The sequence below is a fragment of the Blautia sp. MCC283 genome, from assembly GCF_018785565.1.
Taxonomy (GTDB): Bacteria; Bacillota; Clostridia; order Lachnospirales; family Lachnospiraceae; genus Blautia_A.
On record NZ_WQQB01000069.1, the window covers coordinates 1 to 56,013 of the forward strand.

Here is a 56,013-nt window from a genome sequence, read left to right on the forward strand (position 1 = left end):
AAATATTCCTCCTTAGCTCAGTCGGTAGAGCATGCGGCTGTTAACCGCAGTGTCGTTGGTTCGAGTCCAACAGGGGGAGCATGGTGCCATAGCCAAGTGGTAAGGCAAAGGTCTGCAACACCTCTATCCCCGGTTCAAATCCGGGTGGCACCTCTTAGAAAGCCCTGGAAAGATGAATTTCCAGGGCTTATTTTTCCTATAAAAATGTATTTGCTGAAGACCGTGAAGACAGACTTCTGGAAGATCGGACAGCATCAGGAATTTTTTTCCGTAAGCAGGATTCGTTTACGATTATAAACCAGGTGAAGGTACATGGCATCCTGAGCACGCAAAGCGTCATGCTCTGCAATGGCAGCTCCTTATACAGGAATCCGTTTTATGCCTACCGGCGGGATCAATGCGAAAAACCTTGAGGACTATCTTTCCTGTGACAAAATCCTCTGCTGCGGCGGAAGCTGGATGGTAAAAGGAGATCTTGTGAAGGCAGGAGAATTTGACAAAATAAGAGAACTGACAGCAGAAGCAAAAAAGCTTGCGGATTCCATAAGAAAGTAATCAAACTTAATACACATATTCAATAAAAAAAGCAGAACCCTGCACAACCAGGCAGAGTTCTGCTTTTTTGTCAATTATTGTGAAAATAGATCAATGAAGTAGGATCGGCAGAAGCTTTTTCCGCTTCAGCTGCCAGATCAGCTACAGGATCCGCAGAAGGTTTCCGAAGATCCATTCGGTAAAGATAAAAGATCCCACCGAAGAAACCGGGAATCAGTCCGGCGTATCCACCGGCACATAAGATCACAGTCAGCTTCACCATCAGTTCTGTCTGAAGTTCCAGACAAACAAGTAATCCTGCAAGAATTCCGGCTGCACTCCATCCAGCTGTCAAAAGTGCAAGAAAAACAGCTGGCGCAGGGGCCTTTTTTAAATTTTGATCTAAGTGATTCCACAGTACTTTATACATAATCCATTCCTCCTGTTTTGCTGGAATTATACTTCTGCTGTTGTCAGCAACAGTCAGCTATAATATTGATTTCCTTTATTTGTCTGTATTATAGAAAAGAAATGTAAAATACAAATGCGCAGGAATGAAAAATCTTTGTAAAATATAAGTAGAAATTGCATTTTGAATTAAGAACCGATATACTTATAAATATAGTTATTAATAATATTCGATCACAGCCGAAAACATTTTTCTACAGCTGTGATACGTGAGTGAGAGAATTAAAAGGGGGCAGATAAAAGCCCCCTGAAATCATATAGAGAGTAAAGAGGAGGGGTGGAAATGGAGCATACGGAAGAATATGTGAAGCTGGAGAATGTATCCAAAATCTATGGCTCAAAAGAAGTGAAGATCATAGCTGTGGATGAGATCAGCTTCCGGATAAAAAAAGGAGAATTTGTGGTTGTGGTAGGACCAAGCGGTGCCGGAAAGACAACGGTGCTGAATATCCTGGGCGGAATGGATAAGGCCACATCCGGCAATGTCTGGATCGATGGAAAAAATATTGCAAAATATACAGACCGGCAGCTGACCGGATACCGACGGGAGGATATTGGATTTGTATTCCAGTTTTATAATCTGGTGCCAAATCTGACTGCATTGGAGAATGTGGAGCTTGCTCTTCAGATCTGTAAGGATCCTCTGGATGCTAGGACAGTTCTGGAGGAAGTAGGGCTGAGGGAGAGACTGACCAATTTTCCGGCACAGTTATCCGGCGGTGAGCAGCAGAGAGTTTCCATAGCCAGAGCGCTGGCGAAGAATCCAAAGCTTCTGCTCTGTGATGAACCTACAGGAGCGTTGGATTATCAGACCGGCAAGGCAATCCTGAAGCTCCTTCAGGATACCTGCAGGGAACGGGGCATGACGGTTATTGTCATTACTCATAACTCTGCATTGACACCTATGGCCGACCGTGTGATCAAGATCAAAAACGGCAAGGTTTCCAGGATGACTGAAAATGCACATCCCACACCAGTGGAAGAGATTGAATGGTAGGTGACGGAATGAAGGCATTACACAAAGATTTCTGGATGGAGATCCGGAAAAGTAAAGCACGTTTTATCTCGATCTTTCTGATCGTGGCACTGGGTGTTGCATTTTTTTCCGGGATCCAGGCGTCTTCTCCGGATATGAGATATTCCGGAGATGCTTATTATGAAGCAGCAAAGCTGATGGATCTGAAGATCCAGGGAACCCTGGGACTGACGCAGCGTGATGTAAAAGCGGTATCGGACATTGACGGTGTGGAACTGGCTGAGGGCAGCTACTCTACGGATGTTATGAGTGGAGAGGACGATGCCAGGAAGGTTCTTCATCTGGAAGCCATCAGCAGCAATTTTAATTTGCTTACAGCAGATGAAGGAAGGATACCGGAAAAAAGCGGCGAGATTTTTCTGGACAAGCCATTTGCAAAGAATCGGGGGTATAAAATCGGGGATACCATATCTGTCAGTGAGGATGGAGACAGTGAGCTTTTGAAAAAAACAACCTATACAGTTGTGGGAATCGGAAGCAGCCCTCTTTATATTTCATTTAACAGAGGAAATACGACTCTTGGATCCGGTGAGGTCAGCGGCTTCGGATACATTCTTCCAGAGGATTTTGAACAGGAGGCTTTTACCCAGATCTATATTATGGTTCATGAATCCGGGGATGTGATCAGCTATACCGATGCTTACGACAATCTTATCAAAAAGATCCGGAAACGCGTGGAAGGTATCGAAAAAGAACAGTGCAGCCTGCGCTACGAGGAGATCGTCGCAGAAGCCAATGAAAAACTGGATGATGCCAGAAAAGAGCTTGAGGACGGAAAGAAGGAATCAGAGGAAAAACTTGGCGACGCGAAGAAAAAGCTGGATGATGGGCAGAAGAAGTATGAGGATGGAAAAAAAGAGTACGAAGATGGAAAACAGCAGCTCAGTGATGCAAAAAAGGAGCTGACCGATGGAAAACAGCAGCTTGCTGACGGAAGAAAACAGATTGAAGATGGATGGTCTCAGCTTAACAGCGCAAAACAGCAGGTGGAAGACGGTCTGTCCCAGTTAAATGCTGCCAGATCCCAGCTTGCTGACTCCGAAGCACAGATAAATGAGAAGCAGTCAGAGCTGACTGCCGGATATGAACAGCTGACTGCCGCAAAACAGCAGGTAAGTGACGGCGAGGCCCAGCTCCGGGAAGCGGAAAAAACACTGGAAAGCAAACAGGCTGAGCTTGACAGTGGAAGAGAACAGTTGGAAACGGGAAAGAATACGATCAAAGAAACAAAGACTGCTCTCACCGGTCAGAAAGAACAGTGTGAGGCAGGACTTGTACAGGTTTCCGAGGGCGAATCCCAGATCAATTCCAGTGAAGAAGCCCTTTCCGGGCAGCAGGCACAGCTGGATGAATTGACCAGCCAGAAAGAGGCATTAAGCAGTCAGGCGGCGGAGCTGCAGGCGCAGTATGACGCCGGTGCGGAAGCAGGAAAAACCGAGGAAGAGCTGGCGGAGCTTTCCACGCAGATCCAGACTTTAAATGGTCAGATCAGTGCAATGGAAGAACAGATAAATGCCGGTCAGGCCCAGATCGACGGGGCGCAGGCAGAGCTTACTGCAAAAAAATCAGAGCTGGCCCAGACAAGAGCTGAACTGGAGAGCAGCCTTGGTCAGATCAATGAGGGCTTCAGCCAGATCAAAGAACAGGAAGAGACACTTTCCAGGACAGAGGCACAGCTGAACGAAGGCCAGGAAGAACTGGATAAAGGGAAAAAAGAACTGGAAACAAAGAAAGCAGAGCTTTCCGCGGCAAAAGAAGAAATTGCGGCAAACCAGGCAACTCTGGATGATGGCCAGAGCCAGCTGGATTCGGCCAGAGCCCAGCTCAGCTCAGGGCGGCAGCAGCTGGAGGAAAAACAGGCCCAGTTAAATGCCGGTCAGGCAGAGATCCAGGCCAATACAGAAAAGCTTACCAGCAGTCAGGCAGAACTGGATGCAAATGAACAGAAGCTTCTGGATGGTGAAAAAGAGATCCGGGAAAATGAACAGAAATTAAAAGACGCCAAAAAAGACCTGGAGGACGCCAAAAAGAAGCTTTCCGATGGAAAGAAAGAATATCAGGACGGCAAAAAAGAAGCCGATGACAAAATTGCGGAAGCCCAGCAGAAGATCGAGGATGCCCAGAAAGAGGTGGATGATATTGAAACACCGGAATGGATCCTCTCAGACCGCAATGACCTTCCGGAATATTCGGATTTTGGTGATAACGCAGAGCGACTGAAAAACATCGGAAAGGTTTTCCCGATGATATTCTTCCTTGTAGCGGCTCTGATCAGTCTTACCACGATGACACGAATGGTGGAGGAACAGCGAACCCAGATCGGAACCATGAAAGCGCTGGGATACGGAAAAGCATCCATTGCATCCAAGTATCTCAGCTACGCATTTCTGGCTACAGTAGGCGGAAGTATCGCAGGAGTACTTTTCGGAGAAAAGGTTCTTCCGTTTATCATTATCCAGGCGTATGGAATCATGTACTGGAATATTGGCGATCACATGCAGTTGGATTATGAGTTACAATATGCACTGATCGCTTCCGGGGCAGCGGTGATCTGTACTATGGGCGCTACACTGTTTTCCTGCGCAAAGACCCTGGCAGAAACACCGGCATCTCTGATGCGTCCGCCTGCACCGAAAGAAGGAAAACGGATCCTTATTGAACGGATTAGCTTTATCTGGAAGCATCTGAGCTTTTCCTGGAAATCGTCCATGCGAAATCTTTTCCGTTATAAAAAGCGTCTTTTTATGACCATTTTCGGAATTGCAGGAAGCATGGGACTGATGCTTGTAGGATTCGGACTTTATGACTCCATTATGGATATTGCGATTCTCCAATATGACCAGATCCAGCACTATGATGCCATGGTGATCAATGATGAGGATGCCACAGACAGCCAGGAAAAGGATCTTCTGAAATTCCTGGACGGAAACAGCGAGATCGATCACTATACCCGTGTGCAGCTCACCAAGATGACGGCACCAAAAGAAAAGGGAAGTGTCAGTATCTATGTGTATGTTCCGGAAAATACGGAAAATTTTAAAGAGGATGTAACGTTACGTGACAGAAAGTCCCACGAGCAGTATGAGCTTACCGATGATGGAGCGGTGATCTGTGAAAAAACGGCTTCTCTTATCGGTGTGAAAACAGGAGACGAGATTACCCTGGAGAAAGACAACAGAAAATATAAAGTAAAGATCACTGCTGTCACGGAGAACTATATGGGACATTACGTTTACATGACCCCACCCTGCTATGAAAAAACATTCGGAGAGAAACCGGAATATTCAAGTACAGTATATACTATGAAAGAGGATGCAGAGAGTGATCTGGAAACTCTTGGAAATGCGATCCTGAAATATCCGGCAGCTTTAAGTATCAGCTATACAAGCAGCACAGCAGGTCAGGTAGAGCGAATGCTGGGATCCCTCGGAGCGGTGATCTGGGTCCTGATCATTTCTGCCGGAATGCTGGCATTTGTGGTACTGTATAATCTGAACAACATCAATATCACAGAGCGTCAGAGAGAGCTTGCAACATTGAAGGTCCTGGGATTTTATGATGGCGAAGTTTCCCAGTATGTATTCAGGGAAAATGTCCTGCTGTCCTTCATAGGGATTCTGGCAGGCGCAGTGTTCGGAATCTTCCTCCACCGGTATGTGATCACAACCGTTGAGGTAGATGCGGTGATGTTCGGAAGAAATATCAAGCCAATAAGCTTTGTCTACAGTGGGCTCATTACCTTCGGATTCTCCATGTTTGTAAATATGGTGATGCATTTCAAACTGAAAAAGATTGACATGGTAGAGTCGCTGAAAAGCGTAGAATAAAATACGGAAATGAGAAGAAGGCCTGCATACAGGGAAATATGTGAAATCCCCGGAAATGCAGGCCTCCGTCTTGACAAAAAAAGAAAATTTCATTATAGTAGGAACATGGTAAAGGCGTTGAATAAGAGGAGTATGCAGGAATACGCTGACAGAGAGAGATGCACGGACGCAGAAGGAGCGCAGGCTGGAAGGCATTTTCAGATGGAAGACTGCAGAAGGTAGCTTAGGAGCCGGGAGACTGAAGGCAATAATTTCTGGGAGTGCTATAAGAACAGACACAGAAGCTGCTGCGTAGGTTTTCACGTACCCCGCGTTAAGGGATAAGAGATAGACGGGAATAACAGATAAGATAGTTTTCCCGGATAATGAAGGTGGTACCGCGAGAATGATCGCCCTTCGCACAGGAGTTGTTAGCTTTGGTGTGGAGGGCGTGCTTTTTTCTTGCAGAAAACAGGAGCATTTTAAAGCTTCCATAATCAGAAAGAGCTGCCCCAAAAAGACAGCTTGATCCCAAGAAAGATTCAGGAGGAAAACATGAGCAAAGAACTTGCAAAGACTTATGATCCCAAGGGTATTGAGGATCGTCTGTACAAAAAATGGATGGACAACGGATACTTCCATGCAAAAGTAAATCCGGACAAAAAACCTTTCACAATCGTAATGCCGCCGCCCAATGTAACCGGACAGCTGCATATGGGCCATGCACTGGATGAGACCATGCAGGATATCCTGATCCGTTTCAAGAGAATGCAGGGTTATGAGGCTCTCTGGCAGCCGGGAACAGACCATGCAGCCATCGCTACAGAGGTTAAGGTAACAGAGAAACTTCGTAAAGAAGGTATCGACAAGAACGAGATCGGCCGCGAGGAATTTATGAAACATGCCTGGGCATGGAAAGAAGAGTACGGCGGAAAGATCATCAACCAGCTGAAAAAACTGGGTGCATCTGCAGACTGGGAGCGCGAGCGCTTTACCATGGATGAAGGCTGCTCCAAGGCTGTTCAGGAGGTATTTATCCGTCTCTATGAAAAAGGATATATTTACAAAGGTTCCAGGATCATCAACTGGTGTCCGGTATGCCAGACTTCTATTTCCGATGCAGAGGTTGTACATGAGGACCAGGATGGATATTTCTGGCACATCAATTATCCGATCGTAGGTGAGGAAGGACGTTTCGTTGAGATCGCAACCACTCGTCCGGAGACACTTCTCGGTGATACAGCAGTTGCTGTAAATCCGGAGGATGAGAGATATAAAGATCTTGTAGGCAAGATGCTGAAACTTCCTCTTACAGACAGAGAGATCCCGGTTATTGCCGATGAGTATGTTGACAAGGAATTCGGAACAGGCTGCGTTAAGATTACACCGGCACATGACCCCAATGACTTCGAGGTTGGACGCCGCCATAATCTTGAGGAAATCAATATCCTTAACGATGATGCGACTATCAACAGCCTTGGCGGAAAATATGCAGGTATGGACCGTTACGAGGCACGTAAGGCCATGGTAGAAGACCTGAAAGAGCAGGGACTCCTTGTAAAAGTTGTTCCGCACAGTCACAGTGTTGGTACCCATGATCGCTGCGGTACAACCGTAGAGCCAATGATCAAACCACAGTGGTTTGTAAAAATGGATGAAATGGCAAAAGCTGCCATCAAGACTCTGGACGACGGAAATCTTCAGTTTGTTCCGGCACGTTTTGACAAAACTTACCTGCATTGGCTGGAGAACATTCGTGATTGGTGTATTTCCCGTCAGCTCTGGTGGGGACACAGAATCCCGGCTTATTACTGCGATGAGTGCGGTGAGATGGTTGTTGCAAGAGAAATGCCTGAGAAGTGCCCGAAATGCGGATGCACACATATGCACCAGGATGAGGACACTCTGGATACCTGGTTCAGTTCCGCACTGTGGCCATTCTCCACGCTTGGATGGCCGGATAAGACACCGGAGCTTGAGTACTTCTATCCGACAGATGTTCTGGTAACCGGATATGATATCATCTTCTTCTGGGTTATCCGTATGGTATTTTCCGCACTGGAGCAGACCGGTGAGACTCCGTTCCACCATGTACTGATCCACGGCCTGGTACGTGACTCCCAAGGACGTAAGATGAGTAAATCCCTTGGAAACGGTATCGATCCGCTGGAAGTTATCGATAAATACGGTGCAGATGCACTTCGTCTGACTCTGATGACAGGTAATGCACCTGGAAATGACATGCGTTTCTACTGGGAGCGTGTAGAGTCCAGCCGTAACTTTGCAAACAAGATCTGGAATGCATCCCGTTTCATTATGATGAACCTGGAAGGAAAGACCGTAACAGAGCCGGAAGACCTGAACGCTCTTTGCAACGAGGATAAATGGATCCTTTCCAGACTGAACACCGTGATCCGCGATGTTACCGAGAACATGGATAAATATGAGCTTGGAATCGCTGTACAGAAAGTTTATGACTTCCTGTGGGATGAGCTCTGTGACTGGGATATCGAGATGGCCAAAGTAAGACTGTGGAAAGCAGAGGAGAACCCGGCAGCAGCAAACGATGCACTGTGGACACTTCGCACTGCACTGACACAGGGACTGAAGCTTCTTCATCCGTTCATGCCGTTTATCACAGAGGAGATCTACTGCACACTGCTTCCTGAGGAAGAGTCCATTATGATCTCTGACTGGCCGGTATACAAAGATGAGATGAACTTTGCAGATGCTGAGAAAGCAGTTGCAAGCTTCCAGGAAGTTGTACGTGGAATCCGTAACACCAGAAACGAGATGAACGTACCACAGAACAGAAAGACAAATATCTACATCGTAGGCAAGGACGCTGAGAGCTGTGCACGTTTTGAGTCCTGCAAGAGATCCTTTACAAACCTTGCGTTTGCAAAAGAGATCCACGTACAGCAGGATAAGAGCGGAATCGGTGAGGATGCGGTATCCATCGTTGTGGCAGACGGTGTGGTTTATCTGCCGCTGGAGGATCTGATCGACCGTGAAAAGGAGATCGAACGTCTCACAAAAGAGCAGGAGCGTCTTACAAAAGAGATCGCACGCTGCGAGGGAATGCTGAACAATCCGAATTTTGTGAACAAGGCACCAGCAGCCAAGGTAGAGGCAGAGAAGGAGAAACTTGAGAAATACAAAGAGATGAAAGAGAAAGTGAACCTGCAGTTAACACAGATGGTGAAATAACGAAGGAGTGTTTTAATGAAGTGGTGTAACTTTTTCAATAAGATTTCGCTGATACTTCAGGCTCTGGGCTGTGCAGTCCTGTACTTTGTGATCGAGGCCATATGCAGGCACTCGTTCACAGAGGCGTGGACCTACATGACCACAAAGCCGCTTGTATTTGCTTATAATGCAGCGTTTATCTTTACAACGATGCTGATTGTTTATCTCTTCCGAAAGAGAATTTTCTGGCGTATATTTGTGGGCAGCTTATGGCTGTTTCTGGGAATCGTAAACGGTGTGCTTCTTCTCAACCGTGTCACACCGTTTACAGGACCGGATGTGAAGAATCTGACAGATGGTCTCAGTATTGCAAAAAAATATCTGACCCATACCCAGATGACCATAGGTGCAGTTCTTCTGGGGATTGCAGTTCTGATTCTTCTGATCATCCTGATAAGATCGCCGAAGTACAGAGGCAAGCTGAAATATAAGGTAAATATTCCGCTGGTCCTGGTCGGGGTTCTTGCATTTGGAGGAATCACACAGCTTGCTCTGGAAAAAAGAGTTCTTTCCAATTATTTTGGAAACATTGCCATAGCTTATGAGGATTACGGATATCCTTACTGTCTGGCAACGACGATCTTTAATACCGGAATCAGTGCACCGAGAGACTATTCCAAAAGCGAGATCAAAAGGATCGAGAAGTCGGAAGAAAATCTTCCGGAAACGAAAGAAGGCAGTCATCCGAATATTCTGTTTTTACAGCTGGAGTCCTTTTTTGATCCTACGCTGGTAAATTATCTGGAGCTGTCAGAAGATCCTATTCCGAATTTCAGAAAGCTGATGAAGGAGTATTCCTCCGGATATTATAAGGTACCTTCCGTAGGAGCCGGAACCGCAAATACTGAGTTTGAATCCATTACTGGAATGAGCCTTCATTATTTTGGACCGGGAGAATATCCTTACAAGAGTATCCTTAAGGAAACTACATGTGAGAGCGCGCCGTATGTTCTGAAGAATCTGGGCTATACTGCCCATGCAGTACATAACAATGAGGCGAATTTCTACGGAAGAAGAAGCATTTTCCCGAATCTGGGATTTGATACCTTTACTTCGGCAGAGTACATGAAGGATGAAAACCAGAAGAACCCGTTGGGCTGGACCAAGGACAGTGTCCTCACCGATGAGATCGTCAAGTGTCTGGATTCCACAGAAGGACCTGATTATGTATATACTATTTCCGTACAGGGACATGGAGATTACCCTTCAGAACCGGTGCTGGAAAATCCGGAGATCACAGTTTCCGGGGCCCCTACGGACGAGCTGAACAATAAGTGGGAGTATTATGTAAATCAGATCCATGAGATGGATGATTTTGTCAAAGAGCTGACTGATAAGCTGGCAGATTATCCGGAGGATGTGGTACTGGTTATGTATGGTGATCATCTGCCAACCATGGGACTGACTGTGGAGGATGTGGAGAATAAATATCTGTTCCAGACAGAGTATGTGATGTGGGATAATTTCGGACTTAAGAAAAAGAAAGAAAATCTTGCGGCATACCAGATGGCAGCAGAGGTTATGGACCGTGTAGGTATCCATGAGGGAAATATTTTCAAGTATCATCAGGCAAGAAGAAATACCAAAAATTATCAGGTGGATCTGGAGACCCTGCAGTACGATCTTCTTTACGGAAAGCAGTATACATATGACGGAGAGAATCCTTTTGAGCGGACAAAGATGCGTATGGGAATCTATGATACCACACTGGATTCCATTCAGGTTGTGTCTGAGACGGATCACACCTATTATATCCAGGGAACAAACTTTACGCCGTCCAGCCAGGTGAAGATCAACGGAGAATGGTACGATACGGTTTACGTGAATCCTACCAAGCTGATTATTACCGGAAAGGAACTGGATGATTTTGACCGGCTCTCGGTAGTGCAGCGAAGCAACAGTTCCACCAGAAAGGCCATGACAAAGAGCCATGACCGGGCAGTTTATGCACTGCTTGCTGACAGCAAGTGGAAGCTTGACAGTGAAAAGAGCAGTTCTGATACAGGGCTAACGGATACAGCGTCAGAAACGGGATCCACAGAAGATTCCGGTGAAGAAAACAGTACAGACAACCAGTAAATGACATAGAAAAGATACTCCGATACAAAAAATGTCGGATAAAATATTACGATTAGGACTGGACATCTTCCACCACTATTATATAATGGTATCGTAACGAACAGAAGGGGAGAAGCTTTTCTCCCCAAAAGTTCTTTACGAATACATTATAGATAAGTGATGGTTTTTTTTATGAATTACGAAGAAGCAGTTGCGTATATTGAAGATATACCGAGATTTACTACTAAGAACAGCCTGGACCATACCAGAGAATGTTTAAGAAGACTTGGAGATCCGCAGAGGAAATTCCGTGTGATCCATGTGGCAGGAACCAACGGAAAGGGAAGTACCTGTGCTTTTATCACATCGGTCCTTCGGGAAGCAGGATATTCCTGCGGACTTTTTACATCTCCTCATCTGGTGGAGATCAACGAGCGTTTTCAGATCAACGAGGAAGTGATCGATGACGATACCTTCCTTTGTGCTTTTGAAAAAGTTAAAAAGCTTTCCGATGAGCTGGTTGCGGAGGGCAGCTATCATCCCACCTATTTTGAGACACTCCTTCTGATGGGAATGGTGATCTTTGCAGAAGCCGGCGTGGATTATGTAACACTGGAGACCGGCCTTGGCGGACGTCTGGATGCAACCACTGCGGTGGAGGATCCGGCAGCCTGTGTGATCACATCCATCAGCCTGGATCATATGCAGTATCTTGGGAATACGGTTTCCGAGATCGCAGGAGAGAAGGCAGGGATCATGGTGCCGGGTGTTCCGGTGATCTACGACGGAAATGATCCGGATGCGGCCGTAGTGATGCGTGAGAATGCAGAGAAGCTGGGATGTCCATATTATGAGCTGAAACGGGAAGATACAGAGATCCATAAGATCACAAAGGACGGAATCCGATTTTCTCTTAAGGACAAGACATATGGCGATACCGTATTTGACATACCGTTTATCGCCCGTTATCAGGTTATGAATGCAGCTCTTGCGGTAAAAACCATTCAGGTACTGGAAGATCAGATCCCGGTATCTCTGGAGGCTCTGAAGGCCGGTATGGCCAAAACACGCTGGCAGGGAAGGATGGAAACGGTTCTTCCGGGTGTGATCGTGGATGGCGCACATAACGAAGACGGTGTTGAGAAGTTTGTAGAGACAGCAGAACATTTCCAGAAGGAATTTCCTCTGACTTTGCTGTTTTCCGCAGTGGATGACAAGGACTATACGGATATGATCCGTACGATCTGTACCAGGATCCGTTTCCGACATGTGATCGTCACACAGGTAGGCGGATACCGTAAAGTTCCGGTCGAAGAGCTTGCGGAGATCTTCCGTGAAGACGGAGTACCGGAAGTTGAAGCAATAGAGGATGTTCCGGCAGCTTTTGAACGGGCAGTAAAGGAAAAAGGCGAGGATGGAATGCTGTTCTGTGTAGGATCCCTTTATCTGGTCGGTGAGATTAAGGCTGTGATCAGGAGGAAAAAATTATGATCGATTATGAAGAGGAACTGAAGAAATTTGAACCATGTCTGGATGTGGCAGATGTAGAAGGCGCCATTTATGACCGGGAGATCACAGATATCATGGATGTACTCCAGGAGATGCTGCGTGAGGTCAAGAGCAACAGACGTGTAAGATAAGGAGAAGTGAATGAACTGCATAAACTGTGGAGCGTTCCTGACAGATACAGATCTGGATTACTGTCCGCACTGTGGAGCCAATGTACTGATCCAGAAGAAGGTGGATTACCTTTCCAAGCTTTATTATAACCAGGGCCTGGAAAAAGCCAGTATCCGGGATCTGTCCGGGGCGATCAGCTGTCTGAAGCAGAGTCTTGCCTATGACAAACGGAATATCCGTGCGAGAAATCTTCTTGGCCTTGTATATTTTGAGACCGGTGAGGTGGTTGCCGCACTGAGTGAGTGGGTCATCAGCAAGAATATCCAGAAGAATCGGAATCTGGCTTCAGAATATATTGCCAGGCTTCAGGCAAACCAGAACAAACTGGAAACGATCAACGAAAGCATCAAGAAATACAACAATGCCCTTGCCATGTGCAGGGAAGGCCATGAGGATATGGCGGCCATCCGCCTGAAAAAGATCCTGTCCCAGAATCCCAAGCTGATCAAGGGGTATCACCTTCTTGCGCTGATCCAGATGAAGAATCAGGAGTGGAACAAGGCAAGAAGAACCCTGAAAAAAGCAGCCAGGATCGACAAGACCAATACCACTACACTTCGTTTCCTGCGTGAAGTTGACGAGCAGACGGGTGTTACCACAAAGATAGAAAAACGGCGTAAGGGCTTGTTTGGAAATGAAAAAAATGAGAATGATAATATTTCCGGAGAAATCGTTGTAAGGCCGTCGTCTTATAAAGAAAGATCAAAGATATCACTTTTCTTTACCACGGTACTTGGATTTGCGGCAGGTGCGGCAGCATTCTGGCTTCTTGTACTGCCGGCTGTGAAACAGGATATTTACAGGCAGGCCAATGAGCAGATCATACAATACAGTGATTCTCTTTCCAGCCAAAGTGTGGAGCTTACCAAGGCTCAGGGAGAAGTTGCCCAGTCCAGTGATACGGCAGATGCAGTTGCCAAGCAGGCAGAGGAAGAGCAGAAACGCAGTCAGAGCTATGAGGCTTTGTTCAATGCATATACTGCCATGCAGCAGGATGATCTGGATACAGCAGCGCTGGAGCTCCAGAAGGTATATGTGGATACACTGTCAGATTCTGCAAAGGGGATCTACAGTACTATCAGCGGAAAGACCGGTGTAAGCGGGATCGAGAGCGGAGCTTCTGACGGAACGGCAAGTGCTGACAGCAGCACAGATGGAACATCTGAAGCAGGAGCTGATGCTGCTGCTTCGGATGGAGAGGATACACAGAGCTCTGACGGAGATACCGGAGAAGACAGCAGCTACAGTGACGGAGGATATGAGGATTCCTCTTACGATGACGGTTATACAGAATAAAAAAGATCATAACTCATACAGAGGAGAAACCTCGGATAAGGGGAATGTGCGTTGGCGCATTCCTCTTTTTTTACCCTTTGGTCATAAAAAATGGAATAAAAAATCAAAAATGGGGGAATGATAAAATGACATCAGGTTTTGAAAAATCCGGAACCGTGCTGACTGTACATCTTCCGGCGGAACTGGATCATCCGGCTTCTGATGAGATTCGGAGAGAATCAGACCGAATTATTGGACATGACTATATAAAAAACATGATCTTTGATTTCTCAGAGACCGTTTTTATGGACAGTTCCGGGATCGGCCTGCTGATGGGGAGATATCGGGCACTTGGTATGAGGGGGAAATGTGTGCAGGTTATCAATGTGAACAGTCATATTGCAAAGCTTCTGCGGCTATCCGGAGTGGGAAAATATATTGAAATCTGTGGAAGTGAAAAATCGGCAGGTGAACAGGAGGGTGTTTATGATGGAAAACACAAATGAAATGACGATCATTTTTGACAGCAGACCGGTAAATGAAGCACTGGCAAGAGTGGCTGTGGCTTCATTCTGCACACAGCTGAATCCTACGCTGGAGGAAATTTCGGATCTGAAGACCGCAGTATCGGAGGCAGTGACCAACTGCATCATACACGGGTATGAAGGGGAGATACATAAGATCCGGGTAGAATGTCGTCTCCGAGGGCAGGAGCTTCAGGTAGATGTAACGGATCACGGAGCCGGGATCCCGGATATCAAAAAAGCCATGGAGCCACTGTTTACCACAAAGGCTGATAAAGACCGCTCCGGTATGGGGTTTACATTCATGGAGGCATTTATGGATGAGCTTCAGGTGGAATCGGAGGTTGGTCGTGGAACTACTGTGCACATGAAAAAGATCATCAGGAGGTAACTATGGATCGTACTCTTGTCCTCATCGGGCGTGCACACCAGGGGGATAAAGCGGCAAGAGATCTTTTGTTTGAGGAAAATACAGGGCTGATATACAGTGTGGCAAAGCGTTTTTTGGGACGTGGGGTGGAGATGGAGGATCTGTTCCAGATCGGCAGCATCGGACTTCTGAAAGCAGTGGATAAGTTTGACATGTCCTATGATGTGAAATTTTCCACCTATGCAGTTCCCATGATCATCGGAGAGATCAAACGTTATCTCAGGGACGACGGGATACTGAAGGTAAGCCGTTCTCTGAAGGAAAATCACTACCGGATCTATCAGGTGAGAGAAGCACTGACGCGCCGGCTGGAGCGGGAACCTACGACGGGGGAAATGGCAGCGGAAATGGGAATTTCCATAGAAGAACTGGTAATGACTATGGAATCCGGTGCAGAGGTGGAATCTCTTCACAAAACGATCTATCAGGGTGAGGGAACGGAGATTTCTCTGATGGACAAGCTCCCGGAAAAAGAAAACCGGCAGGAAAAAGCACTGGACAGGATTTTTTTGGAAGAGATACTGGGGACTCTGGAGGCAAAGGAGCGGAGGCTGATCTATATGCGGTATTTTCAGAACATGACCCAGATGGAGATTGCCCATGAGCTTGGCGTATCCCAGGTACAGGTATCCAGAATGGAAAAGAGGATCCTGCGCAGTCTGCAGGAATCCGCAGAGAAAAAATAAAAGGGAGCCATGAGAAATGCTGCTGTTTTCTCATGGCTCCCTTTTGTGGGCAGCAGGTTCGATCAGACTGCTGCTTTTTTATGAAAAAGTACATTTTTGTATTTGGAAAGTGCTCCAAGAAGGATCATACCGATCACACCGGCTGAGATAAATTCGCCGGCTCCTACTGTGAGCATCATAAACGGGATAGGAAGGTTAATGCCATATCCGTAACGAAGCACAAGAGGAACGATCACAATGTTGGAAATGATCGGTGGAATCGGGGCTGTCCATTTACCTGTATTGCGAAGCTTGTAGGTGAAGAATGCACCAATGAGTGTGGCAATGCTTCCGAAAATGATGTCAACCGGAATCGCACCGCCCAGAAGATTGGCGATGATACATCCCACAAAAAGTCCCGGGATGGCAGCCGGTGTGAAGAACGGAAGCACAGTCAGCGCCTCGGAAAACCGGATCTGAACTTCACCGAAGCTAAGTGGCGCGAATACCAGTGTCAGGACAACATATACAGCTGCAATGGCAGCTCCCTGTACCAGAAAATGAGTACCTTTGTTTTTCATGTTTTTTATTCTCCTTTAGTTTTGTTTTACGAGTGGAAGGTCACGAACACTCGGCACATTTATAGGCGGTGACCGCCTTGTAAGCCCTGTACGACCTTGGTTTTTGCGGGCTTTTGCAGCGAAACTGAGTATAGCATAAGGGGCGTGGAAATGCAAGGTACGATCCTGACTATTTGATAACCCTGGCCTGTGTGGACAGACCCTGGCTCTGAAGCAGGCCAGACAGAAGCAAAAGCAGCAGGAACCTTATGGAAACAGGGGCTTTTTTCTTGACAGCTTTTTGTGATATTGATAAAATATATTTCAGTATATAGGTTAAAGGGGCATTGGTTTTGATCTAAATCGATGTCTCTTTATTTATGTATCACACACATTATACCAGGGAGGTAGAAAGATGTTAAAAGTATGGATCGCAGGTGCCAACGGACAGATCGGACGGGCACTGAATGATGTTCTGGATCCAATGCAGATCGAGACTCTGAACACAGATCTTGATGAGCTGGATATCACAGACACAGATGAAGTGATCAACTTCGGTTCCATTAACCGTCCGGATGTGATCATCAACTGCACCGGTATCACAGATACCGATGAGTGTGAGAAGAATCCGGAACATGCATACCGTGTCAACGCACTGGGAGCAAGAAACTTAAGCATCGTGGCAAGAAAATGCGGGGCAAAGATCGTCCAGCTTTCCACAGATGATGTTTTCGACGGAAAGAGCAAAAAACCGTATACAGAGTTTGACGATACCAATCCGCTGACTGTTTACGGCCGTTCCAAGAGAGCCGGAGAGAACTATGTAAAAGAGTTTACACACAAACATTTCATTATCCGAAGCAACTGGGTATACGGAAAAGGCGGAAACAATTTTGTAAACCGTGTGCTGGAGACAGCAGAAAAAGGCCAGGCGCTTTCCGTTGCTTCGGATCAGTTCGGATCACCGACCAGCGCCAAGGATCTGGCAAGAATGATCCTGTATCTTATCGATACCAACGAATATGGAACTTATCACGTAACCTGCAGCGGTGTATGCAACCGTTATGAGTTTGCAACCGAGATCCTTCGCCTTGCAGGAAAGGAGATCGAACTGAGATCCGTGCCGACAGAGCAGTCAGATCTTTCTTCTGTCAGACCGCCATATGCCGTCCTTGATAATTTTATCCTCCGTATTATTGAAGTGTATGACATGCCGGACTGGAAAGCATCGCTGAAAGAATATATGGATGAAAGAGCGGAGGACTAGAATGAAAGAGAAAAATATAAAAGAGAAAACACAGCAGAAAAAGAAAATGGGCCTTACCACGAAGATCTTTGTGGCGCTGATCGCAGGTGCGATACTGGGAATCATTCTCTGTTACCTGGTTCCTGACAGCAGCTTCAAGAAAGATGTGATCGTGGAGGGAATCCTTTATGTGATCGGACAGGGATTTATCCGTCTGATGAAAATGCTGGTTGTACCGTTGGTATTCTGTTCCCTTGTCTGCGGAAGTATGTCCATCGGTGATACCAAGAAGCTTGGAACCGTAGGTGTGAGAACACTGGTATTTTATCTGGCGACTACAGCTCTGGCTGTTTCGGTTGCTCTGACGGTAGGTAATCTGATCAATCCGGGTGTGGGACTTGATATGAGCTCTATTCAGTCCTCCGCTTCCTCTGTGGAGACTATGGAGGCGACCTCTCTTACGGATACCATCCTGAATATCATTCCGGATAATCCGATCAATTCCCTGGCAAGCGGAACCATGCTTCAGGTTATCGTATTTGCCCTGATCGTGGGTGTGATCCTTGCGAAAATGGGAGAGCGCGCAGAGACAGTAGCGAACTTTTTCAGCCAGTTCAATGACATCATGATGGAGATGACCATGATGATCATGGCACTTGCACCGATCGGTGTATTCTGCCTTATCAGCAGAACCTTTGCAAACATCGGTTTCAGCGCGTTTATCCCGCTGGCAAAATATATGATCGGTGTTCTCCTTGCACTGGCAATCCAGTGCTTCGGCGTATACCAGATCCTGCTGAAGATCTTCACAGGACTGAATCCGATAAAATTCATCAAGAAATTTTTCCCGGTTATGGCATTTGCATTCTCAACAGCTACATCCAATGCCACGATCCCGATGTCCATTGATACCCTGTCCAAAAAAGTGGGTGTTTCCAAGAAGATTTCTTCATTCACCATTCCTCTTGGAGCTACCATCAACATGGACGGTACCTCTATCATGCAGGGTGTTGCCGTAGTATTTGCGGCACAGGCCTTCGGTATCCACTTAAGTCCGATGGATTATGTGACAGTTATCGGAACTGCAACCCTTGCTTCCGTAGGAACTGCCGGTGTACCAAGTGTTGGTCTTGTTACTCTGACCATGGTATTTAACTCTGTAGGACTTCCGGTTGAGGCAATTGGTCTGATCATGGGTATTGACCGTATCCTGGATATGACCAGAACAGCGGTTAACATTACCGGTGATGCAGTCTGCACAACCATCGTTGCACACCAGAACGGTGCACTGGATAAAAACGTGTTCAACGAATCAAACTAAATATCCGGTTCAAAAAAAGATCCGACCCTTTCGGGTGAGAAAAAAACGAAAAACGGCTGTACATATCGTAAGAGCGATATGTGCGGCCGTTTTTTTACTGGATCAGGTAAGTCCCCTGCTTATTCCTGTTCCAGAACACCCATGACAGAGGGTAGTTCCAGCTGCTGATAGGTGTGAAGGATCTTTTCCAGCTCAAAGATAGCAGGGGTAAGAAACTTATTCTTGTGATAGACCAGCTTGAATTTCCGGTTCCATTCCCCTGCTTCGTTGCAGAAGACCCGGACTGAACGGTGACGGATCTCATGATGCATAAGACGGATGGACATAACAGAGAGCATCTGGTTATACAGCACTGCGTTCAGCAGTGCCCGCGGACTGTTGGCTTCCCAGGCAGTTCGGATCTTCAGATCATGGCGAAGGGTGTAATCCTCAAAAAGCTGTCTGGTACCGCTTCCATATTCCCGGACTGCAAATTTCTGGTTGTTCAGCTCCTGGACATGGATGCGTCCTCTGCGGTAAAACGGATGCTTTTTTCCGGCGGCAAGGACCAGACAGTCGTCGATGATGGGAAGAACGACAAGGTCCGGGGAATGGATCTCACCTTCTACCACAGCAGCGTCCAGCTCAGAACGCAGAAGCTTCTGCTCGATATTTTGCGTGTTGGTGACAAAGGAGTAAACGACAAGGTCCGGGATTTTTTTCTGCAGATCCAGGATAATGGATGGGGTCAGGCAGGTTCCCACAGTGAGGGTGGAGCCAAGCTTCAGGGTGGAAGACTGTCCCTGGTTCTGCATCAGCTCTTCCAGCTGCTGAAACTGGCGGATCATTTCACGGGCATGGGGAAGAAGAAGCTTTCCCCGTTCTGTGAGATAAAGCTTTTTTCCAAGACGTTCAAAGAGAAGGCCGTTATAATGAGCTTCCAGCTCACGGACGGCCTGACTGACTGTTGGCTGGGAAAGATAAAGATGTTTGGCAGCAGCACTCATGGAGCCCTGTTCCGCAACGGCCGCAAAAACAGTGAGATGGCGGATGGTCATATGGAATCTCCTTTTATTGTAAATTGGTATATAGGTAAAACCTATCATTTTTATAAAATAATATCATTTCTCAAATACATCTTCAAGTGGTATAGTAGGAAGTACGTGAAAACGATTTCAACATTGCAAAATACAGGGCAACGATACCGTGGGAAAGTATCGGAATGCCGGTGAGACCAGGAGGAGGAAATATGTCAGCATTAACTGTAAGCAAAGAGGAAGAGAAAAGACTGAAGGGGCAGGGTTTTTTAAATAACCGGGGAACCGATGAATTTTCTGCACGGGTGATCACTGTAAACGGAAAGGTGACAGCGGCACAGCACAGATGTATGGCGGAAGCAGCAGAGAAATTCGGCAACGGAAATCTTACCTACACGACCAGGCTTTCCGTGGAGATCCAGGGAATCCCCTACGAAAAGATCGAAGAGTTTCAGGAATTTATTGCGAAGGAAGGTCTGGAGACAGGAGGAACAGGAGCAAAGGTCCGACCGGTAGTATCCTGCAAGGGAACCACCTGTCAGTATGGACTTCTGGATTCCTATGCAATTTCAGAAGAGATTTTCCGGAGATTCTATAAAGGCTACCGTCAGGTTGCACTGCCGCATAAATTTAAGATCGCAGTAGGCGGATGCCCGAATAACTGTGTGAAACCAAATCTGAATGATGTGGGGATCATCGGACAGAGGATCCCGCACTTTGACAGCGAGGCATGCAAGGGCTGCAAAAAATGTGCCATTGAAGCTGCATGTCCAAACAAAGTGGCGAAAGTCGTTGACGGGAAACTGCACATTGATGAGGAGCTTTGCAGACACTGCGGAAGGTGTGTGGGAAAATGTCCATTCCATTCCATCCCGGACGGTACCTACGGATTCAAGATCTATATCGGTGGACGCTGGGGAAAGAAAATTTCTCATGGAAAGGCCCTGAACCGGATCTTTACGTCAGAGGAAGAGGCACTGGATGTTATTGAGAAGGCAATCCTACTTTTTAAGGACCAGGGATTAAAGGGAGAACGTTTTGCCGAGACTATAGAACGAATTGGATTCGAAAATGCAGAAAAACAATTATTGGAAAAAAATCTTCTGGAAAGAAAAATGGAAATTTTGTCCAAATAGAGATATAAAAAACTTCCTATTATATAAGCTGTCTGAAACTGAAAAAATGCGAGCAATAATATAAAAAATTTTTATCCCATTTATATAAATTTTTATTATATCACAATATTAACAAAAAACTAAGTGAAAATTCTATTTGAAATATGCAAAATAATGTGATAAAGTATTAACAATACATGAACGGAGGTAAAAAGAGTGGAAAACTACATGTATTTGGTGCCGGTGGCAGCAGTACTGGCACTTCTGTTCGCAGCATACCTTGCAGCGAAGGTCAGCAAGCAGGATGCAGGAACAGACAGAATGAAGGAGATCGCAGGTGCGATCGCAGAAGGTGCCCGCGCCTTCTTAACAGCAGAGTACAAGATCCTGGTTATTTTTGTAGCCGTACTTTTTGTACTGATCGGAATCGGAGTTGGAAGCTGGGTAACAGCAATCTGCTTCGTAGTAGGTGCTCTGTTTTCAACAATCGCAGGATACTGCGGTATGACCGTTGCAACAAAGGCTAATGTAAGAACAGCAAATGCAGCAAAAGAGGGAGGAATGAACAAGGCTCTTTCCATTGCATTCTCCGGCGGTGCTGTTATGGGTATGTGTGTTGCAGGTCTTGGTGCACTGGGTGTCAGCGTTGTGTATATCATCACAAAGAACGTTGACGTACTTTCTGGATTCAGCCTTGGTGCTTCTTCCATCGCACTGTTTGCACGTGTTGGTGGTGGAATCTATACAAAGGCAGCTGACGTAGGAGCTGACCTTGTAGGTAAGGTTGAGGCAGGAATCCCGGAGGATGACCCTCGTAATCCGGCTGTTATCGCGGATAACGTAGGTGATAACGTAGGTGATGTTGCCGGTATGGGTGCAGACCTTTTTGAGTCCTATGTAGGATCTCTGGTATCTGCCCTTACACTTGGTGCGGTAGCCGGAGCAGTTTCCGGTGTTCTTTATCCGCTGGCTATTGCAGGCTGTGGACTGATCGCATCCATCATTGCAACATTCTTTGTAAAAGGTGATGATAATTCCAATCCGCAGAAAGCCCTCACAAGAGGAAGCTATGTATCTGCAGCACTTGTTATCATCGTGTCCCTGATCCTCAGCAAGACTCTCTTCGGAGACATGAAGGCAGCCATCGCTGTGATCGCAGGTCTTGTTGTCGGTGTCATCATCGGAAACATTACAGAGTATTACACATCTGCAGATTACAAACCGGTTCAGGGAATCGGCGAGCAGTCTGAGACAGGTGCAGCTACAACTATCATCAGTGGTATCGCAGTAGGTATGAAATCTACAGCATTCCCGATCCTGCTGATCTGTGTTGGTATTTTTGTAGCATACGGTGTGGATGGATTATACGGAATCGCTCTTGCAGCAGTTGGTATGCTTTCCACAACAGGAATCACAGTTGCCGTTGACGCGTATGGACCCATCGCTGACAATGCCGGTGGTATTGCAGAGATGTCAGGTCTGGATGAGTCAGTTCGTGAGATCACAGATAAGCTTGATTCTGTAGGTAACACAACAGCAGCTATGGGTAAAGGCTTCGCGATCGGTTCCGCAGCTCTTACAGCGCTTGCTCTGTTTGTATCTTATGCGAATGCAGTAAATCTGGATGCGATCAATATCCTTGCTCCTCGTGTTACGATCGGTATCTTTATCGGTGGTATGCTTACATTCCTCTTCTCGGCCTTCACAATGGAATCCGTTTCTAAGGCTGCTTACAAGATGATCGAGGAAGTAAGACGCCAGTTCCGTGAGAAACCGGGTATCATGAAGGGGACTGAGAAACCGGATTACAAATCATGCGTTGCGATCTCCACAACAGCAGCTCTTCACGAGATGATGCTTCCTGGAATCATGGCGGTCGTTGTTCCGGTTATCGTAGGTGTTGTTCTTGGCGTTGAGGCTCTTGGAGGACTTCTTTCCGGTGCTCTTGTAACAGGTGTACTGATGGCAATCTTCATGTCCAACGCAGGTGGTGCATGGGATAATGCTAAGAAATACATCGAGACAGGACATCATGGCGGAAAAGGCAGCGAGGCGCACAAAGCAGCCGTTGTCGGCGATACAGTCGGCGACCCGTTCAAAGATACGTCAGGTCCGTCCATCAACATCCTGATCAAACTTATGACCATCGTGTCACTGGTATTTGCTCCTCTGTTCTTATCCATCGGAGGACTTCTGTAATCATTATTTCAGAAAAACAGTAAACCCATATTATATAAAAAAGCTCTTTGCAGAGAAATCTGTAAGGAGCTTTTTGTGCGACAAGCGGCTGATCTGTACGGATAGGTCGTTGAATCCTGGATTAAGGCTCATGCTTCTTTTTCCGGATTTTCGGTCCGCTCTGCCTGCTCGATCAGTGTCTGGTTCACATCATCTTCATAGGTACGCATCTGTACCTGCATGGGAGTGGGATCATCGCTTAGTTTCAGATGTCCGAAATGATTAAAGAAGATCAGCACACCAAGTCCGATCCCGACAGAGTAGGAGATCTCCAGAATGGTAAAACCATTGGAGCTTTTTCCCATGACAAGGGTGTAAAACTGGTCAAAAAGACTTCCAAGATCCACGTCATTATTAAAGGTCATAATAGAAAAAGCGGCGCCAAAAAAGGAAACCAGGCATACAAAAAAGATTTTTACATACCGGAAAAGCTTTCCTGTGGCGGAACTGATGCGGTAGGTGATGATGAAATCCGTTTCTCCCATGGGAGAAATATCAATAGATGGTTCCAGCTTCTGGATCTTTTTCAGAAGATCTGACACAGACATGACATAGCGTCCGGGCTTTGTCTCGTCCAGAACCATTACCGGCATGACCCGGAGACGGTTGAGGATCTTTGGATCACTCATGGAAAGGGCGGCAATGTCCTGGAGGTATACATGGGGATTGGTAACTTCGATATTCTGATCCAGCTGAAGATAAAGAGTATCGCTCATGAGAAAAAACTCCTTTCTCGAAACCTTACTTTTTCATTTTCGGCCGGAAGAAAAAACTGGCCAGATAAGAGAAGATCAGGGCAGAGGAAACTCCGGCCGCACAGGCAGTAAAGCCTCCTGTGAAAAGTCCCAGGATACCGTCTTCTTCAATGGCTTTTTTCATTCCTTCCCACAACACATGGCCGAAACCGATCAGGGGAACGGAAGCTCCGGCACCTGCAAAATCCACCAGCGGCTTGTAGATACCAACGGCACTTAATACGGCACCGCTGCACACCAGAAGTACCATCACGCGGCCGGGCATCAGCTTTGTTTTGTCCAGAAGAATCTGGATCAGGGCGCAGATGAGACCGCCGAACCAGAATGCGTTGAAATAATCCATACTTACACCTCCATATGCTCAATGACAACTCCGTGGGCGATACCTGGAATACTGTCACCTTCGTTGAAACTTACCTTGGAAAGAAGGGCGCCTGTGGGCACAAAAAGAATCCGCTTCCATTCCCCGGATACAACTTTTGGAAGGATATAGGAGGCAAGGACTACGGCAGAACAGCCACAGCCGCTTCCTCCTGCGTGAGTATCCTGAGATGGATTGTCATAGATCAGGATTCCGCAGTCTTTATGAATGGGTGAGAGCTGGATGTTCTGTTCGGACAGAAGATCCAGGAGAATTTTTTGCCCGATGCTCCCCAGATCCCCGGTAAAGACGGCATCGTAATCCGAAGGCTTCCGCCCGAAATCTGAAAAGTTCCGTGCAATGGTATCACAGGCAGCAGGAGCCATACATCCGCCCATATTCATGGAATCTTTGAGTCCGTAATCCATGACCCGGCCGGCCGTAAGTCCAGTGATGGCAGCGCAGCCGTTGCCGGAGCGCAGAGGAGATTTTTCCCCAGGAGGGGCTGTGTTCAGAATACAGGCGCCGCTTCCTGTTACAGTCCAGGTGGCAGAAAAGGGCCGCTGATTACCGTATCCCAGAGGAAAACGAAATTCTTTTTCCGCACTTGCAAAATGGCTGGAGGTGGCACATAAGACCCGGGTGCCGAAACCGGCGGTGAGAGCAAGGCAGCCGAGAGACAAGGATTCCCCCATGGTGGAGCAGGCGCCGTAAAGTCCGTAGAAAGGAATTCCAAGCCCGGCGGAACCAAAGCAGGTAGCTGCAGTCTGGGCAAGAAGATCTCCGGCAAACATCAGGTGGATATCTTCGAAGTCCAGTCCGGCTTTGTTCATGGCCAGAGTGGCAGTTTCTTTCTGCAGGGTACTTTCCGCAGATTCCCAGGTGCCGCAGCCAAACATGGGATCTTTACAGATCAGGTCAAAAAAATCTCCAAGAGGACCATCAGCTTCTTTCTGGCTGACAATAGATGCGGCGCTTTCGATATAAAGAGGCTGTGAAAAGGAAATGCTGGCTGCGCCAAGATGAAGATTTCTACTCATGATATCACCTCCAGGATTTTCAGAATGTAATAGATCACACCGAGAGCCCAGGCACTTAAGATACCGTATAGAATCACAGGTCCTGCAATGGTAAAGATCTTGCATCCAATGCCGAAGACCTGTCCTTCTGCACGGAACTCAATGGCGGATGCTGCTACCGAATTGGCAAAACCGGTAATGGGAACAAGGCTCCCGGCACCACCGAATTTGCCGATCTTCGGGTAGATCCCAAACCCTGTGAGAATGACGCTTAAAAGGATGAGAAGTACAGAACACCAGGTTCTGGCGTCGGAAGTGTCCGCACCGAGAGCCAGTGCTGTGTTGATAATGACCTGGCCAAGAAGACAGATCAGTCCGCCCATGAGAAATGCTTTTGCCATATTCAGAGGAAGACTGTGGGTTGGGGTAAGCTGTTTGACATACTGTTCGTATTTTTTTTCGTCAATATTACGCATATGAAAAATCCTTTCGCAAGATGATGGAGGGCTGTAAAGTTTACATCCAGCCCATGGCATAATAAAAAAGAGAGCCAAAAGTTTTTCCGGCAGCAATGGATATGATCACAAGAGAAAGTCCCTGGGTGAGTTTCAGGCGTCTGGCGAAAACGGGAAAGACTTTTGCAATTTCTGCCAGTGCCAGGATCCAGCCACCCAGGAAAATTCCGAAGAATACTCCGCAGACAGCCAGGAAAAAAGGTCCCAGTGGGATCCTGACCGGAAAGAGGGTAACGATGGTTCCGGCAACGGTTCCCAGAAGTGACATATCTTCATATAAAAAAATGTGATTGGCTGTGTGGGTGATGCCTGCATAACGGGGAACAATGGAAAGTCCGATCAGCAGTCCGGAAACTCCTCCGGCTACGATGATACCGGCACAGAAACCGGTGAAGCACAAAAGCACCTGTTGAAACATGGACGGAACCTCCTTTGTGTATTTCTATGGAAGTAGTATGAGTGAATATAAAATTTTTATGCGAAAATCTTAAAAAACAAGAATATCTGTACATTTTCTGACTTAGATAGTATAATAAAAAAGGCTATAGACAGCGGCGTACAGGCGCTGTCTTTCTTAACCGGAAGAAAAAACAGTGTCAGGAGGACGGATATGCAGGATGCTTTTTCACGAATGGAATTGCTCGTTGGAAATACAGGTGTAAAAAAACTCAGCATGGCGAAGATTGCAGTATTCGGCCTTGGCGGAGCCGGAGCGCAGGCAGCAGAGGCACTCGCACGCTGCGGTGTGGGAAGTCTGACACTGATCGACCATGAAAAGATCACACTGCCCAATATCGGAAGTCAGGTTCTGGCACTTCATTCCACTTTGGGAATGAGCAAGGTAGAAGCAGCCAAGAAGAGAATCCGTGATATTGACGAGAATATTCTGGTGCATACTTACGAAACCTTTTATAATGAGGAGACTGCGGGAATGTTTGACTTATGTTCTTTTGATTACATCGTGGATGCACTGGGTACAATATCATCCAAGCTGCTCCTGATCAGAAGAGCAGCGGAAGCACATGTACCTTTGATATCATGTATGGATATAGGCAATAAACTGGATCCATCCAGACTGGAAATTGCAGATATAGGCAGAACTACCGTATGTCCGGTAACTAAAATGATAAAAACAGAACTGCGTAAGAGAGGAATACGGAAGCTTAAGGTACTGTATTCCAGAGAACGTCCCACAAGAGAGAAACTTTTCCGGAGAAGCAGAACCGTGGTGAAGAAATCTGTGGAGGGAAATATTTCTTTTGTGATGGGAACTGCGGGATATCTGCTTGCCGGAGAAGTTGTAAGGGATATACTGGCGGCAGGAAGTGGTTTACGCAGCTGACAATAAGAATAGATAGAAATAAAACAGAAAGACTGAGGAACAGAAACAGTGAATTCAGAGATCAGAAAAATGTTTTGCGATCTTCTTGGAGAGGATCGTGTTTTTACAGAAGAAGCAATGAGCCAGCATACGACTTTTAAGATCGGAGGTCCGGCTGATTATTTTCTGATGCCGGATAAAGGCGAAGATGTGGGCCGTGTTATAAAAATCTGTAAAGAGAAAGAGATTCCGTATTTTATCCTTGGAAATGGAAGCAATCTTCTTGTAGGAGACGGTGGGTATCGTGGAGCTGTGATCCAGATCTACAGAAATATGTCGTCGGTTACAGTTGAGGGAAATGAGATCACGGCACAGGCAGGTGCATTGCTTTCGGCTGTGGCAGCTGCCGCCAAAAATGCTTCACTTACAGGCTTCGAGTTTGCGGGAGGGATTCCGGGAACGATAGGCGGCGCGGTTGTGATGAATGCAGGGGCTTATGGTGGTGAAATGAAAGATGTTCTTACAGAGGTAACTGTCATGAATGCCGAGGGTGATATTTTTACACTTCCCACAGAAGAACTTGAATTGGGATATCGGACCAGTATCATCAAAACAGCAGGCTATATTGTTCTGGAAGCAAAGATCCGTCTGAAAGAGGGAGATCCGGAAGTAATCCGGGAGACCATGAAGGATCTGACTATCCGTCGTACTACCAAACAGCCGCTGGAGTATCCAAGTGCAGGAAGTACCTTTAAGAGACCGGAAGGATATTTTGCAGGCAAGCTGATCATGGACAGCGGCCTTGCGGGATATCAGGTAGGTGGTGCCCAGGTTTCCGAAAAACATTGTGGTTTTGTGATCAATGCAGGTGATGCCACTGCGAGAGATGTCCGTACACTGATGGATAATGTGAGGGACATTGTATATAAGAAATATGGAGTTACCCTGGAACCGGAAGTGAAGTTCCTGGGTGAGTTTTAACGCAGAAAGAAAAGCAGATGACTGCTGTATGAATAACGGAAGAAGAAATGGAAAGGAAGAGAGATTATGCGTTTTGTGATCGTTACAGGAGTTTCAGGAGCGGGAAAAACCGCCGCACTTAAGATGCTGGAGGATATGAATTATTTCTGCGTGGATAATCTTCCGATTCAGCTTCTGGAGAAATTCGCTTCCCTTCTTCCGGAAATGCAGAGTGAGAACGTAAGGAATGTTGCGCTTGGAATCGATGCCAGGAGCGGGAGTGCTCTTGATGAACTGGAAGTGGTGCTGGACCGCATGAAACAGACAGGATACGATTATGAGATCCTGTTCATGGATGCGGAAGACTCTGTTCTTGTGAAGAGATATAAAGAATCCAGAAGAAGTCACCCGCTTGCTAGGACAGGAAGAGTGGATGAGGGAATCCGCCTGGAACGTGAAAAAACAAAATTTCTCCGGAAGCGTGCAGATTATATTATTGATACCAGCCACCTTCTTACCAGAGAGCTGCGTCAGGAGATAGAGAAGATTTTTGTGGATGACAGAGAATTCAGCAATATCATGATCTCTGTTCTTTCCTTCGGATTTAAGTATGGAATCCCGGCAGATGCAGATCTCGTGTTTGATGTGCGTTTCCTTCCTAATCCTTATTATGTGGATGAACTGCGCCCGCTCACAGGTCTGGATGATGCAGTATTTGATTATGTAATGGCCAGTGATACAGCGAAGGAATTCGCAGATAAGCTGGAGGATATGATACGTTTTCTCATTCCTAATTACATTAAGGAAGGAAAAACAAGCCTTGTGATCGGAATCGGATGTACCGGTGGTAAACATCGGTCTGTGACGATTGCCAGGGAACTTTTTTCCAGGCTGTCCAAGTCCGGCGATTATGGCATTCGTCTGGAACACAGGGATGCAGAGAAGGACAGACTTCTGAAAAAATAGTGTTACAGTAAAGAATACTGTGCGGAAACAGTAAAAGAGGGTTCGGGATGTCGTTTTCAGGAAAAGTCAAAGAAGAACTTGCGGGGCAGTTCAGTCCGGCAAGGCACTGTCAGGTGGCAGAAATGGCGGCACTGCTCTGCGGCTGTGGCCATGTGGAAAAAATGTCAGATGGAAACATAAAGCTGTGGATTCAGACAGAAAATGAAGCAGTTGCAAGAAAAAGCTTTACATTATTAAGAAAAACATTTAATATAGAGACAGCGATTGTTATTCGGGAGGGGTCCCATCTGAAACGTGGTAAGGTATATCTTGTAGAGGTTGCAGACCCACAGAGAGCGGAGGAGATTCTGCAGGGAACGAAACTTTCCGTGAATAACAAAACCGGGTTACTTGAAATGGATAATTCGCTTGTGGTTCAGATGAATTGCTGCAAGCGCGCATTTATTCGCGGCACTTTCCTGTCGTCGGGTTCGATCAGTGATCCTGAGAAAGGCTATCACTTTGAGATCGTATGTCCTGATCGCGGAAAAGCAGAACAATTACAGGGGATTATCCGCAGTTTTCACGTAGAAGCTAAAATTGTGGTGCGCAAGAAATCATATGTGGTCTATGTGAAGGAGGGCGCGCAGATCGTTGACATGCTGGCAGTCATGGAAGCGAACGTAGCACTTATGGATCTGGAGAATATCCGGATACTTAAGGAAATGCGTAACACGGTAAACCGCAAGGTGAACTGTGAAGCTGCGAATATCAATAAAACGGTAAATGCGGCAGTGAGACAGGTGGAAGATATACAGCTGATCAGCAGGACCGTCGGTTTTGAAAGTCTGACCGACGCTCTGGCACAGGTGGCCAGGCTGAGGCTTAAATATCCAGATGCCACGCTGAAAGAATTAGGTATGATGTTGAATCCGCAGGTGGGCAAATCAGGTGTGAATCACCGGCTTCGCAAGCTGAGTGAGATCGCAGATGAGCTGCGGGAGAACAAGGAGGAGCTATTATGATTAAAAAACCAATCACTATCAACTTATCCACTGGACTGGAGGCGAGACCAGTAGCACAGCTTGTTCAGGTAGCAAGCCAGTTTAACAGTGAAATTTATGTTGAGATTGGCAAAAAAAGAGTCAATGCAAAGAGCATCATGGGAATGATGACACTGGGGCTTGACGCTGGAGAAGAAATCACATTGTCTGCCAACGGTGATGATGAGAATGCGGCGATGGAGAGCATTGAACAGTATTTAAGCAACCAGTAATTAATTTAGACAGAGCAGTCCGTGATAATCATTGCGGACGTGGAATATAAAGGGATACAGACGGAAAGGAAGACCGATTCCCGCTGTATCCCTTTCCGCTTCAATTCGCCTACTAATATGAAAGAGGAAGATTACCTATGTCAAAAGTATTGAAATTTATTGTACATCTTGTTGTAATATGTACTTTGGTCTGCGTACTGGGACTTGTTCTTCCACCGTTTTTCGGGGTGAGAACAGTGATCGTGGATAAAGCTGATGAGGCAACGAACCTTCCTGTTGGTTCTGTTACATATGCAATTCCGGAGAAAAGTTCTGCGATCAGTGTAGGTACACCAATTCTTGTACAGAAAGATTCCAAGATATATAAATATACCATTACGGATCTTGATGCTTCCAAGGGAACCGGAACCGTTACGGATCAGTCTGTTTCCGGAGGTAAGACGCTTACAATTAAAGTTGGAGATTATGTTCCGAAAGTAGTGATCACGATTGGATATGTAGGATATCTGCTGGTTGCTACAGAGAGTATAGAAGGCCTGATCATTCTCGGACTTGTTGTACTGTTCCTGATCATTCTTTATGTGATCGCAGAACTCTGGAAAAAAGAGCCGGATGACATACAGGATGATATGGAAGATCCGGAACCAGGATATGTGAAATCAAAAAAAGAACTGAAACGAGAAGAGAAAGCACGTGCCAGAAGAATGAGGGAAGAAGAAAAAGAAATCCTTCAGGAAGAAAAGGCGCGCAAACGCAAAGGCAAAAAAGCTGAAAAGCGAAAAGTACGTACCGGCGGTTTTGTGGACGAAATCGATGAAGATGATATTACAGAACATTCATCTGGAAAAAAAGCTTCTGCCATCCAGCAGACAGCACAGACGGCAGCCAGTGAAGCACATGAAGAACTGAAAAAAGAAATTGCGGCAGCAACTTCTGAAGAGGCAGATATGGCTCCTGAGTTTGAGCGGACCCAGAGAAGACCGGCAGAACGAAAAACAGCCCGTCCGCAGCCAAGAAGAACGGAAGAACCTGAGAGAGTGGAAGAAGAGCAGGTTACAATCGGAAGCCTTGCGATGCCATCTCTTTCTGCCGCACAGCTTGCAAGCCGTGTGAAACAGGCAGGGGATGCACCGGATATCGTGAAAGACGATATCACCAATGTAACGTTATTTGACTATTCCGATATCATTGGCAGTGATACAGATGCAACAGAAGAATAATAACTACCTATTATATAAGAAGAAAACGGTTCAGAAATGAGCCGTTTTTTTCTTTTTTAAAAAAAATTGAAAAAATTAAAAAAAACACTTGCATTCTTAAAGATCATCGTATATACTAATCCTTGCTGTGACATTGATAGCTATGAAGCGCGAGGTTGCTACCATATCGGTAGGTTTTCCGTGGAGCGAATGTCAAGTTAGGAAACTGACGACAAGTCACTGTACAAAGTTCAATAACCATCTTGGGATGGGCGTGTGTGCAAATATACCATGACACACACGGAGATGTGTACAGTCGCCGCTTGTCGTACTGCTATATAAGTACGAATAGGAGGAGACTTTTTTTATGGCAAATCAGGTAATGAGAATCACATTAAAGGCATATGATCATCAGCTCGTTGATGCATCTGCAGCAAAGATCATCGAGACAGTAAAGAAGAACGGAGCAATGGTAAGTGGACCGGTTCCGCTTCCTACTAAGAAAGAGGTTGTTACAATCTTAAGAGCTGTTCATAAATACAAAGATTCCAGAGAGCAGTTTGAGCAGAGAACTCATAAGAGACTTATCGATATCCTGACACCAACTCAGAAAACAGTAGATGCACTTTCCAGACTGGAAATGCCGGCTGGTGTTCACATCGATATCAAGATGAAAAACCGCTAATAATGTCATTTGACATTAACTATATGATTACCGAATGGTAATCCGCTATAAGGAGGAAGAAAGAAATGAAGAAAGCTATTTTAGCTACTAAAGTCGGAATGACTCAGATCTTCAATGAAGATGGAATGTTAATTCCGGTAACTGTTTTACAGGCAGGTCCTTGCGTTGTAACTCAGGTTAAAACTGAGGAGAACGATGGATACACATCAGTTCAGGTTGGCTTCGGCGAGATCAGAGAGAAACTGGTCAACAAACCGGAGAAAGGCCACTTTGATAAAGCTGGTGTAGCTGTAAAAAGATTTGTAAAAGAGTTCAGATTTGACAATGCCGGCGAGTATGAGGTTGGACAGGAAATCAAGGCTGACATCTTTGCAGCAGGAGATCACATCGATGCTACTGCAATCTCCAAAGGTAAAGGTTTCCAGGGCGCCATCAAGAGACATGGCCAGTCCAGAGGACCTATGGCTCACGGTTCTAAATATCATCGTCATGCAGGTTCCAACGGCGCTTGCTCCGATCCGAGCAAGGTTTTCAAAGGAAAACATATGCCAGGTCACATGGGACATGTTCAGGTAACTGTTCAGAATCTTGAGATCGTACGTGTAGATACAGAGAATAACTTACTGTTAGTTAAAGGTGCTGTTCCAGGACCTAAGAAATCTTTGGTTACAATCAAAGAGACAGTAAAGTCCTTATAATAGGAAAGGAGGAGCATCAGAATGGCTAATGTAACTGTTTATAATATGGAAGGCAATGAAGTTGGCACAATGGAGCTGAATGACGCAGTATTCGGCGTTGAGATCAACGAGCATCTCGTTCATCTTGCAGTTGTTCGTCAGCTTGCAAATAACCGTCAGGGAACTCAGAAAGCGAAAACTCGTTCTGAGGTAAGAGGCGGCGGAAGAAAACCGTGGAGACAGAAAGGAACAGGTCATGCAAGACAGGGTTCCATCCGTGCACCACAGTGGACAGGCGGCGGTGTTGTATTCGCTCCGGTTCCGAGAGACTATGAAGTAAAAATGAACAAAAAGGAAAGAAGAGCAGCTCTTAAATCCGCTCTGACATCCAAGGTTCAGGATAATAAACTTGTTGTTGTTGACAGCCTTGCACTTGCTGAGGTTAAGACAAAAGAGATGCAGAAGGTTCTTACAAACCTGAAAGCAGAGAAAGCTCTTGTAATCACAGCTGATAACGATCAGAACGTAATTCTTTCTGCAAGAAACATCGCTGACGTGGAAACTGCAACACCGGCTACAATCAACACATACGATGTTATGAAACACAACACCGTAGTTGTTACAAAGGATGCCGTTGCATCTATCGAGGAGGTATACGCATAATGGCAAGTATTCAGTACTATGACGTAATCATCCGTCCGGTTATCACAGAGAAATCCATGAACGCCATGGGTGAGAAAAAATATACATTCCTTGTACATCCAGAAGCAAACAAGACTCAGATCAAAGAGGCTGTTGAGAAGATGTTCGAGGGAACAAAAGTTAAAAGCGTAAACACCATCAACAACGATGGAAAGAAAAAACGCCGTGGAATGGTAGTTGGAAAAACTGCTAAGACCAAAAAAGCTATCGTAGCTCTTACAGAAGAGAGCAAAGATATCGAGATCTTCGAAGGACTTTAATTAACAGTTAAGTCCGAATATACGCAGTCAAAAGCGTGATGATAAAGATTGAAAGGAGAAACATCATGGGAATCAAAAGCTATAACCCATATACACCGTCAAGAAGACATATGACTGGTTCCGACTTCTCTGAGATTACAGCTGCAAAACCAGAGAAATCCCTCGTTACTTCCCTTAAGAAGAACGCCGGACGTAACAATCAGGGTAAAATCACTGTAAGACATCAGGGTGGCGGAAGCAGAAGAAAATACAGAATCATCGACTTCAAGAGAAGAAAAGATGGAATCCCTGCAACAGTTAAAACAATCGAGTACGATCCGAACAGAACAGCTAATATCGCTCTTATCTGCTACGCAGATGGCGAGAAAACTTACATCCTCGCTCCAGAGGGACTTAAAGTAGGCCAGAAGGTTTACAATGGTCCGGAAGCTGAGGTTCGTGTTGGAAACTGCCTCCCGCTGGAGCTTATCCCGGTTGGTACTATGGTTCACAACATTGAGCTTCATCCTGGAAAAGGCGGACAGATGGTTCGTTCTGCAGGAAACGGCGCACAGCTCATGGCTAAAGAAGGAAAGTATGCAACACTTCGTCTTCCTTCCGGTGAGATGAGAATGGTTCCGATCGTATGCCGCGCAACTGTTGGTGTAATCGGAAACGGAGATCACAACCTTATTAACATCGGTAAAGCCGGACGTAAACGTAACATGGGTATCAGACCTACAGTTCGTGGTTCCGTAATGAACCCGAATGACCATCCACATGGTGGTGGTGAAGGTAAGACCGGTATCGGACGCCCAGGTCCTTGCACACCGTGGGGCAAACCTGCTCTCGGCCTGAAGACCAGAAAGAAAAACAAACAGTCCAACAAGTACATCGTAAGAAGACGCGATGGAAAAGCATTATCGAAATAATAAGGAGGAGAAAGCATGTCTCGTTCACTGAAAAAAGGACCTTTTGCAGACCAGAGCTTACTTAAAAAAGTAGACGCTCTTAACGCTGCAAATGATAAATCCGTAATCAAAACTTGGTCTCGCCGTTCCACAATCTTCCCGTCTTTCGTAGGACACACAATCGCTGTTCATGACGGAAGAAAACATGTGCCGGTATATATCACAGAGGATATGGTAGGACACAAACTTGGTGAGTTCGTTGCAACAAGAACTTACAGAGGACACGGAAAAGACGAGAAGAAGTCCGGAGTACGCTAGTCATCAGATTTATAACTGCCCGCTGTCAGATTAAGACAGCTGGCAGATAACTCAGATATCGAATTTAGGAAAGGAGGCACTTTAAGATGGCAAAAGGACATAGAAGCCAGATAAAGAGAGCCAGAAATGAGAATAATAGAGAGACAAGGCCGTCTGCAAAGTTATCTTATGCAAGAATTTCTGTTCAGAAAGCCTGCTACGTATTAGATGCAATCCGTGGCAAAGATGTACAGACAGCACTTGGTATCCTGACATACAATCCGAGATACGCTTCCAGCGTGATCAAAAAACTGCTTGAGTCAGCAGTAGCAAACGCTGAGAACAACAACGGAATGAACGCAGACAACCTTTATGTTGCAGCATGCTATGCAGATAAGGGACCTACAATGAAGAGAATTCAGCCGAGAGCACAGGGTAGAGCTTACAGAATCGAGAAGAGAACAAGCCATATCACTGTTGTGCTTGATGAAAGGTAAGGAGGAAAAGCATGGGACAGAAAGTTAATCCGCATGGCCTTAGAGTCGGAGTTATCAAGGATTGGGATTCCAGATGGTATGCAGAAGACAAATTTGCTGACTACCTGGTAGAAGACTACAACATCAGAACATTCCTTAAAAAGAAATTATACAGCGCAGGTGTTTCCAAGATCGAGATCGAGAGAGCATCTGACAGAGTTAAGATCATCATCTACACAGCAAAACCTGGTATCGTAATCGGTAAGGGCGGCGCAGAGATCGAGAAAGTTAAAGCTGAGCTTCAGAAATACACAGACAAGAAGCTTATCGTTGACATCAAAGAAGTAAAGAGACCGGACAAAGATGCACAGCTGGTTGCTGAGAACATTGCTCTTCAGCTTGAGAACCGTATTTCTTTCAGACGTGCTATGAAGTCCACAATGCAGAGAACAATGAAGGCTGGCGCTAAGGGAATCAAGACTTCCGTATCCGGACGTCTCGGCGGAGCTGATATGGCTCGTACAGAGTTCTACAGCGAGGGAACAATCCCGCTTCAGACACTTCGTGCAGATATCGATTATGGCTTTGCGGAAGCAGACACCACATACGGTAAAGTTGGTGTTAAGGCATGGATCTACAATGGTGAGATTCTTCCGACAAAAGGAACTAAGGAAGGGAGCGATAAATAATGTTAATGCCAAAAAGAGTAAAACGTCGTAAACAATTCCGTGGCTCCATGAGAGGAAAAGCCCTTAGAGGCAATGCTATCAACTATGGTGATTTCGGTCTTGTTGCTACTGAGCCGTGCTGGATCAGATCTAATCAGATCGAGGCAGCCCGTGTTGCTATGACCCGTTACATCAAACGTGGCGGTAAAGTTTGGATTAAGATTTTCCCGGATAAACCGGTAACAGCTAAACCAGCTGAGACTCGAATGGGTTCCGGAAAAGGCGCTCTGGAGTACTGGGTAGCAGTAGTAAAACCAGGTCGTGTTATGTTTGAGATTGCAGGCGTGTCCGAAGAGGTTGCCCGTGAAGCATTACGTCTTGCAATGCACAAGTTACCATGTAAATGTAAAATCGTTTCTCGTGCAGACTTAGAAGGCGGTGATAACAGTGAAAATTAATAAGTTCGTGGAAGATTTAAAAGCAAAGTCAGTTGCAGAACTGAATGAAGAATTAGTAGCTGCTAAAAAAGAGCTTTTCAATCTGAGATTTCAGAATGCAACAAACCAGTTAGACAATACAGGACGAATCAAAGAGGTTCGCAAAAATATTGCCAGAATCCAGACAGTAATCACTGAGCAGGCAAACGCTTCCAAATAGGACAGGAGGACATAAATCGTGGAAAGAAATCTGAGAAAAACCCGCGTGGGTAAGGTTGTCAGCGACAAAATGGATAAGACCATCGTAGTTGCAATTGAAGACCATGTAAAACATCCTCTTTACAAGAAAATCGTGAAGAGAACATATAAATTAAAAGCTCATGATGAGAACAATGAGTGCAACATCGGAGATACCGTTAAGGTAATGGAGACCAGACCGCTGTCCAAAGACAAGAGATGGAGACTGGTTGAGATCGTAGAGAAAGCTAAATAAGGAGGAAACCAGTATGATTCAGCAGGAAACTAGACTGAAAGTTGCCGACAACACTGGTGCAAAAGAAATCCTTTGTATTCGTGTTATGGGCGGCTCTACAAGAAGATATGCAAACATCGGTGACACAATCGTTGCTACGGTTAAAGATGCAACACCAGGCGGCGTTGTTAAAAAAGGTGACGTTGTTAAAGCTGTAGTTGTTAGAACTAAAAAAGGCGCTCGTCGTAAAGACGGATCCTACATCCGTTTCGATGAAAATGCTGCCGTAATTATCAAGGATGACTTAACTCCGAGAGGAACTCGTATCTTTGGACCAGTTGCCAGAGAGCTTCGTGAGAAGAAATTCATGAAGATCGTTTCCTTAGCTCCGGAAGTATTATAGGAGGGTGCCGAATGTCAGCTATGAAAATTAAAAAAGGTGATACTGTAAAAGTTATCGCTGGAAAAGATAAAGGTAAGGACGGAAAAGTTCTTGCAGTTAACGTAAAAGACAACACAGTAGTTGTTGAGAACGTAAACATGGTTACAAAGCACGCTAAACCGTCCGCAGCTAATCAGAACGGTGGAATCGTGACAAAAGAAGCTCCGCTTCACATCTCCAACGTAATGCTCGTTGTAGACGGAAAAGCTACAAGAGTTGGATTCAAGATGGATGGAGACAAAAAAGTTCGTGTTGCCAAAGCAACAGGAAAGACAATCGATTAATTAAGAGAGGAGGCATATAAAGGTGAGTAGATTAAAAGATCTTTACAAGAACGAGATCATGGATGCCATGACCAAGAAATTCGGATACAAAAACGTAATGGAAGTGCCAAAACTCGAGAAAATCGTTGTTAACATGGGTGTTGGCGAGGCAAAAGAGAACGCTAAACTTCTTGACGCTGCAATCGCAGATATGGAACTTGTTACAGGACAGAAAGCAATCGCTACAAAAGCGAAAAAATCTGTCGCTAACTTCAAAATCAGAGAGGGTATGCCGATCGGATGTAAAGTTACCTTAAGAGGCGAGAAGATGTATGAGTTCGCTGATCGTCTTATCAACCTTGCTCTTCCACGTGTACGTGACTTCCGTGGTGTTAACCCGAACGCATTCGACGGCAGAGGAAACTACGCTCTTGGTATCAAAGAGCAGCTGATCTTCCCAGAGGTTGAGTACGATAAGGTTGATAAAGTAAGAGGAATGGACGTTATCTTCGTTACAACTGCTAAAACAGATGAAGAGGCACGCGAATTACTGACATTATTCAACATGCCATTTGCTAAATAGGAGGAAAAGATTCATGGCTAAGACAGCAATGAAAATTAAACAGCAGCGTAAAGCTAAATTCTCCACAAGAGAGTATACTCGCTGCAGAATCTGTGGCCGTCCACATGCATACCTGAGAAAATACGGAATTTGCAGAATCTGCTTCCGTGAGCTGGCATACAAAGGTCAGATCCCGGGTGTTAAGAAAGCTTCCTGGTAGGCCGAGGCGAAAGCAACTTTTTAATCATTTAAATAATATTCACACGACATGTAAAGTCTGAAGAAAGAGGAGGAAACTTACATGACAATGAGCGATCCGATCGCAGATATGCTTACAAGAATCCGTAACGCAAACACTGCAAAACATGACACTGTAGACGTACCGGCATCCAAGATGAAAATTGCTATCGCAAACATCCTTGTAGATGAGGGATACATCGCAAAATATGATCTGGTTGAGGATGGAGTTGTTAAAACTCTTCACATCACACTGAAATACGGTGAGGATAAAAACCAGAAGATCATCACAGGACTTAAGAGAATCTCCAAACCAGGTCTTCGTGTATACGCAGGCAAGGATGAGCTTCCGAAGGTTCTTGGCGGACTTGGTATCGCAATCCTTTCCACAAACAAAGGCGTTATCACTGACAAAGAGGCTCGTAAGCTTCAGGTTGGTGGCGAGGTACTTGCATTTGTATGGTAGTCCATACAGGGCAGTCATATAGCTTTTAAACTGAAAACAGAGAGGGCATGGGCCCTCTCCGACAATCTAAGTAAGGAGGACAAATTTATGTCACGAATCGGAAGACTTCCGGTTGCAATTCCAGCTGGCGTTGAGGTTACAGTCGCAGATGGAAACGTTGTAACAGTAAAAGGACCTAAGGGAACACTTGAGAGAGCACTCCCGACAGAGTTAGAGATCAAAGTTGAAGACGGTCATGTAGTTGTAACAAGACCGAACGACTTAAAGAGAATCAAAGCCCTTCACGGCTTAACAAGAAGCCTTATCCACAACATGGTTGTTGGTGTAAGCGAAGGATACAAAAAAGAGCTTGAGGTTAACGGTGTTGGTTACAGAGCTGCTAAGCAGGGCAAGAAACTTGTACTTAACCTCGGATATTCTCACCCGGTAGAGATGGAAGATCCAGAAGGTCTTGAGTCCACAGTTGATGGAAACAAGATCATCGTATCTGGTATCAGCAAAGAAAAAGTTGGCCAGTACGCAGCTGAGATCAGAGACAAGAGAAGACCTGAGCCATACAAGGGCAAGGGAATCAAGTACGTTGACGAAGTTATCAGACGTAAAGTCGGTAAGACCGGTAAGAAATAATTAAGGAGAGTGAGAATATGATTAACAAAGCATCCAGAAGCGAAATTCGCGAAAAGAAGCATAGAAGATTACGTCATCATTTAAACGGAACTGCAACTACTCCTCGTCTGGCAGTATTTCGTTCCAACAAGCACATCTATGCACAGATTATTGATGACACAGTTGGTAAAACTTTAGTATCCGCTTCTACTCTCCAGAAGGACGTAAAAGCAGAGCTTGAGAACACTGACGATGTACAGGCTGCAGCAAAAGTCGGAACAGTAATCGGTAAAAAAGCTGTTGAGGCTGGTATCGAGAGCGTTGTTTTCGACAGAGGTGGATATATCTACCACGGAAAAGTTAAAGCACTGGCAGATGCAGCAAGAGAAGCTGGACTGAAATTCTAAGAGGAGGAAAAGAACACATGAAACGTAATCTTATTGATGCTAGTCAGTTAGAGTTAGAAGATAAAGTAGTATCAATCAAGCGTGTTACCAAGGTTGTTAAAGGTGGTCGTAACTTCCGTTTCACAGCTTTAGTTGTTGTAGGTGACGGCAATGGACACGTTGGTGCAGGTTTAGGAAAAGCAGCAGAAATTCCGGAGGCGATCCGCAAAGGTAAAGAGGACGCTATGAAGAAACTTGTTACTGTTGCAAGAGACGAGAACAATTCCATTACACATGACTTCATCGGAAAATTCGGAAGCGCTGAGATGCTTCTGAAGAGAGCTCCGGAAGGTACTGGAGTTATCGCCGGTGGCCCGGCACGTGCCGTAATCGAGCTTGCTGGTATCAAAAACATCCGTACAAAATGTATGGGTTCCAGAAATAAACAGAACGTAGTTCTGGCAACAATCGCAGGCCTGAGCCAGTTAAAGACTCCGGAAGAGGTTGCAAAGCTCCGCGGAAAATCTGTAGATGAGATTCTGGGTTAAGGAGGAAATGGAAATGGCAGATACAATCAAGGTTACACTGGTAAAATCTCCAATCGGTGCAGTACCGAAGCACAAAAAGACTGTAAAAGCTATGGGTCTTACAAAGATGCATAAAACAGTTGAGATGCCAGACAACGCTGCAACTAGAGGAATGATTCAGCAGGTGCAGCACCTGGTAAAAGTAGAAGATTAAGGAGGTGCCAGAATGGAATTATCAAACTTAAGACCCGCAGAGGGTTCCAAGCATAGCGATAACTTCAGAAGAGGCCGTGGACATGGTTCAGGAAACGGCAAAACTGCTGGTAAAGGACATAAAGGACAGCTTGCTCGTTCCGGCCACAAGAAACCGGGATTCGAGGGAGGTCAGATGCCTTTATACAGACGTCTTCCTAAGAGAGGTTTCACTAACAGAAACTCTAAAGAAATTATCGCAATCAATGTAGACGTTCTCAATCGTTTTGAGGATGGCGCAGAGGTTACAGTTGACAGCTTACTTGCAAGCGGTGCAATCTCCAAGGCTGGTGATGGTGTTAAGATCCTTGGAAACGGCGAGCTTACAAAAAAACTCAATGTTAAAGTAAACGCTGTCAGCGAGACTGCAAAAACAAAAATTGAAGCTGCTGGTGGTACAGTAGAGGTGATCTAATGTTTGAGACTCTTAAGAGTGTTTTCAAAGTAAAGGAAATGAGAAGGAAACTTCTCTATCTGATCTGGATGATATTCGTGATCAGAATTGGATCCCAGCTTCCTGTACCGGGGGTCGACAGTGACTTCTTTAAGCAGTGGTTTGAATCTAATACCGGTGACGCATTCAATTTCTTTGATGCGTTCACCGGCGGTTCCTTTACTCAGATGTCAATTTTTGCATTGAACATCACACCTTACATTACTTCTTCCATTATCATTCAGCTTCTTACCATTGCTATTCCGGCACTGGAAGAGATGCAGCGTGACGGAGAAGAAGGAAGAAAAAAGCTTACAGCAATCACACGTTATGTAACGGTCGGTCTTGCTCTGTTTGAGTCTGTTGCCATGGCAATCGGATTCGGACGTCAGGGTATGATCCCGGATATGAATTTCCTGAAGGGAATCGTGGTTGTTGCAAGTTTAACAGCGGGTTCCGCAATGCTTATGTGGCTGGGCGAGCGTATTACAGAGAAGGGCATCGGAAATGGTATTTCCATTGTCCTGACTATCAATATCGTGTCCAGGATCCCGAGCGATATATCCCTTCTTTATGAGAACTTCGTCAAGGGCAAAACAATTGCAAAAGGAATGCTTGCAGCCTGCATCATCGCTGTGATCATCCTGGTTGTTGTAGTGCTCGTACTTATCCTCAACGGAGCAGAGAGAAGAATTCCGGTTCAGTATTCCAGAAAGATGGTTGGACGTAAAATGATGGGCGGTCAGTCCACAAACATCCCGCTTAAAGTAAATACTGCCGGCGTTATTCCGGTTATTTTTGCTTCCTCCATTATGTCTTTCCCGTCAATCATTGCACAGTTCGCTGGCAAAGGAAACGGAACAGGCATTGGAAGTGAGATCTTAAGAGGACTTTCCTCCAATAACTGGTGTAATCCAAGTCAGATCCAGTACAGCTGGGGTCTGATCCTGTATGTGGTACTTTGCGTATTCTTCGCATACTTCTATACATCCATTACCTTTAATCCGTTGGAAGTAGCCGATAATATCAAAAAGCAGGGCGGTTTTATCCCAGGCATCCGTCCGGGAAAACCGACTTCAGATTATTTGACTAAAATCCTGAATTATATTATATTTATAGGTGCAGTAGGTCTTGTTATCGTGGCCGTAATCCCGTTCTTCTTCAACGGTGTGTTCGGTGCGAATGTTTCCTTCGGCGGTACATCTATCATCATCATCGTAGGTGTTATCCTGGAGACCGTTAAGCAGGTGGAATCACAGCTGCTTGTACGTAATTACAAAGGCTTCCTGAACTAATTGAAAATGAAGGTTGCGGTGCGAAAGTGTCGCAGCCTTGATTTGTAAACAGGACTGTCTGAAAATCAGGCAGAAAACAGGAAAATGGAGGGTATGCTATGAGAATTATTATGTTGGGTGCACCGGGGGCAGGCAAAGGTACTCAGGCTAAGAAAATTGCGGCGAAATATGGAATTCCGCACATCTCCACAGGAGATATTTTCCGTGCCAACATCAAGAACGGTACTGAGCTTGGAAAAAAAGCAAAAACTTACATGGATCAGGGACTTCTTGTTCCGGATGAACTGACCTGCGACCTTGTTGTTGACAGAATCCAGCAGGAGGACGCAAGAGAAGGGTATGTTCTGGATGGTTTTCCAAGAACAATTCCGCAGGCAGAATGTCTGACAGAAGCTCTGAATAAACTTGGAAGCAAAATTGACTATGCAATCGATGTGGATGTGCCGGATGAGAACATCGTGAAACGTATGGGCGGACGCCGTGCATGTGTGAAATGTGGTGCAACTTATCACGTTGTATTTGCAGCACCGAAGACAGAAGGTGTCTGCGATACCTGTGGTGACAAGCTTGTACTCCGTGACGATGACAAGCCGGAGACAGTCCAGAAACGTCTGAATGTTTATCATGAGCAGACACAGCCATTGATTGACTATTACACCACACAGGGTGTTTTGAAGACGGTAGACGGAACCAGGGACCTGAATGAGGTATTCCAGGAGATCGTTGACATCTTAGGAGAATAAGAATGTCCGTAACAATTAAGACACAGCATGAAATAGAACTTATGAGAGAATCCGGCCATCTTCTTGAGAAGGTGCACGATGGTTTGATCCCTTACATCAAACCAGGTGTCAGCACCAAGGAGATTGATAAGATCGGTGAAGAAATGATCCGGTCTATGGGCTGTATTCCGAACTTTCTGAATTACGGAGGTTTTCCGGCTTCTTTCTGTATCAGCCTGAATGACGAGGTTGTGCATGGAATTCCATCCGAAGAGAAGATCATCCAGGACGGGGATCTGGTTAAGATCGACGCCGGCCTGATTTATAAGGGCTACCATTCTGACGCAGCACGTACCTATGCGGTAGGTGAAGTATCCAAAGAAGCACAGCAGCTCATTAAGGTTACAAGAGAGTGCTTTTTTGAAGGACTGAAAATGGCAAAAGCCGGAAATCATTTAAATGATATTTCCAAAGCCATCGGAGCCCACGCAGCGAAATACCGTTACGGTATTGTACGTGACCTTGTAGGACATGGAATCGGAACTCATCTTCATGAGGATCCGCAGATTCCAAACTTCCCGCAGAAGCGCAGGGGCATCAAGCTCCTTCCGGGAATGACCCTGGCCGTCGAGCCCATGATCAACCTTGGTCGTGCGGACGTGGCATGGCTGGACGATGAGTGGACAGTAGTAACCATGGATGGTTCACTTTCCGCACATTATGAAAATACGATCCTCATCACCGATGGGGAACCAGAGATTCTGACGCTTACGAATCTGTAAGCAGCAATTGTTGTCATGACATAGGAGGTAAAAAATGTCAAAAGCAGATGTGATCGAAGTAGAAGGCACTGTTCTGGAGAAACTGCCTAACGCGATGTTTAAAGTAGAACTGGAAAACAAACATGTGGTACTTGCACATATCAGCGGTAAGCTCCGTATGAACTTCATCCGTATTCTCCCGGGAGATAAAGTAACGATCGAACTTTCTCCGTATGATCTTTCCAAGGGAAGAATCATCTGGAGAGATAAATAAGAAATTCTGTAAAGGGCCTGGCGGTTTAAACTGCCGGGTCTTTTTTTATGCCTTTTTCCGGGAAAAGATTTCAAAGTGGACTTTATCGCTCATACTTTTTTCACGCTTTAAACATAAAGTGAACAGATTTTGTTGATATAGTATGAGCATACAAGAAAGAGAGAGGTGTTTATATGAAGAAAAAATATCTTGCAGCAATCTTAGGAGTTATGATAGCAACAACATCTGTTACCGCATGCGGGGTAGCGACAACAGAGACAACAACGAATACAGCGGAAAGTTCAGAGAATAAAGAAACAGAAGATACAACAGTAGAGAGTGCAGAAAGCACAGATGATAGTGACAGCAGTGCAGATGTGGATAAAGAGGATTCTGATGAGGAAGATGTGACCTACGGTGAAGTGAAATCTGTGGAAGACGGAAAGATTATCATCGCAGTTGGAACGATGAAAGAAATGGGCGGAAATGGTGGAGCACCTGGTGGAGATGCTTCTTCTGATACAGCAGACAAATCCGATGCAGAGGCAGCATCTGATGACAGCAGTGATGAAGCCCCGGAGAAACCGGACGGTGACAATGCAGATGGAAATGGTGGTACCCCAGGCGGAGATCAGGGAGAAGCGCCTTCCATGCTGGATCTGACCGGAAATGAGATGACAGTCACAGTAACAGACGATACAGTGATCACAAAAGAAAGCGCCGGAGATCCAGGCGGAGCCCCAGGAGGAAATCAGGGAGAAGCCCAGGAGAAACCGGACGGTGACAGCACAGATGGAAATGGTCAGGGAGAAGCCCCTGAGAAGCCAGACGGAGATAATGGAAATGGTCAGGCCCCAGGCGGTGATCAGGGCGGTGCGCCGGACGGCAATAATTCCCAGAGTAAGACCATCGAACTCTCAGACATCCAGGAAGGTGACATCGTAGCCATCACCACAGACGATGATGGAAACGCCCTTACTATTAAAGTACAGAGCTCAGACATGGGCGGCGGCCAGGGAGGACCTGGTGGAGCACCTGGCGGACAGTCACAGGGAGTAGACAGCTATGATGCAGCCAATACGTACGATTCTGATACAGAGGTATCCGATACATCCCTGGAATCCACCGGAACAGACGAGAATGCGGCACTTGTTTCCTCAGGTGCAAATGTAACGTTCGATAATGTAGATATCACAAGAAATTACTCCGACAGTACAGGCGGCGACAACTCCAGCTTTTATGGCGTAGGAGCAGCACTTCTTGCAACAGACGGAAATGCCTATGTAAAAGGCGGAACCGTAACCACTGATGCAGCCGGCGGAGCAGGACTTTTTGCCTACGGCGACGGAACCGTTTATGCGGCAGATACTACCATCAAGACAACACAGGATACTTCCGGTGGGATCCACGCAGCTGGCGGCGGTAAATTATACGCCTGGGATCTGAATGTGGAGACAGACGGAGAATCTGCAGCAGCCATCCGAAGCGACCGTGGCGGCGGAACCATGGTCGTAGACGGCGGAACTTACACATCCAACGGTGTCGGATCACCGGCAGTATACTGCACCGCAGATATTGCAGTAAAAGATGCCACACTTACAGCAAATGGATCAGAAGCGGTGTGCATCGAAGGACTGAACTCCCTGCATCTTTTTAACTGCGACCTTACGGGAAATATGAGCGACTTAAGTCAGAATGACAGTACCTGGACCGTAATTCTCTATCAGAGTATGTCCGGTGATTCTGAAGTAGGAAACAGCACTTTCCAGATGGACGGCGGAACCCTTACTTCCCAGAACGGCGGCGTGTTCTACACAACCAACACAGAGAGTGATATTACACTGAAAGATGTAGATATCACATACAACAATGACAATGAGTATTTCCTTCGCTGTACAGGAAATAACAACGAAAGAGGCTGGGGCGAAAGCGGAGCCAACGGAGCAGATTGTGACTTTACTGCAATCAGCCAGGATATGGAAGGCAGTGTGATCTGGGATACCATCAGCCAGCTTGATTTCTATATGACAGATGGAAGTAACCTGACAGGAGCTATCATAGACGATGAGAGTTTTGCCGGCAACGGCGGAGATGGCTACTGTAATGTATATGTCAGTGACGATTCTACCTGGACAGTAACCGGTGACAGCACCGTATCCACACTTTCCAATGCAGGAACCATCGTAGACGATTCCGGAAAAAATGTCACAATTAAAGGAACAGACGGAACTGTATATGTAGAAGGCGACAGCGATTACACCATCACCGTAGATAAATACGAAGATACCGCAGATACTTCAGGCAGCGATACCGTTGCCTCCTGGTCTGATTATGAAGTGGAGAAACCAGATACCCTCTAAAAAAGAACATCCTTTTTGCAAAAATATAAATGAAAAGAATCCCGCGGAAACGTTTAAAACCGTTTCCGCGGGATTCTTTTATGTAGTACGTTCTGTAAATTTCAGCGTTTTATCATCCGATACCGCCAAGCACGATACCAAGGATCAGCACCAGGAAGCATACCGGAATATAAAGATATTTACACACCGGGTAAAAATATTTCGTAAATGGTTTTTCGCGGCCTTTGTTGATCTGGTTCTCCACATATTTTTTGCCAAATACCCAGAAGAACATGATCCCTGCAAGTCCTGCCCCAAGAGGACAGATATAGATGGAAAGCACATCCATCCAGTCAGAGACGATGCCCTGAATCAGAAGAGAAACCACCACTCCGATAGCTGCGATCACCATACAGGAAGGGATACGGCCAAGGCCTGTTTTTTCCTGAACCGTGGCGATGGGGGCCTCATAAAGGTTCATAAGGGAAGTCATGCCTGCAAGGAAAACGGCTACGAAGAAGATAATGGCGATGATCCGTCCGCCAGGCATGGTTTTGATCAGGTGCGGCAGGTAGATGAACAGAAGTCCGGGACCGCCCTGGTCAAGCTTGGCACCTGTGGTAGCCATGGCCGGAATGATAACAAGTGCTGCCAGCATAGCAGCCAGAGTATCAAAAAGTGCTACCCTTGCAGCAGATGCAGGGATATCTTCGCTGTCTGGAAGATAAGATCCGTAGATCAGTGTACCGTTGCCTGCAACAGACAGGGAGAAAAATGCCTGTCCAAGTGCGAAGATCCAGGTGGAAGGCTTTGCCAGAATTTCCGGCTCCACGCGGAAGATATAGCGGTATCCGGCAGCAGCTCCCGGCTGAAAGGCAACATAGATGCCAAGGATCACAAACAGTATAAAGAAGATAGGCATCATCACTTTATTGGCCTTTTCGATGCCGCTTCCAACGCCGTACATCAGGATAAACATGCAGATCACAAGAGCAGCCAGCTGCCAGAGATTATTTCCCCAGGCAGAGGCCATGCCTCCGAATTTGGCGCCAAAGGACTCAATATTTGCCGGTGCCAGGGTAGATCCTGTAAAGGTTCCGAGCATATATCGGAAGATCCATCCCATAACAACCGTATAACCGATAGCCATGGCCAGTGCACCGATCACCGGTATCCAGCCCAGTGTTTCGCCCAGCCTTCGTCTGCATTTGGTTTCACAGGCCATGCCGAAGGCGTCAATGGGCCCGGAACGTGTCCCGCGGCCAAAGCTCATCTCACCGATCACCCCGGTAAAGCCGATCAGTGCCACAAAAATAAAATACGGGATCAGGAACGATCCCCCGCCATACAGGGAAACTCTGGTGGGAAACATCCAGATATTTCCCATTCCAACCGCAGACCCGATGCAGGCCAGAATGAACCCCCAGCGGCTGTTAAAAGATTCTCGTTTTTTCATAAAAATAAAATTTCCTCTCTCCGTTGATCGTTTCAGTATAACATAATTTTGGAAAATAGGAAACTGCAGCATCTATACAGATCCAGGTATCTATACAGATCTAGGCGGATATTTGTGAGCCACATTTGTCACCTGCTCATAACCGTATAGCTGCGAAGCAGTTATGAGCCGGGCTCATCGGCGCAGGGCATTATCATAAAATCGAAAATGATCCGGTCTGTGCCGTGACTGGGTATACTCAAACATCACACCGTCACTGTTATAAGTCTGGCTGGACACCACAGCCACGCAGTTATAATCCTTTACATTCAGATGAAGATATTTTTCATCAATTTCTGTAACCTTTTCCACAGTCATGATACGTTTGCTGTTGACAATGGACATATGAAGCACCTGTTCCAGATATTCATAGATAGAATGATTGGCAATCTCGGCAGTAAGGCCGGGAACGGATTCCTTCAGAAAATAATTATGGTTGATGATCAGCGGGATATCTTCAAGATAATGGATACGCTGAATATAATATACTTCTGCACCAGCGGGAAATCCTGTGTAAGTTGACTGGTTTTTGCTGATACAAAGCTCTGTAAAAAGAGCCACCTCCGTATGGGCATTCTGACCGTTCCTTGCAGCAGATTCCTTGAAGGTTTCGATCTCTCCGATGGTGAAAGCAGTCTTCTCGTTTGGACGGTAGATATTGCGGACACCTTTTCCCTGCATGGTCTGTACATAGCCGTCACTGACAAGAAGACTGACCGCACGTCGCAGAGTATTGCGGGAGCAGCTGTAAGTCTGGATCAGAGTGTTTTCGGAAGGCAGAAGCTCCTGATAGGCAAAGGTGTTGTCCTCTATTTTCATTTTCAGATCTTTATAGATATCTTCGTAAATACTTTTGGGCATTTCAATTCTCCATTCATGTTCGGTCAAAAATATATAGCAGGATTTATGATTTCTGGAATAATTATAAAAGATTTTCCCGGTAAGCGCAATGTAAATACCGTGGAATGTTTAAACAAGTTACAGAGTATATTGATATGTTATGAGGATAGTATGAGAAATATAGATGAAATCAATTTGTGGCCATTCAAAATCATGATACTGGATTTCGAACGCATATAAGCTGTAAGCGCCAGAGGGGCTTACGCGTAAACAAAAAAGGAAATGTGACAGTGTAAAAACAGATCACATTTCCTCTTATTTTATCAAAGCTAAAATAAAGTCAGGCCTCTTTTTTCTTATAGGAAAGATTCCTGAAGCTGCTGCCGTCAGAAGCTGTGCTTCGGGTAACTGCCGGTGTATCGGCTGCGGTATTCCGGTCTGCACTGATCAGCCATATAGCATAGAAGGCAGGAACCAGACAGAGCCATACGCCTGAGAGACCGCAGGTCATATACAGGATCAGAGACAAAGCTGCACCTGTATGAAAAGAAAGCAGCGTCATTCCGTAGAATTTTGCTTTATCGCACTGTGCGCTGTCCTTTTTCATAAGGAACTGAGTGACAGCTGTGGTGAACTGGCGAAGGTTGTTGGTGGAAAAGATCGTGGAGCTGTTATATCCGCCGGGAGCCTTGAAGGTACACCACTGGAAAGGCATTGCAAAGAACACGGGGTAAAGAGCCACAACCGGAGACATTCCGGAAGGAAAGAATCCCAGGAGCAGGATCGCAAAGATATCGATCCCGATACTGATAAAACGAAGATCTGCGGAAAAATGCTCTGGGATCCAGACCGTAAGGATAACAGCAGCCATATATATGAGAAGCGCACCCACACGCAGAAGCATATCCGAAAAATTCCTGCCTATGAGATCCCGCACAACACCAAGAAGATTGGCTGTCTGGGCATTGCCGAAAAGATCAGCTCTTGACACAATGGCATAAAGCCCCAGGTATCCACCGATAAAAGATAAGGTGTAATGTATCAGAAAACGATATTTCATTTCCGTATGCATATGTAAAGATTCCTTTCATTAAAATAGGCAGATTCCATATGTCTGCCGGACTTTGCCACCCATTATAATACAGCCTGTAAAAAAAATCAAAAATTTTTAAAATTTTTTCTTGCATTTCAGGAAAACAGGTGTTAGTATATATTTCAAGCGCGCAAATACTGTGTATGAGTGCGCCTGTGAAACTGCAGATATGAGACTAATTTACGGAAGGAGGATTTCCAGTGAAAGTAAGATCATCTGTAAAGCCGATCTGCGAGAAGTGCAAGGTCATTAAGAGAAAGGGATCCATCAGAATCATCTGTGAGAACCCGAAGCACAAACAGCGTCAGGGTTGATTTCCATATCGGAACTTCTTTGGAATGTTTGTGAAACGTGCGGCTGCAGTATGAAACACCCGGAAGGGTTGTTCTGCTGAGTGAATAATAAGCATGTATTGCCTAATACCGAGAGGCAACAGCGGTTAAGATCCGCAATTTCGGAAAGGCTGTGATTCGCCAATTACAGCTGGGTGTTTTACCGAGGCACCCCAATTAGGAAACTAGAAAAGAAAGCGGCAGGTTGATATGTCCCATTTCACCTTGCGAGAGCAAGTGACATACGATATGCAGGACTTTCAGAAACAGAAAATGGAGGAAACAGTACATGGCTCGTATAGCTGGTGTAGACTTACCAAGAGAGAAACGTATTGAAATCGGTCTTACCTACATTTATGGAATTGGTAGACCAAGCGCAGACAAAATTCTTGCTAAAGCAGAGGTTAATCCTGACACACGTGTCAGAGATCTGACTGATGACGAGGTTAAGAGACTGAGCGCTGTTATTGATGAGACAATGACAGTAGAAGGTGATCTGAGAAGGGAAATCGCCCTTAACATCAAGAGACTGCAGGAGATCGGATGCTACAGAGGTATCCGTCATCGTAAAGGACTCCCGGTTCGTGGTCAGAAGACTAAGACAAATGCGAGAACTCGCAAGGGACCGAAGAGAACAGTTGCAAACAAGAAGAAATAATTTATAGATATAACTAATTAATTTCAAAAAAAGGAAAGTGTAGGTTAGTTTTAAAATGGCAAAAGTTACAAAGAAAACGACAAAACGTCGTGTCAAGAAAAACGTTGAACACGGACAGGCACACATTCAGTCTTCCTTCAACAATACAATCGTTACACTGACAGATAACGAAGGAAACGCTCTTTCATGGGCAAGTGCCGGTGGTCTTGGATTTAAAGGTTCAAGGAAATCTACCCCTTATGCAGCACAGATGGCAGCAGAGACTGCAACAAAAGCTGCTTTAATTCATGGATTAAAAACAGTAGACGTTATGGTAAAAGGCCCGGGCTCAGGCCGTGAAGCAGCAATCCGTGCGCTTCAGGCATGCGGACTTGAAGTAACCAGCATTCGTGACGTAACTCCGGTTCCTCACAACGGATGCCGTCCACCAAAACGCAGAAGAGTCTAATTAGGAGGTAGTTGAAATGGCAGTAAATAGAGTACCTGTTCTGAAAAGATGCAGATCCCTTGGCCTGGATCCGATCTACTTAGGAATTGATAAAAAGTCCACAAGACAGTTAAAACGTGCAAACCGTAAAGTATCTGAGTACGGACTTCAGTTAAAAGAGAAACAGAAAGCAAAATTCATCTACGGAGTTCTTGAGAAACCTTTCCGTAACTACTACAAGAAAGCCGACAGAATGCAGGGCCAGACAGGTGAGAACCTTATGGTTATGCTTGAGAGTAGACTTGACAACATCGTTTTCCGTATGGGATTCGCTAGAACAAGAAGAGAGGCTCGTCAGATCGTAGATCACAAGCACGTACTTGTTAACGGAAAATGCGTAAACATTCCGTCCTATCTCTGCAAAGCAGGCGATACAATCGAGATCAGAGAGAAGAGCAAAGGTTCTGAGAGATATAAAGGAATCCTTGAGGTTACAGGTGGAAGACTTGTTCCGGAGTGGATCGACGTTGATCAGGAGAACCTGAAGGGTGTAATTAAAGAGCTTCCTACAAGAGAGCAGATCGATGTTCCTGTAAACGAGATGCTTATCGTCGAGCTGTATTCTAAATAATTAGTAACTGTTTACTGTGTCTACAGTTATAAAAATTGGTAATACCCTCGAATGTTGATTAACCCAGAAGGAGGGAACCTTATAGTGTTTGATTTCAATAAACCAAAAATCGAAATTACCGAAATATCCGAAGATAAGAAGTTTGGAAGATTCGTTGTAGAGCCTCTTGAAAGAGGTTACGGTACTACCCTTGGCAATTCTTTAAGAAGAATTATGCTGTCCTCCCTTCCGGGAGCTGCAGTAAGCCAGGTGAAGATCGATGGTGTACTTCATGAATTCAGCTCCATTCCGGGCGTGAAGGAAGATGTAACCGAGATCATCATGAATCTGAAATCTCTTGCCATCAAGAATCACAGCAGTGACAATGAGCCGAAGACCGCATACATCGAGTGTGAGGGCAAAGGTGTTGTTACAGCAGCTGATATCCAGGCAGATCAGGATATTGAGATCATGAATCCGGATCAGGTAATTGCAACCCTGAACGGCGGAAAAGACTGCAGACTGGCCATGGAACTTACCATTACCAAGGGACGTGGTTATATCAGTGCAGACAAAGGCAAAACCGATGACATGCCGATCGGTGTGATCGCAGTTGATGCAATCTACACTCCGGTTGACAGAGTCAACATGATCGTCGAGAATACACGAGTTGGTCAGGTAACTGACTTCGACAAGCTTACACTGGATGTATATACCAATGGAACACTTGATCCGGACGAGGCAGTCAGCCTTGCAGCGAAGGTTCTCAGCGAGCATTTAAGCCTGTTCATTGATCTTTCCGAGAATGCTAAGACCGCAGAGGTTATGATCGAGAAAGAAGACAATGAGAAGGAAAAGGTTCTGGAGATGAGCATTGATGAGCTTGAGCTCTCTGTTCGTTCCTACAACTGCCTTAAGAGAGCCGGTATCAATACGGTTGAAGAATTATGCAACAAGACTTCTGACGATATGATGAAGGTTCGTAATCTGGGCCGCAAATCATTAGAGGAAGTACTTGCGAAACTCAAAGAGCTGGGACTTCAGCTCCAGCCTACAGAGGAATAATAATGTTGACGGTTCGCGGTGAATGTCGCGAACCGTAACTGGATAACAGGTTTCGGTACCAGCATGCGTTTAAGACATGCACACCGCCGGAAACAGAATAATGAGTGGGGTGTCAGCAGCAGGGCAGTAAGACCGAACAAGCATGTCCTGGTGTCCCACAGATGGAGGATAATAAAATGGCAAAATATAGAAAATTAAGCAGAACATCTAACCAGAGAAAAGCACTCCTGAGAAATCAGGTTACAAACCTTCTTCATCACGGAAAAATCGTGACAACAGAGGCTAAGGCTAAAGAGATCCGCAAGATCGCTGAGGGACTTATCGCTATGGCTGTACGTGAGAAAGACAATTTCGAGACTGTTACAGTAACAGCTAAAGTTGCTCGTAAAGATGCTGACGGAAAACGTGTAAAAGAAGTCGTAGACGGCAAGAAGAAAACAGTTTACGATGAAGTTCAGAAAGAGATCAAAAAAGATGCTCCTTCCAGACTTCATGCACGTCGTGAGATGATGAAAGTTTTCTATCCTGTAACAGAGGTTCCTACTAAGGGCGCTGGCAGAAAGAAAAACACAAAAGAAGTTGACATGGTTGACAAGATGTTCAGCGAGATCGCTCCGAAATACGCAGATCGTAACGGTGGTTACACAAGAATCGTTAAGATCGGTCAGCGTAAAGGCGATGCAGCTATGGAAGTTCTTATCGAGCTTGTATAATTTACTTCTGACCATTTTAAAGGACATTTGCAGAAATGCAGATGTCCTTTTTTGTATTTCCCAATAAATGTATATGAAAATCCTGGCTTGATTATTATTCCTTTTTAGCGTACAATCGGTAATGTACAAAATATGAGTACACGGATGTGAAAAGATGATGCGGCGTTTTATACTGACAATAGAAATTCTGTTTGTTTCCTTCTTTCTTATAGGAGGAAGTTTTGCAATGACAGGAACCGCCACTGCCGGCACAACGAAGTTTTCATGGTCGGATCACCGAACCATAGCCCATGCATTGGGCGGGCTGGACGGAAGAGACTATCTGAATTCCAGAGAGGGATTTCTTGCCATGTACCAACAAGGCGTACGGCTTTTTGAGCTGGATCTTTCCAGAACATCAGACGGAGTGTGGGTATGCCGGCACAACTGGAAGGAGTCCATGGGGCAGTGGAAAGGCAGCGGGAAAAAAGTTCTTACAGAGAAACAGTTTAAGAACAGTAAGATATATGGAACATACACACCGATGACACTGGAAGATTTTTTCCTGCTTCTGAAAGAGCATCCGGATGCCTATGTGATGATCGATTCCAAGCAGTATTCTCTGCGTAATTATCAGAGAACACTGGAGGATTACTGTGATTACGTGGAAATTGCAAGAGCAGCTGGAGCAGAGAGTGTACTGGATCAGATCATTCCGGAAATCTACAGTGAGGCGATGTTTCCCGGAACTGCCATGATCTATTCTTTTCCTTCCTATGTATATTCGCTGTGGCAGGAATATTCTGCGGAGGATCTGGAGCATATTGCATCTTTCTGTGAAGAAAAGGGAATCCCTGCGGCAACCATTTACTGGAAATACTGGTCTGAAGAAACAGAAGAAATTTTTGAAAAAAAGGGAATCCGACTGTATGTATACACGGTAAATGACCGGAATCAGGCCAGAAAGTATATTGCACAGGGGGCGGAGGGAATCTGCACCGATTTTCTGACAGCAGATGATCTGTGGTAGGAGAAATAAAAACAAAGGAATCAGAGGATTATGAAAATAAGAACAACCATTGCTGTGATGGCAGCAAAAATTACAGGACATGTCTGTAAGCTTATGGGACGCCAGGGTGTAACCTGGGCCGGTAAGATCGCACTGAAGATATGCCCGGATATCCTGGAAGAGCTTTCCTCCCAGGTAAGAGAAAAAATATTTGTAGTATGTGGCACCAACGGAAAGACAACCACCAACAACATGCTCTGTGCAGGCCTGGAGGCAGAGGGCAAAAAAGTCATCTGCAACCATACCGGTTCCAACATGCTGAACGGAGTTGTGGCAGCTTTCGTGCTGGGTGCAAAATTCAGCGGAAAACTGGATGCAGATTATGCCTGTATTGAGGTGGACGAGGCTTCCACAAGGCACGTGTTCACAAAGATCAAACCGGATTATATGGTTATGACCAATCTGTTCCGCGACCAGCTGGACCGTTACGGTGAGATCGATATCACTATGAATATTCTGGAAGAAATGATGAAAAAAGTTCCGGATATGAAAGTCATTGTCAATGGTGACGATGCACTGTCCGCATATCTTGCCATGGACTGCGGAAATCCTTTTGTGACCTACGGAATCAGCAAACCGGTGATCAAAAACAAAACAAATGAGATCCGCGAGGGCCGCTTCTGTAAATGCTGTGGAGAGAGACTGGTCTACAGTTTCTATCATTACAGCCAGCTGGGAGACTACAGATGCCCGAAATGCGGTTTTAAACGTCCGGAGATTAATTTTGATGCCACAGATGTGAAGGTGGATGACCAGATCGCCTTCACTGTTGAGGACAAGCGGATCGTAGCCAATTACAAAGGCTTCTATAATGTATATAATATTCTGGCTGCCTATGCGGGAATCCGTACTGCAGGATTTAAGGCAGAACATTTCAATGAGATGCTGAAGAAATTTAATCCTGAGAACGGACGTAATGAGCAGTTCCGGATCAAAGGCACCAGCGTTGTCCTGAACCTTGCCAAGAATCCGGCTGGTTTTAACCAGAATATTTCGGCTGTGATGCAGGATGAATCTCCCAAGGATATCATCATTGTGATCAACGATAACGC

Annotated in this window: 65 protein-coding genes, 2 tRNA genes and 1 pseudogene (1 of these 68 only partly in view); 57 read left to right on the forward strand and 11 right to left on the reverse strand. The window is 45.7% G+C overall.

The features are described from left to right. Positions 1-6 precede the first annotated feature (6 nt). The 3 genes and pseudogenes from GPK81_RS16435 to GPK81_RS16445 form a co-directional block, all read left to right on the forward strand. Positions 7-79: transfer RNA gene (locus GPK81_RS16435), tRNA-Asn, on the forward strand. 3 nt (positions 80-82) lie between these two features. Next, positions 83-153 (forward strand) — tRNA-Cys (locus GPK81_RS16440). A gap of 192 nt (positions 154-345) precedes the next feature. After that, positions 346-555 (forward strand): annotated as a pseudogene (locus GPK81_RS16445) (bifunctional 4-hydroxy-2-oxoglutarate aldolase/2-dehydro-3-deoxy-phosphogluconate aldolase); the annotation flags it as partial. Between the two features lie 70 nt (positions 556-625). Here GPK81_RS16445 and GPK81_RS16450 read toward each other — a convergent pair. Then, complete coding sequence (locus GPK81_RS16450; RefSeq protein WP_021977038.1) at positions 626-964, reverse strand: hypothetical protein; 339 nt, start codon at positions 962-964, stop codon at positions 626-628. Between the two features lie 321 nt (positions 965-1,285). Between GPK81_RS16450 and GPK81_RS16455 the strand changes: the two genes are divergently transcribed. The 10 genes from GPK81_RS16455 to GPK81_RS16500 all read left to right on the forward strand — a co-directional run bounded on the left by GPK81_RS16455 (position 1,286) and on the right by GPK81_RS16500 (position 15,746). Next, entirely contained in the window at positions 1,286-1,999 is a 714-nt protein-coding gene (locus tag GPK81_RS16455) for an ABC transporter ATP-binding protein (protein ID WP_021977039.1), read from the forward strand. Then, positions 1,993-5,865 carry an FtsX-like permease family protein gene (locus GPK81_RS16460; protein WP_215707369.1) on the forward strand — a complete coding sequence of 1,291 codons (3,873 nt, stop codon included), beginning with the start codon at positions 1,993-1,995 and terminating at the stop codon, positions 5,863-5,865. The genes GPK81_RS16455 and GPK81_RS16460 overlap by 7 nt, the downstream gene beginning before the upstream one ends. Positions 5,866-6,399: 534 nt before the next feature. Next, the gene (locus GPK81_RS16465; RefSeq protein ID WP_215707370.1) at positions 6,400-9,054 is read left to right on the forward strand and encodes a valine--tRNA ligase; all 2,655 of its coding nucleotides are present in this window, start codon (positions 6,400-6,402) and stop codon (positions 9,052-9,054) included. A 15-nt stretch (positions 9,055-9,069) separates the two neighbouring features. Continuing rightward, the gene (locus tag GPK81_RS16470) at positions 9,070-11,172 is read left to right on the forward strand and encodes an LTA synthase family protein (RefSeq protein WP_215707371.1); all 2,103 of its coding nucleotides are present in this window, start codon (positions 9,070-9,072) and stop codon (positions 11,170-11,172) included. A 171-nt stretch (positions 11,173-11,343) separates the two neighbouring features. After that, positions 11,344-12,642: a bifunctional folylpolyglutamate synthase/dihydrofolate synthase gene (locus GPK81_RS16475; RefSeq protein ID WP_021977043.1), complete on the forward strand. Its 1,299-nt coding sequence runs from the start codon at positions 11,344-11,346 to the stop codon at positions 12,640-12,642. Then, positions 12,639-12,791 (forward strand): hypothetical protein, encoded by a 153-nt coding sequence (locus GPK81_RS16480; RefSeq protein WP_021977044.1) that lies wholly within the window; start codon positions 12,639-12,641, stop codon positions 12,789-12,791. The genes GPK81_RS16475 and GPK81_RS16480 overlap by 4 nt, the downstream gene beginning before the upstream one ends. A 10-nt stretch (positions 12,792-12,801) precedes the next feature. Then, a complete protein-coding gene (locus GPK81_RS16485) occupies positions 12,802-14,127 on the forward strand; it encodes a hypothetical protein (protein ID WP_174088303.1) in 1,326 nt (441 codons plus the stop codon). A gap of 125 nt (positions 14,128-14,252) precedes the next feature. Then, positions 14,253-14,612 carry an STAS domain-containing protein gene (locus tag GPK81_RS16490; RefSeq protein ID WP_021977046.1) on the forward strand — a complete coding sequence of 120 codons (360 nt, stop codon included), beginning with the start codon at positions 14,253-14,255 and terminating at the stop codon, positions 14,610-14,612. After that, a complete protein-coding gene (gene spoIIAB / locus GPK81_RS16495; RefSeq protein WP_015526893.1) occupies positions 14,596-15,021 on the forward strand; it encodes an anti-sigma F factor in 426 nt (141 codons plus the stop codon). The genes GPK81_RS16490 and spoIIAB overlap by 17 nt, the downstream gene beginning before the upstream one ends. A 2-nt stretch (positions 15,022-15,023) precedes the next feature. Continuing rightward, positions 15,024-15,746, forward strand: a complete 723-nt coding sequence (locus tag GPK81_RS16500; RefSeq protein WP_021977047.1) for a SigF/SigG family RNA polymerase sporulation sigma factor — start codon at positions 15,024-15,026, stop codon at positions 15,744-15,746. A 62-nt stretch (positions 15,747-15,808) separates the two neighbouring features. Here GPK81_RS16500 and GPK81_RS16505 read toward each other — a convergent pair whose 3' ends face one another. Beyond that, the gene (locus tag GPK81_RS16505; protein WP_021977048.1) at positions 15,809-16,306 is read right to left on the reverse strand and encodes a QueT transporter family protein; all 498 of its coding nucleotides are present in this window, start codon (positions 16,304-16,306) and stop codon (positions 15,809-15,811) included. A gap of 355 nt (positions 16,307-16,661) precedes the next feature. On the opposite strand from GPK81_RS16505, the gene rfbD reads away from it, so the two are divergent. Then, a complete protein-coding gene (gene rfbD, locus GPK81_RS16510) occupies positions 16,662-17,552 on the forward strand; it encodes a dTDP-4-dehydrorhamnose reductase (protein WP_265191178.1) in 891 nt (296 codons plus the stop codon). A 1-nt stretch (position 17,553) separates the two neighbouring features. Next, on the forward strand, positions 17,554-18,852 hold the full coding sequence (locus GPK81_RS16515) for a dicarboxylate/amino acid:cation symporter (protein ID WP_015526900.1): 1,299 nt from the start codon (positions 17,554-17,556) through the stop codon (positions 18,850-18,852). A gap of 119 nt (positions 18,853-18,971) precedes the next feature. Here the strand turns inward: GPK81_RS16515 and GPK81_RS16520 are convergent, their stop codons facing one another. After that, positions 18,972-19,889, reverse strand: coding sequence for a LysR family transcriptional regulator (locus GPK81_RS16520; RefSeq protein WP_215707372.1), 918 nt, complete (start codon positions 19,887-19,889; stop codon positions 18,972-18,974). A gap of 191 nt (positions 19,890-20,080) precedes the next feature. On the opposite strand from GPK81_RS16520, the gene GPK81_RS16525 reads away from it, so the two are divergent. Both GPK81_RS16525 and GPK81_RS16530 read left to right on the forward strand, forming a co-directional pair. After that, positions 20,081-21,004, forward strand: coding sequence for a 4Fe-4S binding protein (locus GPK81_RS16525; RefSeq protein ID WP_021977051.1), 924 nt, complete (start codon positions 20,081-20,083; stop codon positions 21,002-21,004). Positions 21,005-21,199: 195 nt separating this feature from the next. Further along, on the forward strand, positions 21,200-23,182 hold the full coding sequence (locus tag GPK81_RS16530) for a sodium-translocating pyrophosphatase (RefSeq protein WP_044961021.1): 1,983 nt from the start codon (positions 21,200-21,202) through the stop codon (positions 23,180-23,182). A gap of 128 nt (positions 23,183-23,310) precedes the next feature. Here GPK81_RS16530 and GPK81_RS16535 read toward each other — a convergent pair whose 3' ends face one another. From GPK81_RS16535 to GPK81_RS16555, 5 genes are read right to left on the reverse strand one after another with little or no spacing between them, the layout of a single operon-like run. Then, positions 23,311-23,937, reverse strand: a complete 627-nt coding sequence (locus GPK81_RS16535; protein ID WP_215707373.1) for a stage V sporulation protein AA — start codon at positions 23,935-23,937, stop codon at positions 23,311-23,313. Positions 23,938-23,962: 25 nt separating this feature from the next. Further along, entirely contained in the window at positions 23,963-24,319 is a 357-nt protein-coding gene (locus tag GPK81_RS16540; protein WP_021977054.1) for a SpoVA/SpoVAEb family sporulation membrane protein, read from the reverse strand. Between the two features lie 2 nt (positions 24,320-24,321). Next, the gene (locus GPK81_RS16545) at positions 24,322-25,377 is read right to left on the reverse strand and encodes a stage V sporulation protein AD (RefSeq protein ID WP_118071090.1); all 1,056 of its coding nucleotides are present in this window, start codon (positions 25,375-25,377) and stop codon (positions 24,322-24,324) included. Then, positions 25,374-25,832, reverse strand: coding sequence for a SpoVA/SpoVAEb family sporulation membrane protein (locus GPK81_RS16550; protein WP_215707374.1), 459 nt, complete (start codon positions 25,830-25,832; stop codon positions 25,374-25,376). The genes GPK81_RS16545 and GPK81_RS16550 overlap by 4 nt, the downstream gene beginning before the upstream one ends. A gap of 40 nt (positions 25,833-25,872) precedes the next feature. Further along, positions 25,873-26,289 (reverse strand): stage V sporulation protein AB, encoded by a 417-nt coding sequence (locus GPK81_RS16555; RefSeq protein ID WP_021977057.1) that lies wholly within the window; start codon positions 26,287-26,289, stop codon positions 25,873-25,875. Positions 26,290-26,481: 192 nt separating this feature from the next. Here GPK81_RS16555 and GPK81_RS16560 point away from each other — a divergent pair, with 192 nt between their 5' ends. From GPK81_RS16560 to GPK81_RS16715, 32 genes are all read left to right on the forward strand, one after another. Further along, positions 26,482-27,213 carry a tRNA threonylcarbamoyladenosine dehydratase gene (locus GPK81_RS16560; protein ID WP_021977058.1) on the forward strand — a complete coding sequence of 244 codons (732 nt, stop codon included), beginning with the start codon at positions 26,482-26,484 and terminating at the stop codon, positions 27,211-27,213. A gap of 69 nt (positions 27,214-27,282) precedes the next feature. Then, complete coding sequence (murB, locus tag GPK81_RS16565) at positions 27,283-28,173, forward strand: UDP-N-acetylmuramate dehydrogenase (protein ID WP_118062093.1); 891 nt, start codon at positions 27,283-27,285, stop codon at positions 28,171-28,173. 66 nt (positions 28,174-28,239) lie between these two features. After that, positions 28,240-29,118: an RNase adapter RapZ gene (gene rapZ / locus GPK81_RS16570; RefSeq protein WP_021977060.1), complete on the forward strand. Its 879-nt coding sequence runs from the start codon at positions 28,240-28,242 to the stop codon at positions 29,116-29,118. Positions 29,119-29,165: 47 nt separating this feature from the next. Then, positions 29,166-30,122 carry a DNA-binding protein WhiA gene (gene whiA / locus GPK81_RS16575; RefSeq protein WP_021977061.1) on the forward strand — a complete coding sequence of 319 codons (957 nt, stop codon included), beginning with the start codon at positions 29,166-29,168 and terminating at the stop codon, positions 30,120-30,122. After that, the gene (locus GPK81_RS16580; RefSeq protein WP_015526913.1) at positions 30,119-30,373 is read left to right on the forward strand and encodes an HPr family phosphocarrier protein; all 255 of its coding nucleotides are present in this window, start codon (positions 30,119-30,121) and stop codon (positions 30,371-30,373) included. Before whiA ends, GPK81_RS16580 begins: the two co-directional genes overlap by 4 nt. Before the next feature lie 137 nt (positions 30,374-30,510). Next, complete coding sequence (locus GPK81_RS16585) at positions 30,511-31,593, forward strand: hypothetical protein (protein WP_215707375.1); 1,083 nt, start codon at positions 30,511-30,513, stop codon at positions 31,591-31,593. Positions 31,594-31,939: 346 nt separating this feature from the next. Next, entirely contained in the window at positions 31,940-32,257 is a 318-nt protein-coding gene (rpsJ, locus tag GPK81_RS16590; RefSeq protein ID WP_015526916.1) for a 30S ribosomal protein S10, read from the forward strand. Positions 32,258-32,322: 65 nt separating this feature from the next. Continuing rightward, entirely contained in the window at positions 32,323-32,955 is a 633-nt protein-coding gene (rplC, locus tag GPK81_RS16595) for a 50S ribosomal protein L3 (RefSeq protein WP_118608611.1), read from the forward strand. Between the two features lie 21 nt (positions 32,956-32,976). Next, positions 32,977-33,597 (forward strand): 50S ribosomal protein L4, encoded by a 621-nt coding sequence (gene rplD / locus GPK81_RS16600; protein ID WP_021976669.1) that lies wholly within the window; start codon positions 32,977-32,979, stop codon positions 33,595-33,597. After that, entirely contained in the window at positions 33,597-33,896 is a 300-nt protein-coding gene (gene rplW / locus GPK81_RS16605; protein ID WP_021976670.1) for a 50S ribosomal protein L23, read from the forward strand. The genes rplD and rplW overlap by 1 nt, the downstream gene beginning before the upstream one ends. A 65-nt stretch (positions 33,897-33,961) precedes the next feature. Next, the gene (gene rplB, locus GPK81_RS16610) at positions 33,962-34,807 is read left to right on the forward strand and encodes a 50S ribosomal protein L2 (protein ID WP_215707376.1); all 846 of its coding nucleotides are present in this window, start codon (positions 33,962-33,964) and stop codon (positions 34,805-34,807) included. 15 nt (positions 34,808-34,822) lie between these two features. Further along, entirely contained in the window at positions 34,823-35,104 is a 282-nt protein-coding gene (rpsS, locus tag GPK81_RS16615) for a 30S ribosomal protein S19 (protein WP_015526921.1), read from the forward strand. Between the two features lie 86 nt (positions 35,105-35,190). Continuing rightward, positions 35,191-35,580 (forward strand): 50S ribosomal protein L22, encoded by a 390-nt coding sequence (gene rplV, locus GPK81_RS16620; RefSeq protein ID WP_015526922.1) that lies wholly within the window; start codon positions 35,191-35,193, stop codon positions 35,578-35,580. A gap of 11 nt (positions 35,581-35,591) precedes the next feature. After that, positions 35,592-36,248 carry a 30S ribosomal protein S3 gene (gene rpsC, locus GPK81_RS16625; protein WP_015526923.1) on the forward strand — a complete coding sequence of 219 codons (657 nt, stop codon included), beginning with the start codon at positions 35,592-35,594 and terminating at the stop codon, positions 36,246-36,248. Continuing rightward, positions 36,248-36,685 (forward strand): 50S ribosomal protein L16, encoded by a 438-nt coding sequence (gene rplP / locus GPK81_RS16630; RefSeq protein ID WP_118062095.1) that lies wholly within the window; start codon positions 36,248-36,250, stop codon positions 36,683-36,685. Before rpsC ends, rplP begins: the two co-directional genes overlap by 1 nt. Further along, entirely contained in the window at positions 36,675-36,884 is a 210-nt protein-coding gene (gene rpmC / locus GPK81_RS16635; RefSeq protein WP_021650762.1) for a 50S ribosomal protein L29, read from the forward strand. Before rplP ends, rpmC begins: the two co-directional genes overlap by 11 nt. Positions 36,885-36,902: 18 nt before the next feature. Next, the gene (gene rpsQ / locus GPK81_RS16640) at positions 36,903-37,157 is read left to right on the forward strand and encodes a 30S ribosomal protein S17 (RefSeq protein WP_118513007.1); all 255 of its coding nucleotides are present in this window, start codon (positions 36,903-36,905) and stop codon (positions 37,155-37,157) included. A 13-nt stretch (positions 37,158-37,170) separates the two neighbouring features. After that, positions 37,171-37,539: a 50S ribosomal protein L14 gene (gene rplN / locus GPK81_RS16645; protein ID WP_019162495.1), complete on the forward strand. Its 369-nt coding sequence runs from the start codon at positions 37,171-37,173 to the stop codon at positions 37,537-37,539. Positions 37,540-37,550: 11 nt separating this feature from the next. Beyond that, entirely contained in the window at positions 37,551-37,862 is a 312-nt protein-coding gene (gene rplX, locus GPK81_RS16650; protein ID WP_021650764.1) for a 50S ribosomal protein L24, read from the forward strand. Positions 37,863-37,884: 22 nt separating this feature from the next. Beyond that, positions 37,885-38,424, forward strand: coding sequence for a 50S ribosomal protein L5 (rplE, locus tag GPK81_RS16655; RefSeq protein ID WP_021650765.1), 540 nt, complete (start codon positions 37,885-37,887; stop codon positions 38,422-38,424). A 13-nt stretch (positions 38,425-38,437) separates the two neighbouring features. Then, positions 38,438-38,623, forward strand: coding sequence for a type Z 30S ribosomal protein S14 (locus GPK81_RS16660; RefSeq protein ID WP_015526927.1), 186 nt, complete (start codon positions 38,438-38,440; stop codon positions 38,621-38,623). 81 nt (positions 38,624-38,704) lie between these two features. Then, positions 38,705-39,106, forward strand: a complete 402-nt coding sequence (rpsH, locus tag GPK81_RS16665) for a 30S ribosomal protein S8 (protein WP_015526928.1) — start codon at positions 38,705-38,707, stop codon at positions 39,104-39,106. An 87-nt stretch (positions 39,107-39,193) separates the two neighbouring features. After that, positions 39,194-39,733: a 50S ribosomal protein L6 gene (rplF, locus tag GPK81_RS16670; RefSeq protein ID WP_015526929.1), complete on the forward strand. Its 540-nt coding sequence runs from the start codon at positions 39,194-39,196 to the stop codon at positions 39,731-39,733. Between the two features lie 17 nt (positions 39,734-39,750). Next, positions 39,751-40,119 (forward strand): 50S ribosomal protein L18, encoded by a 369-nt coding sequence (gene rplR, locus GPK81_RS16675; RefSeq protein ID WP_015526930.1) that lies wholly within the window; start codon positions 39,751-39,753, stop codon positions 40,117-40,119. A 17-nt stretch (positions 40,120-40,136) separates the two neighbouring features. After that, a complete protein-coding gene (gene rpsE / locus GPK81_RS16680) occupies positions 40,137-40,646 on the forward strand; it encodes a 30S ribosomal protein S5 (RefSeq protein ID WP_015526931.1) in 510 nt (169 codons plus the stop codon). A gap of 13 nt (positions 40,647-40,659) precedes the next feature. Continuing rightward, positions 40,660-40,839: a 50S ribosomal protein L30 gene (rpmD, locus tag GPK81_RS16685; RefSeq protein ID WP_015526932.1), complete on the forward strand. Its 180-nt coding sequence runs from the start codon at positions 40,660-40,662 to the stop codon at positions 40,837-40,839. Between the two features lie 12 nt (positions 40,840-40,851). Next, positions 40,852-41,292: a 50S ribosomal protein L15 gene (gene rplO, locus GPK81_RS16690; RefSeq protein WP_118608610.1), complete on the forward strand. Its 441-nt coding sequence runs from the start codon at positions 40,852-40,854 to the stop codon at positions 41,290-41,292. After that, entirely contained in the window at positions 41,292-42,605 is a 1,314-nt protein-coding gene (gene secY, locus GPK81_RS16695) for a preprotein translocase subunit SecY (protein ID WP_215707377.1), read from the forward strand. The genes rplO and secY overlap by 1 nt, the downstream gene beginning before the upstream one ends. 98 nt (positions 42,606-42,703) lie before the next feature. Further along, positions 42,704-43,348 carry an adenylate kinase gene (locus tag GPK81_RS16700; RefSeq protein ID WP_215707378.1) on the forward strand — a complete coding sequence of 215 codons (645 nt, stop codon included), beginning with the start codon at positions 42,704-42,706 and terminating at the stop codon, positions 43,346-43,348. Between the two features lie 2 nt (positions 43,349-43,350). Beyond that, positions 43,351-44,109 carry a type I methionyl aminopeptidase gene (gene map / locus GPK81_RS16705; protein WP_021975812.1) on the forward strand — a complete coding sequence of 253 codons (759 nt, stop codon included), beginning with the start codon at positions 43,351-43,353 and terminating at the stop codon, positions 44,107-44,109. Positions 44,110-44,143: 34 nt separating this feature from the next. Further along, a complete protein-coding gene (infA, locus tag GPK81_RS16710; RefSeq protein ID WP_005428560.1) occupies positions 44,144-44,362 on the forward strand; it encodes a translation initiation factor IF-1 in 219 nt (72 codons plus the stop codon). 173 nt (positions 44,363-44,535) lie between these two features. Further along, a complete protein-coding gene (locus GPK81_RS16715; RefSeq protein ID WP_215707379.1) occupies positions 44,536-46,701 on the forward strand; it encodes a hypothetical protein in 2,166 nt (721 codons plus the stop codon). Positions 46,702-46,813: 112 nt separating this feature from the next. Here GPK81_RS16715 and GPK81_RS16720 read toward each other — a convergent pair whose 3' ends face one another. The 3 genes from GPK81_RS16720 to GPK81_RS16730 form a co-directional block, all read right to left on the reverse strand. Beyond that, positions 46,814-48,136: a sodium-dependent transporter gene (locus tag GPK81_RS16720; protein ID WP_148447491.1), complete on the reverse strand. Its 1,323-nt coding sequence runs from the start codon at positions 48,134-48,136 to the stop codon at positions 46,814-46,816. Between the two features lie 174 nt (positions 48,137-48,310). Further along, entirely contained in the window at positions 48,311-49,036 is a 726-nt protein-coding gene (locus tag GPK81_RS16725; protein WP_215707380.1) for a UTRA domain-containing protein, read from the reverse strand. 319 nt (positions 49,037-49,355) lie between these two features. After that, entirely contained in the window at positions 49,356-50,087 is a 732-nt protein-coding gene (locus tag GPK81_RS16730) for a YoaK family protein (protein WP_215707381.1), read from the reverse strand. A 221-nt stretch (positions 50,088-50,308) separates the two neighbouring features. Between GPK81_RS16730 and rpmJ the strand changes: the two genes are divergently transcribed. From rpmJ to GPK81_RS16770, 8 genes are all read left to right on the forward strand, one after another. Continuing rightward, complete coding sequence (gene rpmJ, locus GPK81_RS16735; RefSeq protein WP_003022746.1) at positions 50,309-50,422, forward strand: 50S ribosomal protein L36; 114 nt, start codon at positions 50,309-50,311, stop codon at positions 50,420-50,422. Positions 50,423-50,729: 307 nt separating this feature from the next. Then, positions 50,730-51,098: a 30S ribosomal protein S13 gene (gene rpsM / locus GPK81_RS16740; RefSeq protein ID WP_008707282.1), complete on the forward strand. Its 369-nt coding sequence runs from the start codon at positions 50,730-50,732 to the stop codon at positions 51,096-51,098. Between the two features lie 55 nt (positions 51,099-51,153). Then, positions 51,154-51,546, forward strand: coding sequence for a 30S ribosomal protein S11 (gene rpsK / locus GPK81_RS16745; protein ID WP_015526942.1), 393 nt, complete (start codon positions 51,154-51,156; stop codon positions 51,544-51,546). A 16-nt stretch (positions 51,547-51,562) separates the two neighbouring features. Then, positions 51,563-52,156, forward strand: a complete 594-nt coding sequence (gene rpsD / locus GPK81_RS16750) for a 30S ribosomal protein S4 (RefSeq protein ID WP_195567329.1) — start codon at positions 51,563-51,565, stop codon at positions 52,154-52,156. Between the two features lie 84 nt (positions 52,157-52,240). Beyond that, a complete protein-coding gene (locus GPK81_RS16755) occupies positions 52,241-53,200 on the forward strand; it encodes a DNA-directed RNA polymerase subunit alpha (RefSeq protein ID WP_021976085.1) in 960 nt (319 codons plus the stop codon). Positions 53,201-53,376: 176 nt separating this feature from the next. Continuing rightward, positions 53,377-53,913, forward strand: a complete 537-nt coding sequence (locus GPK81_RS16760) for a bL17 family ribosomal protein (RefSeq protein ID WP_119240258.1) — start codon at positions 53,377-53,379, stop codon at positions 53,911-53,913. A gap of 226 nt (positions 53,914-54,139) precedes the next feature. After that, positions 54,140-54,922, forward strand: coding sequence for a phosphatidylinositol-specific phospholipase C/glycerophosphodiester phosphodiesterase family protein (locus GPK81_RS16765; RefSeq protein ID WP_252196689.1), 783 nt, complete (start codon positions 54,140-54,142; stop codon positions 54,920-54,922). A 30-nt stretch (positions 54,923-54,952) separates the two neighbouring features. Continuing rightward, positions 54,953-56,013: the 5' portion of a MurT ligase domain-containing protein gene (locus tag GPK81_RS16770; protein ID WP_148447486.1), read on the forward strand. It continues 274 nt past the right edge of the window; only the first 1,061 of its 1,335 coding nucleotides appear in the window; it begins with the start codon at positions 54,953-54,955; its stop codon lies off the right edge, out of view.

Excerpts from the sequence above, each read along its gene's own strand:
- GPK81_RS16700 (WP_215707378.1), top strand. The coding sequence starts at position 42,704 with ATGAGAATTATTATGTTGGGTGCACCGGGGGCAGGCAAAGGTACTCAG.
- GPK81_RS16490 (WP_021977046.1), top strand. The coding sequence starts at position 14,253 with ATGACATCAGGTTTTGAAAAATCCGGAACCGTGCTGACTGTACATCTT.
- rplD (WP_021976669.1), top strand. The coding sequence starts at position 32,977 with ATGGCTAATGTAACTGTTTATAATATGGAAGGCAATGAAGTTGGCACA.
- rplO (WP_118608610.1), top strand. The coding sequence starts at position 40,852 with ATGGAATTATCAAACTTAAGACCCGCAGAGGGTTCCAAGCATAGCGAT.
- GPK81_RS16550 (WP_215707374.1), bottom strand. The coding sequence starts at position 25,832 with ATGCGTAATATTGACGAAAAAAAATACGAACAGTATGTCAAACAGCTT.
- rplC (WP_118608611.1), top strand. The coding sequence starts at position 32,323 with ATGAAGAAAGCTATTTTAGCTACTAAAGTCGGAATGACTCAGATCTTC.
- map (WP_021975812.1), top strand. The coding sequence starts at position 43,351 with ATGTCCGTAACAATTAAGACACAGCATGAAATAGAACTTATGAGAGAA.
- whiA (WP_021977061.1), top strand. The coding sequence starts at position 29,166 with ATGTCGTTTTCAGGAAAAGTCAAAGAAGAACTTGCGGGGCAGTTCAGT.
- rplN (WP_019162495.1), top strand. The coding sequence starts at position 37,171 with ATGATTCAGCAGGAAACTAGACTGAAAGTTGCCGACAACACTGGTGCA.
- GPK81_RS16525 (WP_021977051.1), top strand. The coding sequence starts at position 20,081 with ATGTCAGCATTAACTGTAAGCAAAGAGGAAGAGAAAAGACTGAAGGGG.
- GPK81_RS16730 (WP_215707381.1), bottom strand. The coding sequence starts at position 50,087 with ATGCATACGGAAATGAAATATCGTTTTCTGATACATTACACCTTATCT.
- GPK81_RS16480 (WP_021977044.1), top strand. The coding sequence starts at position 12,639 with ATGATCGATTATGAAGAGGAACTGAAGAAATTTGAACCATGTCTGGAT.
- GPK81_RS16760 (WP_119240258.1), top strand. The coding sequence starts at position 53,377 with ATGGCAAAATATAGAAAATTAAGCAGAACATCTAACCAGAGAAAAGCA.
- secY (WP_215707377.1), top strand. The coding sequence starts at position 41,292 with ATGTTTGAGACTCTTAAGAGTGTTTTCAAAGTAAAGGAAATGAGAAGG.
- GPK81_RS16470 (WP_215707371.1), top strand. The coding sequence starts at position 9,070 with ATGAAGTGGTGTAACTTTTTCAATAAGATTTCGCTGATACTTCAGGCT.
- rpsJ (WP_015526916.1), top strand. The coding sequence starts at position 31,940 with ATGGCAAATCAGGTAATGAGAATCACATTAAAGGCATATGATCATCAG.
- rpsM (WP_008707282.1), top strand. The coding sequence starts at position 50,730 with ATGGCTCGTATAGCTGGTGTAGACTTACCAAGAGAGAAACGTATTGAA.
- rplR (WP_015526930.1), top strand. The coding sequence starts at position 39,751 with ATGATTAACAAAGCATCCAGAAGCGAAATTCGCGAAAAGAAGCATAGA.
- GPK81_RS16585 (WP_215707375.1), top strand. The coding sequence starts at position 30,511 with ATGTCAAAAGTATTGAAATTTATTGTACATCTTGTTGTAATATGTACT.
- rpsK (WP_015526942.1), top strand. The coding sequence starts at position 51,154 with ATGGCAAAAGTTACAAAGAAAACGACAAAACGTCGTGTCAAGAAAAAC.
- GPK81_RS16535 (WP_215707373.1), bottom strand. The coding sequence starts at position 23,937 with ATGAGCGATACTCTTTATCTTCAGCTGGATCAGAATATCGAAGTTACC.
- GPK81_RS16545 (WP_118071090.1), bottom strand. The coding sequence starts at position 25,377 with ATGAGTAGAAATCTTCATCTTGGCGCAGCCAGCATTTCCTTTTCACAG.
- rplX (WP_021650764.1), top strand. The coding sequence starts at position 37,551 with ATGTCAGCTATGAAAATTAAAAAAGGTGATACTGTAAAAGTTATCGCT.
- rplF (WP_015526929.1), top strand. The coding sequence starts at position 39,194 with ATGTCACGAATCGGAAGACTTCCGGTTGCAATTCCAGCTGGCGTTGAG.
- rpsE (WP_015526931.1), top strand. The coding sequence starts at position 40,137 with ATGAAACGTAATCTTATTGATGCTAGTCAGTTAGAGTTAGAAGATAAA.
- GPK81_RS16465 (WP_215707370.1), top strand. The coding sequence starts at position 6,400 with ATGAGCAAAGAACTTGCAAAGACTTATGATCCCAAGGGTATTGAGGAT.
- murB (WP_118062093.1), top strand. The coding sequence starts at position 27,283 with ATGTTTTGCGATCTTCTTGGAGAGGATCGTGTTTTTACAGAAGAAGCA.
- rpmD (WP_015526932.1), top strand. The coding sequence starts at position 40,660 with ATGGCAGATACAATCAAGGTTACACTGGTAAAATCTCCAATCGGTGCA.
- GPK81_RS16475 (WP_021977043.1), top strand. The coding sequence starts at position 11,344 with ATGAATTACGAAGAAGCAGTTGCGTATATTGAAGATATACCGAGATTT.
- rplW (WP_021976670.1), top strand. The coding sequence starts at position 33,597 with ATGGCAAGTATTCAGTACTATGACGTAATCATCCGTCCGGTTATCACA.
- rpsH (WP_015526928.1), top strand. The coding sequence starts at position 38,705 with ATGACAATGAGCGATCCGATCGCAGATATGCTTACAAGAATCCGTAAC.
- GPK81_RS16580 (WP_015526913.1), top strand. The coding sequence starts at position 30,119 with ATGATTAAAAAACCAATCACTATCAACTTATCCACTGGACTGGAGGCG.
- infA (WP_005428560.1), top strand. The coding sequence starts at position 44,144 with ATGTCAAAAGCAGATGTGATCGAAGTAGAAGGCACTGTTCTGGAGAAA.
- GPK81_RS16765 (WP_252196689.1), top strand. The coding sequence starts at position 54,140 with ATGACAGGAACCGCCACTGCCGGCACAACGAAGTTTTCATGGTCGGAT.
- rplV (WP_015526922.1), top strand. The coding sequence starts at position 35,191 with ATGGCAAAAGGACATAGAAGCCAGATAAAGAGAGCCAGAAATGAGAAT.
- GPK81_RS16455 (WP_021977039.1), top strand. The coding sequence starts at position 1,286 with ATGGAGCATACGGAAGAATATGTGAAGCTGGAGAATGTATCCAAAATC.
- GPK81_RS16505 (WP_021977048.1), bottom strand. The coding sequence starts at position 16,306 with ATGAAAAACAAAGGTACTCATTTTCTGGTACAGGGAGCTGCCATTGCA.
- GPK81_RS16720 (WP_148447491.1), bottom strand. The coding sequence starts at position 48,136 with ATGAAAAAACGAGAATCTTTTAACAGCCGCTGGGGGTTCATTCTGGCC.
- GPK81_RS16715 (WP_215707379.1), top strand. The coding sequence starts at position 44,536 with ATGAAGAAAAAATATCTTGCAGCAATCTTAGGAGTTATGATAGCAACA.
- spoIIAB (WP_015526893.1), top strand. The coding sequence starts at position 14,596 with ATGGAAAACACAAATGAAATGACGATCATTTTTGACAGCAGACCGGTA.
- rpsS (WP_015526921.1), top strand. The coding sequence starts at position 34,823 with ATGTCTCGTTCACTGAAAAAAGGACCTTTTGCAGACCAGAGCTTACTT.
- GPK81_RS16485 (WP_174088303.1), top strand. The coding sequence starts at position 12,802 with ATGAACTGCATAAACTGTGGAGCGTTCCTGACAGATACAGATCTGGAT.
- rplP (WP_118062095.1), top strand. The coding sequence starts at position 36,248 with ATGTTAATGCCAAAAAGAGTAAAACGTCGTAAACAATTCCGTGGCTCC.
- GPK81_RS16555 (WP_021977057.1), bottom strand. The coding sequence starts at position 26,289 with ATGTTTCAACAGGTGCTTTTGTGCTTCACCGGTTTCTGTGCCGGTATC.
- GPK81_RS16725 (WP_215707380.1), bottom strand. The coding sequence starts at position 49,036 with ATGCCCAAAAGTATTTACGAAGATATCTATAAAGATCTGAAAATGAAA.
- GPK81_RS16460 (WP_215707369.1), top strand. The coding sequence starts at position 1,993 with ATGGTAGGTGACGGAATGAAGGCATTACACAAAGATTTCTGGATGGAG.
- GPK81_RS16500 (WP_021977047.1), top strand. The coding sequence starts at position 15,024 with ATGGATCGTACTCTTGTCCTCATCGGGCGTGCACACCAGGGGGATAAA.
- GPK81_RS16450 (WP_021977038.1), bottom strand. The coding sequence starts at position 964 with ATGTATAAAGTACTGTGGAATCACTTAGATCAAAATTTAAAAAAGGCC.
- GPK81_RS16515 (WP_015526900.1), top strand. The coding sequence starts at position 17,554 with ATGAAAGAGAAAAATATAAAAGAGAAAACACAGCAGAAAAAGAAAATG.
- GPK81_RS16520 (WP_215707372.1), bottom strand. The coding sequence starts at position 19,889 with ATGACCATCCGCCATCTCACTGTTTTTGCGGCCGTTGCGGAACAGGGC.
- rplB (WP_215707376.1), top strand. The coding sequence starts at position 33,962 with ATGGGAATCAAAAGCTATAACCCATATACACCGTCAAGAAGACATATG.
- rpsC (WP_015526923.1), top strand. The coding sequence starts at position 35,592 with ATGGGACAGAAAGTTAATCCGCATGGCCTTAGAGTCGGAGTTATCAAG.
- rapZ (WP_021977060.1), top strand. The coding sequence starts at position 28,240 with ATGCGTTTTGTGATCGTTACAGGAGTTTCAGGAGCGGGAAAAACCGCC.
- rpsD (WP_195567329.1), top strand. The coding sequence starts at position 51,563 with ATGGCAGTAAATAGAGTACCTGTTCTGAAAAGATGCAGATCCCTTGGC.
- GPK81_RS16540 (WP_021977054.1), bottom strand. The coding sequence starts at position 24,319 with ATGGATTATTTCAACGCATTCTGGTTCGGCGGTCTCATCTGCGCCCTG.
- GPK81_RS16660 (WP_015526927.1), top strand. The coding sequence starts at position 38,438 with ATGGCTAAGACAGCAATGAAAATTAAACAGCAGCGTAAAGCTAAATTC.
- GPK81_RS16560 (WP_021977058.1), top strand. The coding sequence starts at position 26,482 with ATGCAGGATGCTTTTTCACGAATGGAATTGCTCGTTGGAAATACAGGT.